50 protein-coding genes and 4 pseudogenes (1 of these 54 running past the window's edge) are annotated in these 57,671 nt (G+C 44.7%); 23 read left to right on the top strand and 31 right to left on the bottom strand.

All coding sequences use genetic code 11. The annotated features are described in order from the left end of the window. Together ABH897_RS07165 and ABH897_RS07160 are read right to left on the bottom strand one after the other, a co-directional pair. Window positions 1-943, bottom strand: partial view of an aldo/keto reductase family protein gene (locus ABH897_RS07165; RefSeq protein WP_404591483.1) — the 5' portion only. The gene continues 32 nt to the left of window position 1, outside the view; only the first 943 of its 975 coding nucleotides appear in the window; it begins with the start codon at window positions 941-943; the stop codon falls past the left edge of the window. Window positions 944-1,181: 238 nt separating this feature from the next. Continuing rightward, window positions 1,182-2,141: a radical SAM protein gene (locus tag ABH897_RS07160; RefSeq protein WP_283653923.1), complete on the bottom strand. Its 960-nt coding sequence runs from the start codon at window positions 2,139-2,141 to the stop codon at window positions 1,182-1,184. 366 nt (window positions 2,142-2,507) lie between these two features. Here ABH897_RS07160 and ABH897_RS07155 point away from each other — a divergent pair, with 366 nt between their 5' ends. Then, window positions 2,508-3,071: an NAD(P)H-dependent oxidoreductase gene (locus tag ABH897_RS07155; protein WP_283653924.1), complete on the top strand. Its 564-nt coding sequence runs from the start codon at window positions 2,508-2,510 to the stop codon at window positions 3,069-3,071. Between the two features lie 82 nt (window positions 3,072-3,153). Here ABH897_RS07155 and ABH897_RS07150 read toward each other — a convergent pair whose 3' ends face one another. Beyond that, window positions 3,154-3,513 (bottom strand): winged helix-turn-helix transcriptional regulator, encoded by a 360-nt coding sequence (locus tag ABH897_RS07150; RefSeq protein WP_283653925.1) that lies wholly within the window; start codon window positions 3,511-3,513, stop codon window positions 3,154-3,156. Window positions 3,514-3,776: 263 nt separating this feature from the next. On the opposite strand from ABH897_RS07150, the gene ABH897_RS07145 reads away from it, so the two are divergent. Then, entirely contained in the window at window positions 3,777-4,253 is a 477-nt protein-coding gene (locus tag ABH897_RS07145; RefSeq protein WP_283653926.1) for a DsrE/DsrF/DrsH-like family protein, read from the top strand. Between the two features lie 135 nt (window positions 4,254-4,388). Continuing rightward, window positions 4,389-5,897, top strand: coding sequence for an aminotransferase class V-fold PLP-dependent enzyme (locus tag ABH897_RS07140; protein ID WP_404591481.1), 1,509 nt, complete (start codon window positions 4,389-4,391; stop codon window positions 5,895-5,897). A 132-nt stretch (window positions 5,898-6,029) separates the two neighbouring features. Here the strand turns inward: ABH897_RS07140 and ABH897_RS07135 are convergent, their stop codons facing one another. Beyond that, the gene (locus ABH897_RS07135; protein ID WP_404591479.1) at window positions 6,030-7,082 is read right to left on the bottom strand and encodes an LLM class flavin-dependent oxidoreductase; all 1,053 of its coding nucleotides are present in this window, start codon (window positions 7,080-7,082) and stop codon (window positions 6,030-6,032) included. Between the two features lie 248 nt (window positions 7,083-7,330). On the opposite strand from ABH897_RS07135, the gene ABH897_RS07130 reads away from it, so the two are divergent. Further along, window positions 7,331-8,086 carry an AIM24 family protein gene (locus ABH897_RS07130; RefSeq protein ID WP_044648815.1) on the top strand — a complete coding sequence of 252 codons (756 nt, stop codon included), beginning with the start codon at window positions 7,331-7,333 and terminating at the stop codon, window positions 8,084-8,086. Between the two features lie 257 nt (window positions 8,087-8,343). Here the strand turns inward: ABH897_RS07130 and ABH897_RS07125 are convergent, their stop codons facing one another. The 3 genes from ABH897_RS07125 to ABH897_RS07115 all read right to left on the bottom strand — a co-directional run bounded on the left by ABH897_RS07125 (window position 8,344) and on the right by ABH897_RS07115 (window position 10,544). After that, complete coding sequence (locus tag ABH897_RS07125; RefSeq protein WP_283656353.1) at window positions 8,344-8,685, bottom strand: zinc ribbon domain-containing protein YjdM; 342 nt, start codon at window positions 8,683-8,685, stop codon at window positions 8,344-8,346. Window positions 8,686-8,943: 258 nt separating this feature from the next. Further along, window positions 8,944-9,810 (bottom strand): SDR family oxidoreductase, encoded by an 867-nt coding sequence (locus ABH897_RS07120; protein WP_404520605.1) that lies wholly within the window; start codon window positions 9,808-9,810, stop codon window positions 8,944-8,946. A gap of 191 nt (window positions 9,811-10,001) precedes the next feature. Beyond that, complete coding sequence (locus ABH897_RS07115) at window positions 10,002-10,544, bottom strand: hypothetical protein (RefSeq protein WP_404591477.1); 543 nt, start codon at window positions 10,542-10,544, stop codon at window positions 10,002-10,004. 97 nt (window positions 10,545-10,641) lie between these two features. Between ABH897_RS07115 and ABH897_RS07110 the strand changes: the two are divergent. Further along, window positions 10,642-11,555: pseudogene (locus ABH897_RS07110) on the top strand (phosphatidate cytidylyltransferase). 106 nt (window positions 11,556-11,661) lie between these two features. Here ABH897_RS07110 and pdxR read toward each other — a convergent pair. Next, a complete protein-coding gene (gene pdxR, locus ABH897_RS07105) occupies window positions 11,662-13,035 on the bottom strand; it encodes a MocR-like pyridoxine biosynthesis transcription factor PdxR (RefSeq protein WP_404591475.1) in 1,374 nt (457 codons plus the stop codon). Window positions 13,036-13,144: 109 nt separating this feature from the next. Between pdxR and ABH897_RS07100 the strand changes: the two genes are divergently transcribed. The 5 genes from ABH897_RS07100 (at window position 13,145) to ABH897_RS07080 (ending at window position 16,608) form a co-directional block, all read left to right on the top strand. Next, window positions 13,145-14,044, top strand: coding sequence for a DMT family transporter (locus ABH897_RS07100; RefSeq protein ID WP_283653933.1), 900 nt, complete (start codon window positions 13,145-13,147; stop codon window positions 14,042-14,044). A 410-nt stretch (window positions 14,045-14,454) separates the two neighbouring features. Beyond that, on the top strand, window positions 14,455-15,135 hold the full coding sequence (locus ABH897_RS07095; RefSeq protein WP_283653934.1) for a GNAT family N-acetyltransferase: 681 nt from the start codon (window positions 14,455-14,457) through the stop codon (window positions 15,133-15,135). A 22-nt stretch (window positions 15,136-15,157) separates the two neighbouring features. Beyond that, the gene (locus tag ABH897_RS07090; RefSeq protein WP_283653935.1) at window positions 15,158-15,478 is read left to right on the top strand and encodes a hypothetical protein; all 321 of its coding nucleotides are present in this window, start codon (window positions 15,158-15,160) and stop codon (window positions 15,476-15,478) included. A 1-nt stretch (window position 15,479) separates the two neighbouring features. Continuing rightward, complete coding sequence (locus ABH897_RS07085; RefSeq protein ID WP_404591768.1) at window positions 15,480-16,412, top strand: IS3 family transposase; 933 nt, start codon at window positions 15,480-15,482, stop codon at window positions 16,410-16,412. Window positions 16,413-16,449: 37 nt separating this feature from the next. After that, window positions 16,450-16,608: a hypothetical protein gene (locus ABH897_RS07080; RefSeq protein ID WP_014279385.1), complete on the top strand. Its 159-nt coding sequence runs from the start codon at window positions 16,450-16,452 to the stop codon at window positions 16,606-16,608. 70 nt (window positions 16,609-16,678) lie between these two features. On the opposite strand, the gene ABH897_RS07075 is transcribed toward ABH897_RS07080, so the two are convergent. After that, window positions 16,679-16,846 carry a hypothetical protein gene (locus ABH897_RS07075; RefSeq protein WP_283652676.1) on the bottom strand — a complete coding sequence of 56 codons (168 nt, stop codon included), beginning with the start codon at window positions 16,844-16,846 and terminating at the stop codon, window positions 16,679-16,681. Between the two features lie 491 nt (window positions 16,847-17,337). Continuing rightward, window positions 17,338-18,237: an SbtR family transcriptional regulator gene (locus ABH897_RS07070; RefSeq protein WP_283652675.1), complete on the bottom strand. Its 900-nt coding sequence runs from the start codon at window positions 18,235-18,237 to the stop codon at window positions 17,338-17,340. A gap of 265 nt (window positions 18,238-18,502) precedes the next feature. Here ABH897_RS07070 and ABH897_RS07065 point away from each other — a divergent pair, with 265 nt between their 5' ends. The 3 genes from ABH897_RS07065 to ABH897_RS07055 all read left to right on the top strand — a co-directional run bounded on the left by ABH897_RS07065 (window position 18,503) and on the right by ABH897_RS07055 (window position 20,618). After that, on the top strand, window positions 18,503-19,237 hold the full coding sequence (locus ABH897_RS07065; protein ID WP_209942310.1) for an SDR family NAD(P)-dependent oxidoreductase: 735 nt from the start codon (window positions 18,503-18,505) through the stop codon (window positions 19,235-19,237). 221 nt (window positions 19,238-19,458) lie between these two features. After that, the gene (locus ABH897_RS07060) at window positions 19,459-20,055 is read left to right on the top strand and encodes an NADPH-dependent F420 reductase (RefSeq protein ID WP_283653936.1); all 597 of its coding nucleotides are present in this window, start codon (window positions 19,459-19,461) and stop codon (window positions 20,053-20,055) included. A 380-nt stretch (window positions 20,056-20,435) separates the two neighbouring features. After that, entirely contained in the window at window positions 20,436-20,618 is a 183-nt protein-coding gene (locus tag ABH897_RS07055) for a hypothetical protein (RefSeq protein ID WP_283652673.1), read from the top strand. Here ABH897_RS07055 and ABH897_RS07050 read toward each other — a convergent pair. Both ABH897_RS07050 and ABH897_RS07045 read right to left on the bottom strand, forming a co-directional pair. Continuing rightward, window positions 20,574-20,795 (bottom strand): annotated as a pseudogene (locus tag ABH897_RS07050) (helix-turn-helix domain-containing protein); the annotation flags it as partial. The gene ABH897_RS07055 and the pseudogene ABH897_RS07050 overlap by 45 nt on opposite strands. A gap of 419 nt (window positions 20,796-21,214) precedes the next feature. Then, window positions 21,215-21,772, bottom strand: coding sequence for a GNAT family N-acetyltransferase (locus tag ABH897_RS07045; protein ID WP_283656354.1), 558 nt, complete (start codon window positions 21,770-21,772; stop codon window positions 21,215-21,217). A 220-nt stretch (window positions 21,773-21,992) separates the two neighbouring features. Here ABH897_RS07045 and ABH897_RS07040 point away from each other — a divergent pair, with 220 nt between their 5' ends. Next, window positions 21,993-23,114 (top strand): RDD family protein, encoded by a 1,122-nt coding sequence (locus ABH897_RS07040; protein WP_404580132.1) that lies wholly within the window; start codon window positions 21,993-21,995, stop codon window positions 23,112-23,114. Window positions 23,115-23,272: 158 nt separating this feature from the next. On the opposite strand, the gene ABH897_RS07035 is transcribed toward ABH897_RS07040, so the two are convergent. Further along, the gene (locus tag ABH897_RS07035) at window positions 23,273-24,358 is read right to left on the bottom strand and encodes a DUF2920 family protein (RefSeq protein ID WP_283653938.1); all 1,086 of its coding nucleotides are present in this window, start codon (window positions 24,356-24,358) and stop codon (window positions 23,273-23,275) included. Window positions 24,359-24,837: 479 nt separating this feature from the next. Between ABH897_RS07035 and ABH897_RS07030 the strand changes: the two genes are divergently transcribed. Further along, entirely contained in the window at window positions 24,838-25,833 is a 996-nt protein-coding gene (locus ABH897_RS07030) for a CdaR family transcriptional regulator (RefSeq protein ID WP_283653939.1), read from the top strand. 171 nt (window positions 25,834-26,004) lie between these two features. On the opposite strand, the gene ABH897_RS07025 is transcribed toward ABH897_RS07030, so the two are convergent. The 5 genes from ABH897_RS07025 to ABH897_RS07005 all read right to left on the bottom strand — a co-directional run bounded on the left by ABH897_RS07025 (window position 26,005) and on the right by ABH897_RS07005 (window position 30,875). Continuing rightward, window positions 26,005-27,150, bottom strand: coding sequence for a glycerate kinase family protein (locus tag ABH897_RS07025; protein ID WP_283653940.1), 1,146 nt, complete (start codon window positions 27,148-27,150; stop codon window positions 26,005-26,007). Window positions 27,151-27,171: 21 nt separating this feature from the next. After that, on the bottom strand, window positions 27,172-28,467 hold the full coding sequence (locus ABH897_RS07020; protein ID WP_404581011.1) for a GntP family permease: 1,296 nt from the start codon (window positions 28,465-28,467) through the stop codon (window positions 27,172-27,174). Window positions 28,468-28,670: 203 nt separating this feature from the next. Beyond that, window positions 28,671-29,042: a DMT family transporter gene (locus tag ABH897_RS07015; RefSeq protein WP_283653942.1), complete on the bottom strand. Its 372-nt coding sequence runs from the start codon at window positions 29,040-29,042 to the stop codon at window positions 28,671-28,673. Between the two features lie 54 nt (window positions 29,043-29,096). After that, window positions 29,097-29,651 carry a TetR/AcrR family transcriptional regulator gene (locus ABH897_RS07010; protein ID WP_283653943.1) on the bottom strand — a complete coding sequence of 185 codons (555 nt, stop codon included), beginning with the start codon at window positions 29,649-29,651 and terminating at the stop codon, window positions 29,097-29,099. A 267-nt stretch (window positions 29,652-29,918) separates the two neighbouring features. Next, on the bottom strand, window positions 29,919-30,875 hold the full coding sequence (locus ABH897_RS07005; protein WP_404591473.1) for an endo-1,4-beta-xylanase: 957 nt from the start codon (window positions 30,873-30,875) through the stop codon (window positions 29,919-29,921). A gap of 353 nt (window positions 30,876-31,228) precedes the next feature. On the opposite strand from ABH897_RS07005, the gene ABH897_RS07000 reads away from it, so the two are divergent. Continuing rightward, window positions 31,229-32,674 carry a DEAD/DEAH box helicase gene (locus ABH897_RS07000; RefSeq protein WP_404580131.1) on the top strand — a complete coding sequence of 482 codons (1,446 nt, stop codon included), beginning with the start codon at window positions 31,229-31,231 and terminating at the stop codon, window positions 32,672-32,674. Between the two features lie 78 nt (window positions 32,675-32,752). On the opposite strand, the gene ABH897_RS06995 is transcribed toward ABH897_RS07000, so the two are convergent. From ABH897_RS06995 to ABH897_RS06985, 3 genes and pseudogenes are all read right to left on the bottom strand, one after another. After that, window positions 32,753-33,859, bottom strand: coding sequence for a PRK06851 family protein (locus ABH897_RS06995; protein ID WP_404581012.1), 1,107 nt, complete (start codon window positions 33,857-33,859; stop codon window positions 32,753-32,755). Between the two features lie 186 nt (window positions 33,860-34,045). Next, window positions 34,046-34,982: pseudogene (locus ABH897_RS06990) on the bottom strand (alpha/beta hydrolase). A gap of 22 nt (window positions 34,983-35,004) precedes the next feature. Next, entirely contained in the window at window positions 35,005-36,066 is a 1,062-nt protein-coding gene (locus ABH897_RS06985; RefSeq protein ID WP_283653946.1) for an LLM class flavin-dependent oxidoreductase, read from the bottom strand. A gap of 373 nt (window positions 36,067-36,439) precedes the next feature. Here ABH897_RS06985 and ABH897_RS06980 point away from each other — a divergent pair, with 373 nt between their 5' ends. Continuing rightward, window positions 36,440-37,021, top strand: coding sequence for a TetR/AcrR family transcriptional regulator (locus ABH897_RS06980; RefSeq protein WP_283653947.1), 582 nt, complete (start codon window positions 36,440-36,442; stop codon window positions 37,019-37,021). Window positions 37,022-37,307: 286 nt separating this feature from the next. Beyond that, window positions 37,308-37,754, top strand: a complete 447-nt coding sequence (locus ABH897_RS06975; RefSeq protein ID WP_283653948.1) for a GNAT family N-acetyltransferase — start codon at window positions 37,308-37,310, stop codon at window positions 37,752-37,754. Window positions 37,755-38,011: 257 nt separating this feature from the next. Here the strand turns inward: ABH897_RS06975 and ABH897_RS06970 are convergent, their stop codons facing one another. The 4 genes and pseudogenes from ABH897_RS06970 to ABH897_RS06955 form a co-directional block, all read right to left on the bottom strand. After that, the gene (locus tag ABH897_RS06970) at window positions 38,012-38,905 is read right to left on the bottom strand and encodes an SMI1/KNR4 family protein (RefSeq protein WP_404520624.1); all 894 of its coding nucleotides are present in this window, start codon (window positions 38,903-38,905) and stop codon (window positions 38,012-38,014) included. Window positions 38,906-39,148: 243 nt separating this feature from the next. Continuing rightward, window positions 39,149-40,891 (bottom strand): hypothetical protein, encoded by a 1,743-nt coding sequence (locus tag ABH897_RS06965; protein ID WP_404520626.1) that lies wholly within the window; start codon window positions 40,889-40,891, stop codon window positions 39,149-39,151. 238 nt (window positions 40,892-41,129) lie between these two features. Continuing rightward, entirely contained in the window at window positions 41,130-41,540 is a 411-nt protein-coding gene (locus tag ABH897_RS06960; RefSeq protein ID WP_283653951.1) for a VOC family protein, read from the bottom strand. A gap of 72 nt (window positions 41,541-41,612) precedes the next feature. Continuing rightward, window positions 41,613-42,113, bottom strand: a pseudogene (locus ABH897_RS06955) (amidohydrolase family protein); the annotation flags it as partial. 165 nt (window positions 42,114-42,278) lie between these two features. Between ABH897_RS06955 and ABH897_RS06950 the strand changes: the two are divergent. After that, the gene (locus ABH897_RS06950; protein ID WP_283653953.1) at window positions 42,279-43,544 is read left to right on the top strand and encodes a peptidase M56; all 1,266 of its coding nucleotides are present in this window, start codon (window positions 42,279-42,281) and stop codon (window positions 43,542-43,544) included. A 224-nt stretch (window positions 43,545-43,768) separates the two neighbouring features. On the opposite strand, the gene ABH897_RS06945 is transcribed toward ABH897_RS06950, so the two are convergent. Then, window positions 43,769-47,620 (bottom strand): glycosyl hydrolase 53 family protein, encoded by a 3,852-nt coding sequence (locus ABH897_RS06945; protein ID WP_404520628.1) that lies wholly within the window; start codon window positions 47,618-47,620, stop codon window positions 43,769-43,771. A 290-nt stretch (window positions 47,621-47,910) separates the two neighbouring features. After that, entirely contained in the window at window positions 47,911-49,410 is a 1,500-nt protein-coding gene (locus tag ABH897_RS06940; RefSeq protein ID WP_404591471.1) for a malate:quinone oxidoreductase, read from the bottom strand. 461 nt (window positions 49,411-49,871) lie between these two features. On the opposite strand from ABH897_RS06940, the gene ABH897_RS06935 reads away from it, so the two are divergent. The 4 genes from ABH897_RS06935 (at window position 49,872) to ABH897_RS06920 (ending at window position 53,683) form a co-directional block, all read left to right on the top strand. Beyond that, window positions 49,872-50,414, top strand: a complete 543-nt coding sequence (locus tag ABH897_RS06935) for a PadR family transcriptional regulator (protein WP_283653956.1) — start codon at window positions 49,872-49,874, stop codon at window positions 50,412-50,414. Window positions 50,415-50,496: 82 nt separating this feature from the next. Beyond that, window positions 50,497-51,315, top strand: a complete 819-nt coding sequence (locus ABH897_RS06930; protein WP_283653957.1) for an SDR family oxidoreductase — start codon at window positions 50,497-50,499, stop codon at window positions 51,313-51,315. 447 nt (window positions 51,316-51,762) lie between these two features. Further along, on the top strand, window positions 51,763-52,650 hold the full coding sequence (locus ABH897_RS06925; protein ID WP_283653958.1) for a LysR family transcriptional regulator: 888 nt from the start codon (window positions 51,763-51,765) through the stop codon (window positions 52,648-52,650). 91 nt (window positions 52,651-52,741) lie between these two features. Continuing rightward, window positions 52,742-53,683: an NAD(P)H-binding protein gene (locus ABH897_RS06920; protein WP_404591469.1), complete on the top strand. Its 942-nt coding sequence runs from the start codon at window positions 52,742-52,744 to the stop codon at window positions 53,681-53,683. Between the two features lie 445 nt (window positions 53,684-54,128). On the opposite strand, the gene ABH897_RS06915 is transcribed toward ABH897_RS06920, so the two are convergent. The 4 genes from ABH897_RS06915 to ABH897_RS06900 all read right to left on the bottom strand — a co-directional run bounded on the left by ABH897_RS06915 (window position 54,129) and on the right by ABH897_RS06900 (window position 57,409). Continuing rightward, window positions 54,129-54,890 (bottom strand): AAC(3) family N-acetyltransferase, encoded by a 762-nt coding sequence (locus ABH897_RS06915; protein WP_404591467.1) that lies wholly within the window; start codon window positions 54,888-54,890, stop codon window positions 54,129-54,131. Between the two features lie 237 nt (window positions 54,891-55,127). Beyond that, entirely contained in the window at window positions 55,128-55,646 is a 519-nt protein-coding gene (locus ABH897_RS06910) for a hypothetical protein (RefSeq protein ID WP_404591465.1), read from the bottom strand. 606 nt (window positions 55,647-56,252) lie between these two features. Beyond that, the gene (locus tag ABH897_RS06905; RefSeq protein WP_283653963.1) at window positions 56,253-56,714 is read right to left on the bottom strand and encodes a phage tail protein; all 462 of its coding nucleotides are present in this window, start codon (window positions 56,712-56,714) and stop codon (window positions 56,253-56,255) included. Between the two features lie 92 nt (window positions 56,715-56,806). Further along, window positions 56,807-57,409: a class I SAM-dependent methyltransferase gene (locus ABH897_RS06900; protein WP_283653964.1), complete on the bottom strand. Its 603-nt coding sequence runs from the start codon at window positions 57,407-57,409 to the stop codon at window positions 56,807-56,809. Window positions 57,410-57,671: the final 262 nt, after the last annotated feature.

Raw genomic sequence — 57,671 nt, 5'->3', positions numbered from 1 at the left:
TCAGAATCCGCTCAATTTCCGCGCATGCCTCTGGTTGAAGCGTCACCTCGACTGCTTTCACATTTTCTTCGATTTGTGTCGGTTTAGTGGCCCCAATGAGTGCAGCGCTGATACCCGGTTCTCTCAGAATCCACGCAAGCGCGAGCTTTGACAGGGTGACACCCAAATCCTTCGCCAGCTTATCCAGCTCCTGGACACAGTTTAGAACGGTATCGTTCATGTAACTGCTGATGACATTATTGACGGAGGCATCAGCCCCGCGGCTGCCCGTCGGTAAAGGTTGTCCCGGTTTGTATTTACCCGTGAGGATACCTTGGGCCAGAGGCGAAAATACAATTTGGCCGATACCTACCTGCCCGGATACAGGGAGTACCTCATGTTCGATATAACGTTCGAACATATTATAGATCGGCTGGTTGGCAATCAGCGGACGCAGATTCAGCCTTTTTCCAATGCCATAAGCATCCGTGAGCTGGGCAGCACTCCATTCGCTTACTGCAGCATACAGGATCTTGCCTTGAGCCTGAAGGTCATCCAGAGCCCGCAGCGTCTCTTCCAAAGGGGTGTCCTGATCGTAACGGTGGCAGAAGTAAATATCGATATAATCCGTGCCAAGACGTTGAAGACTAGCCTCGCATTGCTCCATAATGTGCTTGCGGGACAGTCCCCTGTCATTAGGACCGGAATCCATTGGAAAGTAAACCTTCGTAGATAACACGTAGCTTTCTCTTCGATAAGGCTTCAAAGCCGCTCCCATAGCCTTTTCGCCCTCACCCCGATTATACGCATTGGCGGTATCAAAGAAATTGATCCCGAGTTCAAAGGCTTTGGCAATACAGGTATGAGCTGCTTCCTGCTCGGCGGCTGTCCCGTACGTCAACCAACTGCCCAAACCGATTTCACTGATTTTAAGACCACTGTTGCCTACATTTCTGTACTTCATATCTGTTCCTTCTTTCGTAAGAGGATAGCCTTCTTATATTCTAGCATGTAAACCCTTTCACGAAAACGAATTCCATAGAAATCAGGTAGTTGCCTCATTTCACTTTTACGCATTGTAAATCCTGATGGAATTGTGATCAAATATATAATAAAAAATAGCAAGGATGCTGTAACATCCCTGCTATTTAGCAATAGCCGCTTTTAAGGGCAATCACTCCGTTATTTACATCTTTCCTCTCTTATATCCCATTCGGAAAAAGTGCATCGTATGCAGGACAAGGCAGTTTGTCGAGAAAATCCTGAAGCGGCTTGGGTTTATGGGTGTAAATATCTTTTAAGGAAGTTCCGTTGTAAATGTTGCCTATGACCACAGGATGGCACAGCTCGCAGATCAGAATATCGCCATTCCCGTGAAGATGAAGCTGCTTCTTACCATCCACGCAGTTGGAAAAATAAACACCTGGCTGCTCCTTGAAGCCCAGTGCTTCTGCAAAACGATCCATACAGGTGAAATACAGCACGGTATCGTCCTTTTTATGTGCGATCAAGTCATGAACGGAACGAACAAGTGCTTCCTTGGTAGAGATAGCGTTCCAGTTGGTATGATCCATCACGATGCTATTTTGGATTTCATGAATTCGTACACCGAGTTCATATACTTTCTCGCTGATCGCTGGCATGTTGTTCTGCGTCTCGGCAAATAGCAAGGTCTCCAGCACCGTTTCCAGCTTGGCTTCGGTACATAACCGAATATTCTGGGCGATTGTCTCATACATGCGCGGATGAACATGATAATATGCCGCATATTTTTCGGGGTCCGTGAAGTTGAAGGAGATATGGATGTTGGAAAGCCCCGCATCACGCAGCCTCTCAATTCGTTCAGGACTGAGCAAGCTGGCATTAGTGTTGAGCTGGGTAGCGATTCCCTTGCTCGAACAGTGAGCCACAATGTCCAGACAATCCTGATACTTCAAGGTCACCTCTCCCCCGGACAGCCGCACGCGCTTTAAGGTGGGGATTTCATCAATGATGCGTATCACTTCTTTACTGCTGATGCATTGTCCATCATTACGCTGGTATGCGCAGCAATAATCGCATTTAAAATTACAATTGGAGGTGACTCCAACCTCCAGCCCCTCCAATTCGTAGATACCTGGCTTTTCCAGTTCAAGCGCTTTATATTTGTTCTCTATACTCACTTTCTCATGATCCTCCCGATCTCAGGCTTGTGTCTTGAATTCCCTTGAGATTATACAGAATGAGGATGGCTTGGAGATATGACATTGGTAACGGTCACTCTAAATGAATGGTATGGAATACACGCATATAACCGAGAAGACATGGCTTTATCCGGTCATGTATTTTACTCGCATTATGCCTATAACACCCCATACCAACCGCCCAGCAAAAATAATAGTATTCTATAAATCTGTAGGCTAAAAAATATACAAAACTGAATTTACACTAACCTTTATGTAAGTACCTGTACTAAAAGTGCATACTTACTTATTTGCAGTGCGTACTCTATACTCTAGAAGTAAACCATATTCAAGGAGGGCAAATCTTTGAAAACTCTCATTATCGTATCGCACCCAAACATAGAAAAATCCGTGATTAACAAGCGATGGGTAGAAGAACTCAAAAAATATCCTGAAAAGTATACTGTACACGAATTGTATAACATTTACCCTGACGGAAACATTGATGTGGAAAAAGAACAGCAATTAATTGAATCACATCGTAATCTTGTTTTACAGTTCCCGGTCTATTGGTTTAATTGTCCGCCACTTCTTAAAAAGTGGCTTGACGATGTTTTTGCTTATGGTTGGGCATATGGTTCAAATGGAGGGGATAAATTAAAGAATCGTAAAGTCGGCTTAGCTGTATCTGCCGGAATCAAAAAAGAAGATTACAGCGAAGAGGGAAGATACCGCTATACGCTTGAACATTTATTATCTCCTTTTGAAACTACATTGCTATACTGCAATGCGGATTATCGTTCGTTTTTTGCGTTTTATGGTATAGAAAGCGAACCTGGTGAAAATGAGCCTGGCAAAGAAAATGAACCGGTTACACGCCATTTGGAAAATAGCACAAAAGATTATTTGAATTTTGTGGACAACCTGTAATAGGTAGCTTTATTAAAGCTAAAAAAGAAGTATTTCCTTGTTTAGGAGATACTTCTTTTTGAATTAGACTAAATAGCTATGCCTACCGCTGTATAGCCTCCAGAGCTGGCGAACTGTTATTCTCTCCCCACTCGCACATCATATTTAACAATGGAATGAGAGAAAGACCGCGTTCAGATAATGAATATTCAACTTTTGGAGGGACTTGGGGAAATTCCTTGCGTATAATCAGGCCATCTGCCTCCAGTTCTTTCAACATAATGCTTAGCGTTTTAAAAGAAATGGTACCGATCCTTCGCTTCAGCTCATTATGCCGCATAACCTTATTTTCAGATAGACAATACAAAATGATCATTTTATATTTACCGCCTATTAAGGACAACGTATATCCGAACCCAGTATCTTTTAGCATCACACCAGTAGGAACACAGCTTTCACTCATAAGTTACACTCTCCTTTGGGTGGGTATAAGACATAAATATGCATACTGTGTATTTTATAGTGTTACTGAAAGGAGGTAAAGTAAGATCGGCTCTTCGCTATACTGCTTGGTTAAAGATACTTTTAATAAGTTGGCAAAACGATTTGATATTCATTCCTTCTTACGATAGTTGCCCTCCAATTGTGAGCGATATGTGAACTGGGCATACTTCTCATTTCCAAATCCATACTGAATATATCTGTTGGTAATGGAGGCGGAAGGTAGTGGACAAAAAGATGAACCTGCTCATGTTCAGCGGGGATTACGATAAGGCGATGGCTGGACTGATTTTGGCGAATACGGCTCGGGAATTGGACGTGGACGTGACGATGTTTTTTGCGTTCTGGGGACTATTTCTGGTTCGTGATCCTGATAAAATGACGCTTGAGGACAAGACGATTTATGAAAAAATTATGGGCTGGATGACTCCAAAAGGACCTGAGCAGCTGCCGTTGTCCAAAATGAATTTTAGCGGTCTCGGCAAGCTGATGCTGACAGAAATGATCGAAGATAACGAAGCCCCGAAGCTGATTCATTTCTTGAAGGGGGCACGGAAAAAGAACGTCAAATTTTATGCCTGCAAGCTATCGGTGGACATTATGGGTTTTAAACCCGAAGAATTCATACCTGAACTAGAAATTATCGAGGCCAAAACGTATCTCAAAGATGCGCTCGTATCCGATATGCAGCTGTTCATATAAGATGTACGCACGCCTTGTCCGGCTTTCGGATGAGGCTTTTATTTTGACAAAATGATGACATTCGCCTATTTTTCTTAACCCATTCGGGTCTTCCTACGTACCCTAGAACGACAGAACCACATGGGAGGCGCCCGTATGCTCAAGGCTCGAATCGGAAGCAACAATAGTGCGTACCAGCCTTCTGGCGAGGCTTATTTCGCACGGTATCGGAAAGGTACGATTGGATATCGTCAAACCTTTGAATCTCCATACGGGCCAAAAAAGCTGGTGTATGCGGATTGGGCTGCCAGCGGTCGTCTGTATGGACCTATTGAGTCCAAAATAGCTAACCATTTCGGCCCTTTTGTGGCGAATACCCATACGGAGTCTAATTTGACAGGTACCCTGATGACCCAAGCCTACGAAGAGGCAAAGCGAATCATTAAGAACCACGTTCATGCCAACGAACAAGACATCATTCTGTTTGCCGGGTCCGGTATGACAGGGGCAATAAATAAGCTTCAACGCATGCTGGGATTGAAAATACATGAAAAATTAAAGCATCACTACCCTATCGCTGAAAAAGAACGTCCCGTTATTTTTGTCACCCATATGGAGCATCACTCGAATCATATCTCCTGGGCTGAAACGATTGGAGACGTCGTGTGCATTCCTCCCGGTCCCGGTGGTACCGTTGATCCGGCAAATCTGGAACGTTTGCTGCTTCAATTCCGTCGTCGCCCTATCAAGATCGGCGCTTTTACAGCCTGTTCCAATGTTACGGGGTTTGAACCGCCGATTTCTCAACTGTCCCGCAAAATGCATGAGCATGGCGGGGTGTGTTTCATTGATTTTTCCGCAAACGCCCCTTATGCCGAGATCAACATGCACCCCACAGAGCCGCTTGAAAGATTGGATGCTATTGTATTTTCTCCCCACAAATTTCTCGGCGGCCCCGGAACAAGCGGTGTTCTCATTATGGATTCGAAACTAAGCCTCAACCATGCCCCGGATCAGCCAGGAGGCGGTACGGTAAGCTGGACCAATCCTTGGGGTGGGTACGAATATAAAGACAATATCGAAGCACGCGAGGATGGGGGGACTCCTGCTTTTCTACAGGCCATACGAACGGCGCTCTGCATTCAACTGAAAGAACAGATGGGCCAAAACCGCATTTTGGAGCGCGAAAAGGAGTTAACGTCATCACTCTTAAAAGGGTTGAAAGGAATACCACACTTGCACGTTTTAGGTGGAAGAAGCCAAGAACGACTCGGAATCGTTTCTTTCGTTGTCGACCATATCCACTACAATCTGATCGTAAAATTACTGAATGATCGGTTCGGAATTCAGGTCCGCGGCGGTTGCTCCTGTGCAGGAACGTATGGACACTATTTGCTGGGCATCGACCAACAAACCTCTAATGAGATGTCAGACCTCATCCATGCGGGAGACTTATCGAGAAAACCCGGCTGGGTGCGCCTGTCCCTCCATCCCATGATGACGAATCAGGAAGTCTCCTATCTTACCTCTTCCATACGAGCGGTTGTAGGAAATATCATAGCGTGGCAAAAGGATTATACGTATCAGCCCGAATCCAACGAGTGGCGATATAGGTATGAACATAAAAAAATAGATGTCAGCAAATGGTTCAATTTTAGCGATTAAGAAACCTTTGTCCAATCCCTTCTCTTAAGTGCCCTTTGTTGAATACTCGATAACTCTCAAAAAAGAAAGGAGCCACCTTGTACCAAAGGCCTGCTCCTTTCTTATTTATCCATCCACTTAGAAGAAAAACGTTTATTTACTCTCAGCTTCCCACTTGGATATCTCTTCGCGCACCCGTGGCGCTACCTCTGTTCCCAATAACTCAATGGCTCTCATGACATCCTCATGCGGCATCGTGCCTACAGGTACGTGCAACAGAAAGCGTGTAATGCCTACCTGCTTGCGCAGGTGAATGATTTTCTGAGCAACCGTATCGGGATCGCCTACATACAATGCACCTTCAAAGCTGCGTGCGGCATCGAAGCTGGAACGGGTGTAAGGACCCCATCCACGCTCACGCCCAAGGACGTTCATGCTTTGCTGGGTGGAAGGGAAAAACTTTTCCGCTGCAAGCTCGGTACTTTCCGCAATAAAACCATGCGAGTGGGATGCAACCGGAAGTAATGATGCATCATGACCTGCGTGCGTAGCAGCTTTTTTATACAGCTCCACAAGCGACGCAAACTGCACAGGACTACCGCCAATAATCGCCAGAACCAATGGTAACCCGAGCAAGCCCGCGCGAACCACAGATTCCTGATTGCCTCCGCTACCAATCCATACGGGCAACGGGTCCTGAACCGGACGTGGATACACGCCCAGATTATTGATCGCAGGCCGATGTCCGCCCTTCCAGGTGACTTTTTCCGAATCCCGTATTTTCAATAACAGTTCGAGTTTTTCATCAAACAGTTCGTCATAGTTATCCAAATCATAGCCAAACAACGGGAACGATTCGATAAAAGAACCCCGGCCTGCCATAATCTCAGCTCGTCCATTCGAGATGCCGTCCAATGTGGCAAAATCCTGAAATACACGTACCGGATCATCCGAGGAAAGCACCGTAACCGCGCTGGTCAGCCGAATCCGCTGGGTCTGCGAAGCAGCAGCAGCTAGTATTACCGCAGGAGCAGATGCCGCATAGTCTTTACGATGATGCTCTCCCACGCCATATACATCCAGTCCTACCCGATCTGCAAGCACAATCTCCTCGACAACTTCACGTATTCGTTGTGCATGACTGATGACCTCACCCGTCTGTGTATCCGGCGTTGTTTCTACAAATGTGCTGATACCTATCTCCACTTGCCCTACCCCCTGCTTCAATGTCTCGTTCTCATCGGCTGCTTTGTGAGCAAACCATTTTAAAAACCGATATCTTTATTTTGAACCTTTTCCGCGTTTTTTTCAAGCTCTGCTTTCTAAATATGGAATCGGCTTAAGAGAACCTGAGGATTTTCCGCAGGAAACGAAATCTTTCTGTCGAATATTTTATGGAATAAAAGAGATTTCAATCCTCACAGCGTGAATACAACAAGGGGGCTCATACATCCATGGCTTTTGTCATCAATAACCTAAAGGATAACAGCAATGTTGCCATCGCAGACCAATTAGGTGGATTTACCGTATTGGAATACATATCGGATTTAAGCTGCACCTCGGTTGCGGCTGCGGAAGCCAATTACTATATGAGCAAAAGTAACATGCGCCGCAAGCAGCTCATGATCGAAATCAACAATAGTGAAATTATGATGAAGGCGGGCGCCATGCAATATACGGTGGGCAGTATGGAGATGACTACCGGCGTAAAAGGCGTCGGGGGCTTAATGCGAAATTTGGTGTCCGGTGCTGTAACGGGAACAAGTGCCATCAAACCTCTCTATAAAGGCACGGGTACGATTATGCTGGAACCTACTTATAGTTACATTTGGCTCATTGATGTCGATAATGATCACATTGCTATCGAAGACGGCTTATTTTTAGCTTGTGAAACTACGCTGGACATATCCGTTGTTGCCCGTAGCAACCTTTCCTCGGCCGCTCTGGGTGGAGAAGGATTATTTAATTTAAGCGCTCGGGGAAAAGGAGTTCTTGCCCTGCAAGCGCCTATCCCTTCCGAGGAAGCGGTCGTTATAGAATTGCAAAACGATGTGCTGAAGGTGGATGGTAACTTTGCCCTCATGTGGTCCAATACCTTACAGTTCACCGTCGAGAAATCCGGGAAAACCAAAATGGGCTCGGCTGCTTCCGGCGAAGGGCTGGTCAATGTGTACAGGGGAACCGGAACCGTTTGGCTGGCACCGCTGTAAACGATGTATAATCCAAGGAGAAGCGCCTAGCTTCTCCTTTTCTAAATCCTCATTGAACTGAAAAGTGTCTCTGAAATACGTTGAGATAAACAGCATATTTCTTTTTCCAATTCAAGTTTCAGGGCTGTTGCTGTTGGTCCATCTATGACTATGATTCTACCTCCTGAAGCTGTCCGAATATAAAGAAAAACCCCTCTTATATCAAAGGGTTTTTCCAGTACAAACTCCAAACTCGTTGGGTTGCGTTAACATAGCTTTTAGTTCTTTTTCACAAACTCCGATTTTAATTTCATCGCTCCGAAGCCATCAATTTTGCAATCAATATCATGATCGCCTTCCACCAGACGGATATTCTTTACTTTTGTGCCGATTTTCAGGACGGATGAGCTTCCTTTGACTTTAAGGTCTTTAATGACGGTTACAGAATCACCGTCCTGCAGAACGTTACCATTGGCATCTTTGATGACTTTTACATCTTCATTGTTTGCTGCTTCTGATTCGGAAGACCACTCATGAGCGCATTCCGGGCAAATGAAAAGACTCCGATCCTCGTACGTGTATTCTGAATTACATTCCGGGCAATTTGGCAAATTAGACATATTTGTATGTACTCCATTCATTATCAATTCTACACCTGTGATCGTCCTATGAAACAAACCTTGCTCCAAGCCCTCCTTGGAGTTCCTTACAAGTATATTGGATAATCAGCAACGATTCCACTAATAGAGGAAATTAGTTTAGGATTTCCCTTTCCTTTTGAAATGATTATGATGATTAAAAAAGGATGCCCGCCTTGTTAGGGTAGCATCCTTCATCATGAGCAGAATCATATTTTGAAAATGTGCTCTACGGCGATTTTATGCCTTTGTTTGCTCAACCAGCTCACGAATTCCTTGGCTAAGCGGCGTAAGCGGGCGTTTCAGAAGCTTCTCGAAATCGTTGCTTACAACATCCAAAGCTCCTTCACGAATCGCTTGTTGAATACCGACCACAATAGGGATTGCGGCTTCCGGTACGCCCGCACCAAGCATAATGTCGGCATACGCAGTATCGTCTACCTGCTGTACAGGCACATCCTTACCCAGCACCTCAGCAAGAATCGCCGCAAACTCTTCTTGGGTAATCGGCTTGCCTGAAAGCTCGTATATCGTATTCTCATGCCCTTCGCTGGACAAAACGACTGCCGCCGCTTGCGCATAATCTGCACGGGCAGCCCAACCTACTTTACCGGAACCTGCTGAGGTCAGCCAAGGAGCCCCGGCCAGCACGGATTGAATCGTGCCTGCTTCATTCTCAAGATACCAGTTATTACGCAGGAAGGAGTAAGGAATGCCCGATTCGCGAATGAACTCCTCCGTTATACGATGTACAGGTGCAAGGAACAGAGTGCTGTCAGCCGCATTGGCAGCGCTGGTATAAGCGATGAAGCCTACTCCCGCACGTACAGCAGCATCCACAGCAGCCTTATGCTGGCGGATTCTCGTATCATTATCGCCGTCTGCGGATATAATCAGCAATCGGTCTACACCAGTAAACGCTTGGTCCAGCGTCTCCGGTTTATCAAAATCGCCAAGACGAACGTCAACGCCACGGGCACGCAAGTTTTCTGCTTTTTCCGGATTTCTCACGCTAACAATAAGGTCTTCTGCCGATACGGATGCAAGCAACGCCTCTACCACGATGGAACCCAGTTGCCCGGTTGCTCCTGTTAATGCGATTTTCATATGAAATCCTCCATTCAGATTTTATTTACCTTTCTATAGTAGCTATAAATATGATGCTTGTCTAATTTGGAGTTGATGAAAACACAGCTGTTGTCAGCGAATTAAATGTTAGGCAGATTGATGCATTAAAGCGAATTGTTAAAGAGGTACGCGGGGCGTTTGAATAAAAGGGGCGCTCGCGGCTCTCCAGCTTAGGATTGAGGCTCGTAGTCACTCAATTTTCCTTCATAAATCAAATGCAGTCGGTCGCTTTGCCGAAAATCGTCCGGCGTAATAAGAGCGGGCAACTTGTTCCATATTTTTATGCCGGATCGCTGTAAAATTTCTGCAACGAATTGCGAACAAAAATAGGAATTACTGAACTCGACGGGTTCTTTGAGTGCAATACCAATCAAACCCAGTAAGTTATACATATATTTTTGACGACTTCTGATAAAGACGTGTAGGACCCGTTTCATTTTCTCGACTTCACGCTCGGTTACTTGAAGCTCGTAGATGACACATGTTGTATTCGGAAATCTGCTGTATGTACCTGTCTTAATATCCTCTTTCACGAAACCACCATCCAGAGGGTTATTAGGGGTCTTTCTCCCGAAGCTGTATAACTCCGAAAGTTCCCGGTTGAAGGAAATGGAGGCGTTATTGTATGGTGCCCTCGTATAGCTCTTAATGACTCTCGTAAGAAACGTTCCCGTATTCGTAAGTAAGATAAAGACGGATTGATCAGCTACCATTTACAAAATTTCTCCTTATCAAGTTTGGGTTATTCCTTCATAATAACATAGGAATCCTATAATGGACTCCTACCTCGCGATAAGTTGGTGATTGGCAATGGACAGCTCGCTATTAACGTTAATCCTTATTTTCACAGCCTTATTGGCTATCCAATTGATTTATGTTGTGATCGTCAAAACACAGCCCAACAAAGACTATGCAGCCATCGGACTTCGCATCAAAACCTGGTGGGGCATGTTCTTTATCTTTTGCTTGGCAACTCTTTTTAATCCGATTGTTTCACTGCTTTCCCTGATAGCACTCACTTTCTTTGCGCTGAAAGAATATTTCTCCATGATCAAATCCAGAAAAGCCGATCGCAGACTTTTTTTGTGGGCGTACTTGGCGATTCCTGTGCAGTTTTATTGGATTTATATCGGGTGGTACGGGATGTTTATTGTCTTTATCCCTATTTATGTATTCTTGCTCCTGCCGCTCCCGCGATTGATTAACAAAGGAACGGTCGGTTTTCTGCGCAGTGTCAGCTCAACCCAGTGGGGGCTTATGCTGATGGTTTTCGGGCTTAGTCACTTGCCTACTTTCAATTCGCTACACCGCAATACGGGGCGAAACTCGTACTTTTTCTAGTGGTATTGACACAACTCAATGATGTTGCACACTATCTGGCATCTCTCTATTTCGGTAAGCGGAAAGTCGTCCCAACCTCCAACCCGAATTTAACTTGGGAAGGCTTTGCATTCGCGTTTATCGTGACGATAGGAGCTTCGTATCTGATCTATCCCTACCTGACGCCATTTGACCTGAAATTTGGAATTATTTTCGGCATGCTGATCAGCTTGAGCGGTTTCTTCGGCAGCTTAACGGTTTCCGTGCTGAAGCGGGATTTATTAATCGGCGATGATGACAAGTTCGATGCTTTGAAAAAAAGCTACTTAAGCCGGGTCGATAGTTTGACCTACACCTCGCCCGTCTTTTTTCATGTAATCCGTTATTTTTTTGACTTTATGTAGCAATTACATTGCTCAAACCTCGTATGAATAGTGATCATGGAACACGATATCTTGCTATGAAAAGGGCATCCTATCCTCACTTAAGGATAGGCTGCTTTTGCGTGTACTACCGTTGCAGGGCATTCCTAATCCTGCTAACCCCTTCACGAATTTCGTTTTCCTTTAGATGCCCGTAGCCCATTAGCAGCCGGTTCCCTTCTAGCTGTGCCGCAAATACATTTTCACTACGGAGACATTTCAGCAAATTCTCTCGGAGTGGGAACTGAAACTCTGCTACCAAATGTAAACCAGCCGATCGGCCACATACCCGGTATTGCCCTGTAAAATGCTGCTCCAGGCTATCAAGCAGGACCTGACGACGCTTGGCGTACACTTTTTTCATCTTATGTACATGCTTATGCAGGAGTCGCTTCCTGATATATCGACTCAACACAATTTGCTCCAGGCTCGCCGTCTGGTAATCCGCCAGTTGCTTTAAACGGATAAAATCAGCGACTCGTGATGGGGGAAGAACAATATAGCCGATCCGCAGTGCGGGGAACAAAATTTTGCTAAACGTCCCGACATATAGCACCCGGTCTGGGTCCAGACTCTGCAAGGAGTGGACAGGCGCCCCATCATACCGGAACTCACTGTCATAATCATCTTCGAGCAGAAGGCATCCTGTCCGGGCTGCATACTGGATAAGCTCGATCCGCCTTTGGATCGGCAAGATACCTCCCAGCGGGAACTGGTGCGAGGGTGTAAGATATGCCAGCTTGGGGTGTTTCTTTTGCGGCAGATCGGCTGTTATAACTCCCGAATCATCAACAGGCATGCTCCGCAGTGTGGCCCCTGTAGCCGACAGAATGCTTTTTAAATCTTCATTTGTCGGTTCCTCTACCAGAGCTTCGTCCCCAACTGACAGCAACAGACGGGTGACAAGCTGAATCGCTTGTACTGCTCCGCTAGTGATTACAATATGTTCCGGTCTGGCTTTCACTCCCCTGGTGTGAACCAAATAGTCGGCCAGCTCCCTTCGTAACTCAGGCTCTCCAGCAGGGTCGCCATAACCCAGTGCCAGATCAGGAGCCTCTTTGCATACGCTCTGAAGCAAGTCGGCCCATGATTTGCGCGGAAATAATTCCAATGCGGGGAGGCCTGTCCGGAAGGAAATTACCGACACCTCATTTGAATATGGAGTATCCATTGCAGACACAGACGCCTCGATAGGCGGTGCGGATACATAACCTGGAAGAACGGCCCCCTCGGCTACATAGGTACCTGAACCCGGGCGCGCAATGGCTAAGCCTTCGGCTAGCAGCATTTCATAAGCTTCGAGAATAACATTCCGGGAAACGTTCAACTGTAAGGCCAGCACCCGGGTCGAAGGAAGTTTATATCCTGCTTGCAGTTCTCCGGCTAAAATACGGTCCCGTATCGCTTGATACACCTGACGCAGCATCGGAACTGTCACATTCTTATCGATAGATACCCACATAGGCTGCCCCCTCAAGCGGTACTGTCAAAAACCTCTTCAACTGGATCTACAAGTGCCCAGTTTCTATTGGTACAGTATATATCAATATCTGTACAAGAGGTGAGATGAAATGAACAAACCAACCTTTTCGACTTACATGGAATTAGTGATCGCAACCTCCATTGTTGGCAGTTCTGTGGTAGTCGGTAAACTGGTCGTGATGCGGCTGCCTGTTTTTTTATCGCAATCTGCCAGTCTGGCCGTTGCCCTTCTGTTCTTGATACCCATTGTATTCATCAAGAAATATTCACTAAGGATCAGCAAACGGGATGCATTAATCCTGTTCATTCAGGCTCTGATCGGCATGTTTCTCTTCCGCGTCCTAATGCTGTACGGGCTGGCCTACGCCTCTGCTTCCGAAAGTGGAATTTTAACAAGCTTGACCCCAGCTATCGTTGCACTTCTTTCGTATGTACTGCTGAGAGAAAAGATTACGCTACGCCCCGGTCTCGGGATCGCCTGTTCACTGCTCGGTGTTTTGGCACTGCAAGTACCTCACATATCGGCGCTCTGGTTCAATGCTCCCAACGCAACCTCGTTCATTGGCCTGCTGCTTGTTCTGTCTGCTGTGTTTGGAGAAGCGGCACTGACAGTGTTACGCAAGATGCTATCCAGCCATGTCTCTTCCCTGCTTGGAACCATGTATATAACACTCTTTTCATTCTTCATGTTTCTGGCTTGTTCCTTTGGGGAGGCCCAACAGTTCAACTTTAACCACGTTGGTGCAGGGGAGATTGGGCTAGTCTTATATTATGGTATCTTTGTCACAGCATTAGCCTACGTATTATGGTTTCGGGGCGTGTCAAGAGTACCGGCTAGTACAGCAGCTGTATACACGGGTTGTATTCCCGTCAGCACACTGCTGCTGTCCTATATCATCCTCCGTGAATCCTTCTCATTTGCTCATCTAGCTGGTGCAGGCTTTGTATTTCTGGGCATCATGCTCATGTCACGCGGTGAACGCCGCTGACTCACGCAATGACCTTCTCAAAAAAGAGGCTCCCGACTGAAACTTCGGGAGTCTCTCTTCTTTGATTCAAGTTCTTAGCGCATTGAATTAATGCACCTGATCCAGCAATTGATATACTTCTTCCTTCGTTGTAGCTGCCAGAAGCGACTCCTTACTTGAAAAACATAATCAGAAGATTCAACAAGAAATTTCCAGACTTATGGAAACCCAAAAAATTATTGAATATAAGCTCAACCATTATCGTGACATCTCTGCAAATCCCGATCTTGGCGACACGAATTGCACCCCTACAACACCCAGCACCAATCCCCTTTTTTAAGGGGTTATTTTCATTTTCAGTGGGAGATTGATGGAGCCCCCTTAATTCCCTATAATCCAAATATAGCATGAATTTCTAGGGGGGAATAACGGTGATCACCTATATGAGATGCAATGACGTCAGCATGGAACACATTTTTCAAGCATTTTCGCTTGGGTTCTCGGATTATTCCATTCGCCTGACCACGGATCAGGACGATTTCGCAGCACGTTTTTTTGGTCCAGAGGGTAATAAACGGAATCACTCTTTCCTTGCCATGGATGAGGATCAACCGATCGGCTTAATTCTCGGCGGTGTCCGGCAGTTCGACGGGTACAAGACCATGCGTTGCGGCACGCTATGCATCGCTCCGGCTTATCGTGGTCAGGGGATTAGCAACAAGTTGCTGGAATTACATAAACAAACAGGCATCTCCGCGGACTGCCAGCAGCTATGGCTCGAAGTCATCAAGGATAATCATCGGGCAGTCAAATTATATGAAAAGCAAGGCTACCAGGCACGCTATACGCTGAAATACTACAACGGCACTCTGCCCTCCACCCCAGCCGCTGCCCCCTCATCTTCGTATATTCTTAAGGAAGTTACATTTGATGACGTCGCAGCTTTTCGTAAGACCCTCACCGACTGTCACATCCATTGGCAAAGTGACACACCTTATTACGCCACCAGTACACAGGAAGCTTTTCTTGGCATCTACGAAGTGAATCAAACGTGCCTCCTATTTAGCCCCTATTTGAACTTGGACAGTACACCCCTTACTCCGATACAATAATATTGAGGCGGAGGGGAACGAAATGAAGAAGAAACAGTATGATCTAAATTTCAAGAAGATGGTGGTTGCCAAGGGGAAGGAAATCGGCAACATGACCGCTATATCAAGACAACATGAGCTTGATCCAAAGATGGTATTGCGATGGGCCAGAGAATTAAATCGTAAGGATCTAGATACACTGGATGGTTCTAGTATTAAGCAAGCGAAATTTGTACCGACTTCAGAAGATTATGCAGAGCTTGTGAAAGAGAATGAGAAACTTAAGAAGCTCTTTGCAGAGCAAGCCTTAGAGAGGGATATTCTCAAAGACCTACTAAAAAAACGAACCCGTACTTGCGGATAAAATAGAAATCGCCCAGAAGTATATTACACGAGGGCATAGCATCAGCTTTGTACTGCGTGTGCTAGAGGTAGAACGCTCAACGTATTATGCATACGTGAATAGGCCAGAGCAAGCCCAAGAAACAATCCACAGGGCCGGTCGCCCTGCACCTGGTTTATCTTATACACAAGATGGTGAGCCAATCAGTGATGAGCAGATTTGTGAATGGATCATGGAGTTCTTAGCAGGCGAAGGCGCGAACTACGGCTATCGTAAACTGACCGTGCTTTTAAGCCGCCGCCATCAACTGAAAATTAACAAGAAGAAAGTTTACCGTCTATGCAAGCGGATGGATGTGCTTCGTCCACAGCGGAAACTCAAGATTAAGCATCCCAAGCGACTTGCCAACAATCGCGCCATAACGGCCTCTAATCAACTGTGGGAGACTGACATTAAGTATGGATGGGTCCAAGGCGAGCAACGGTTCTTCTTCCTTATGAGCATCTTAGATGTGTTTGATCGCGCCGTAGTTACTTATCACATTGGATTGACGTGCGAAGCGAAGCATCTCGTTCAGATCATGCAGGAAGCACTGATGAAACGTCAGCTCTTTGACAAGGCAGAAAAGCCTGTCATTCGTTCGGACAACGGTCCGCAATTTATTAGCAACCTGTTTGAGGAAGCTTGTAACGAGTTTGTCATGATTCACGAGCGCATCCCGCCAAAAACGCCGAATAAAAACGCGCATATCGAATCGTATCATTCGATCATAGAGGCGGAGTGCTATCAGCGGCATGAGTTTGAAACATATCCACAGGCCTATGAAGTCGTAAGTCAGTTTATACAAGATTATAATCGTATCCGCATCCACGGCAGCATTTACGATTTGTCCCCGTATGAATATATGGAAGCGGTGAAACAAGGCACTGTGAAGCCAAAGCAGATTAAGGTTTAATCTTAAGCCGCTATAAGTAAAGAAAGGAGCAACACGCATGAACGAGTACAGCCAACAACTACAAGACGGAATCGACGAGATGGAAGCAACCATCGAACGTCTGCGTGAAGAGATTCAACACCTTAAAGAGCAACGCGATGCCCTAGAGAAGGGCAATTTAGAACTTTATCGAAATCTAACCGAGCCTGACTTTTGATTGCGGGTCTCCCCCGAAGTGTGGAGAAGAACGTCAATTCGGGCGAAAAACAAAGCAAATTAACGAAATTCTACATCTGATATCGAATAAGAGGTGTATTGTCCTGTCCAGCCTGTCCATAGCGATGGCGAAACCAGGAGGGGCCACAATTGTCGCGAAGTCCGATTTCTGAGTTTCTCTGCCGCGCGGTGATTCGGCTGTGACCGTCTTCCGTCTTTCCCCATCTCTCCTTAGGCATGTCCGAGTCATCCTGAGCGAGAGCCTTTATAAACGGCCAGCTCGCTGAGATGATAGCGATTCCCATCACCAGGCCACGCATCATTTTCTCCTGAAGTCGGCAGGGCACAAATGCTGGCGCGAGCTATCTATGCAGAATCGGAGCGCTCTCGCTTGCTGTACGTTAGGTGAGGCTCCGTCACAACGCAATCCCGCGCCTTGTGTCGCGCGCGCCAATGTCCCGTCCGGGTCCGACAGCGGCTATGGGCGGGCTTCGCAAGTTTCCGACAGAAATGTAATCCAGTGTAACTGTTACGCAACAGTTTAGCCTAGGCGACATGCTGAGCCGACTTTCGCCCCCGATGTGAAGGCGAGCTTCCGGTGTCGGCCAGGAGCGGCCAATCGATCGAGTGCGGTAATGACCTTCGAGTGTCGGCTCCAGTCAGCTTTCCGCCGTCTGGTTCGAATCCCCGGGGCTTCCCTGGTAGGAAAGTATGCGTCGGCAAATCTGATTCAACACGTTGCCTTCTTGACACCGTTGCTAGGCCGATTTATCAGGATGGCGCTCGTAATAACGTGAAAGAGATGATCCCCCCGTGGCGCGAATCCGGGCTGGCCGACGAGCCAGCCGAGCGCCGACATCAGGGCGAACAGGTCGACCCCATCCATATCGGCGCGCGCAGTTCCCTCGGCCTGAGCGCGGAGCAGTAGTCGCGCGCCCGCTGACCGCACCGCTGAGCTTGAAGCGTGAAGCGCGGAGTCCGGGTCCGCGTGGGCGCTCGCCAACAAGGCGCAAACGCCGCTATAGCTATGAACGAATGCCACCCCTTCGCGAAACCAGGACACCAGCGCTTCGTCAGGTGGATTCGACGTTTCGAGTTCGGCTGCCTGCTGCATCAGTGCGTCCACATTCATACGCAGCAACGCTTCGAACAAGGCTTCTCGCGTCGGGAAATGGCGAAGCAGTGTGGCCAACCCGACGTCGGCCCGGCGGGCGATATCTCGCATGGACGCGTCGGCACCATGCTCGGTGACGACGTCACGCGCGACTGCAAGTAGATGGCTGTAATTTTTTCTGGCGTCGGCTCGCATAAATCGCCTTGACAATGGCTGCTCGGTAATCTCGCCCAGTGGGCCGGCTTCGCCCGTGACAGCGCTCGCTCGGAAATATTTTCTAGAATCTGAGTACTGGCCGCTGTATTCTTCGTTAATGCGACCTAATAAAAAGTCTATAGAAACCCCAAAAAGAGTGGCAATCTTATCGATCGTTTCCTTCCTTGGTGTTCTGCCTTTTTTGTCAGACTCGTATCCAGCTATGGTAGATCTAGATATTTTCAATCGTTCTGCAGCTTGCTCCTGCGTCCATCCTCGCTCTTCACGAAGCATTTTAAATCTCTCGGCGAATGTAGCCACCTAAATCACCCCTATTAATATATTACATTATAAATGTTCCTTTTGGAAACATTCTATCAAATATTATTGCTAATGTTCCGAAAGGGAACTATAATCAAATTGGATTTAATTTTTTATGGCGTCGTCTCGCATAAATCGCCTTGACAATGGATCACTGATCCATATATGATGAACCTGTATCTGAATCAGTGATCCACAAGATACAGCACATTTGTGCAAATGGGAACCGAGACACTGTCGGACATCACGAAAGGGGAAAGAAGTCATGGGAAAACTTGAAGGTAAGGTTGCAGTCATCACGGGTGGATCGAGCGGCATGGCGCTGGCGAGCGCCATGCGGTTCGTTGAAGAAGGCGCCTATGTTTTCATCACGGGCCGGAGGCAGGAGGCGCTCGACGAGGCCGTCAAGCTGATTGGCCGGAACGTGACCGGCGTGCGCGGCGACTCGGCCAATCTCGACGACCTCGACCGCCTGTTCGATACAGTAAAGCGGGAAAAGGGCAAGATCGATGTCCTATTCGCGAGCGCTGGCACGGGCGAAGCCGGCCCACTGGGCGAGATTAGCGAGCAGCACTTCGATGCGACCTTCGGCCTGAATACGCGCGGAACGCTGTTTGCGGTCCAGAAGGCGTTGCCGCTGTTCAACGATGGCGGATCGATCATCATGACCGGGTCAGTTACTTCGGTGAAAGGTTTTCCTGGTTTCGGCGTGTATGCGGCGAGCAAGGCGGCGTTGCGCTCATTCGCACGCACTTGGCTCAACGAACTGAAGGGCAGGAATATCCGGGTGAACGTGCTGAGCCCGGGGCCGATCGCCACACCGATGCAGGACCAAGCTATCGACGAGGAGACGAAGCGGATGTTCGAATCCCTGATCCCGCGGGGAAAGATGGGCCGTCCTGAGGAAATTGCGACGGCCGCGCTGTTTCTTGCTTCAGACGATTCGAGCTTCGTGAATGGGGTGGATTTGTCTGTCGACGGCGGCTTATCAGCCATCTGAGATCACGCCGAAAAGCGTGTGGGGGGTCTGTCAACTTGACGAAGATGATCCGAGTTGTGTCGATAAGTATGGAATCCTGATTAATAAGCGGGATTTATTTCGGTGATTGTCCAGCGGGTATTGTCTCGCGTGGCGCATCGCGGGCAACGGTCCCTCACGCCCGGTTACCAATTAACATGGGTCCGTGGTTGATCAAAACGTCCCCTGAATGGAGAGTTAACATGAGCTATTCGATTATTGGCTTTGGCGCGGTAGGCCAAGCACTCGCCCGAGCATTTGCAAGAAAGAACATCGATGTGACCGTCGCCAGCCGGCGCCCTCCCGTGACGTTGATACAGCAGGCACGAGCGATCGGCCCCACCGTTGTCCCTAGGACGCTGCAGGATGCAATCGCGTCCGACACGATCTTCCTGGCGATTCCGTTTTGGGAACATCGCGAAGTCGCGAAGCAGATCACAACCTGGCAGGGCAAGACGATCATCGACGCGACAAATACAAATGCTCCCGTTGAAGACCTGGATGGTCAGCCGTCGTCCGCAGTTGTCGCCAAAGCGTTTACCGGCGCCAGGTTCGTAAAGGGCTTTAACCATCTGCCCGCTGCCGTTCTGGCCGCTGATCCGAGCGTGAATGGCGGCAGCCGCGTCGTGTTTTTGTCAAGCGACGACGAAAATGCGGTGGCGCCGGTCGCGGTTCTGGCCGAACAACTCGGTTTCGCGCCGATTGCGCTAGGACCGCTCAAGGATGGCGGCTCGCTCGTCCAGGCCAGGGGCAATACCTGGGCTGAACTGATCTTCCAGGATCTCGTCAAGTTCAAATAGCGGCGCGTAACAACAAAGTCACAGCCGCCACGCGCATAGCCAAACGCGTGCTGGTGATCTGACCGAGATTCAGTTAGTGCTTCTGCGCGGGTGCATCATGGCCGCTAGACTCGCCGGATACCACTCGAAATATGTATCATGTAATAATGCTTAACGATTGTTCGTTCAACATGAAGGACTATTCAATGACAATAGGTGCATAAAAAGGCGTGCCATTAAGCCAATGTCATTAAGTATGGCGCAAGGCTAAAAATCAAGAAAAAGAGCAGGTTATCGAAAAGATAGCCCGCTCTTTTTTTGGTGTCTATTTAGCCCCTATTTGAACTTGGACAGTACACCCCTTACTCCGATACAATAATATTGAGGCGGAGGGGAACGAAATGAAGAAGAAACAGTATGATCTAAATTTCAAGAAGATGATGGTTGCCAAGGGGAAGGAAATCGGCAACATGACCGCTATAGCAAGACAACATGAGCTTGATCCAAAGATGGTATTGCGATGGGCCAGAGAATTTAATCTTGAGTTTCCGCTGTGGACGAAGCACATCCATCCGCTTGCATAGACGGTAAACTTTCTTCTTGTTAATTTTCAGTTGATGGCGGCGGCTTAAAAGCACGGTCAGTTTACGATAGCCGTAGTTCGCGCCTTCGCCTGCTAAGAACTCCATGATCCATTCACAAATCTGCTCATCACTGATTGGCTCACCATCTTGTGTATAAGATAAACCAGGTGCAGGGCGGCGAGAAACAAAGCAAATTAACGAAATTCTACATCTGATATCGAATAAGAGGTGTATTGTCCTGAATTAGGGTGTTTAACCGCCTCGGCATGGTGAGCATGAGTGCTCAGGGTAAAATCAACTTTCTTTGGGTCCGATCCTAAGCATCGCAACCAAGGATTAGGATGCGCCCTCCTTCATAGAGCAGCAGAGATCCAAAAGATTGAGAAGGTGTACATTTGTCTGTCCGACAATGACTCTCTTGAAGGCTTTATCCAAAAAATAGGTCTCTCGAAAGACCCCATTGAGCAATATGAAATGTGTATGCCGCTTCAACGATAATGGTTCACCACATTTAAATCAAAAAGAAGGTCGATCATGTTGTACAATGACCAACCTTCTTCCTATCCATGCTCCCCCGCTTGATCCACCTACATCTATCATTTCTGAGAACGATTGATATACTCTGATTTGACCAATGCGCACATGTAAAGATCATCATATTTCCCGGACGTAAATTCATATTGGGAGAGGAGCCCTTCTTGCCGAAAGCCCGTCTTTTCAAGCAAACGCAAGGATTGTGCATTCTCTGGCTCTACTAGCGCCTGAATGCGGTTCAATGAGAGGGTATTAAACCCATAGTCGATTACAGCTGCAAGTACCTCCGACATTAACCCTTGGCCCCAATAGGCTCTGGACAATTCATAGCCCATTTCTGCCCGGTGATGACGTTGATCCCAGTTATGAAATCCGCAAGAACCGATGATTTTACCTTCATTTGTTTGAATAGCCCAGCGGATTCCCTGATCTGTCTCAAAAATCCGATCATACCAACTGATCTCATCCAGTGCATCCTGTTCAGACTCAAACGGGCTCAGTCCATAAAACTTCATAACCTGCTCATCTGAAAAGTATTCCAACATGTCCTTGCTGTCCGTCACTACCATTTTTCGTAATAAGAGACGTTCGGTCGTTATAACCGGAAACTCACCTTTCACATTCTCACCTCTTGCCGCCTTGTTCACTTTTGCCAGTTTTTCTTGCATACCTATGCTTCCTGAGTCTATCGTTACTTTCTTCTTCCAATTATAGAGTAAATGAGAGGAAGGGATATTTATAGTGATTTCTTTGTTTATAGAATGTTTTCCTAAACATGGATTGTAAAATGACCGTTAATATAAGGAGTATGTTTTTAATTATTAAGAAGAGGTGTATTTTTTGGACGAACAGCACGTATCACACAATCCGCAGGAAACTGCAAGACAGATGTACATTCGGCATGGTCAAAATTATGGGGCAGACACCAACAGGATGGCCGAAATATCAAAAACGTACGGGAATTCTACTCTGTATAGACGGTGGGGAGCAACGGTTTTTGATTTCATATTTTTTTTATTCGGGTATATTTGTTTTTTTATTTCTGTCATTCAAATAACGGATAGATGGTTTTTGCCTTTAGCGATTGCATCCCGTTGTATTCTCCTTATTGCTTTCTTCAGCTATTATTTGCTTTTGGAAGGTTACACAGGCTATACGCTTGGTAAGTTCGTTTTTCGTATTAAGGTGGTTAACGGGGAAGGAAAGCCTCCTGGTTTTCTTAAATCACTCATTCGTACGCTGCTCAGGCTAATAGACACCAATCCGTTGCTAATGGGTGGGATACCTGCTGGTATCAGCGTGTTAGTGACTGCATCAAGACAACGAATTGGTGATTTAGCTGCAGGTACATATGTTGTAAAGGTACGGGATTTAGAGTCGATTAGCAAAAAGACAATGAAACGTTCGCTATTTATATTTTTTACCGCAATGGTGATCTTGGGAGCCTCGTTTGTAAATGCTATTTTTATACTGGCAAATAGCTATGTGCCTCCTGAAGCCCTGGTGAGCAAGAAAGAGCAAAGCTATGTAAGTAAAGATGGACGGTTTCAAATCACGGCCCCACTGGACTGGTCAACAGACCCGGACCGTGAAGGAAAAGCAGGGATTGCGATATTCAATCCGTACATTCAAAAGTCCGTTGTGGTACTATCCCACTCAAAAAAGCAATTGGGCAATATAACTCTTCAACAGTATGGTAAGAAAGCTGAAAATAACTTAACCAAAGAGTGGAACCTGTCCAGTGTAGGACCTGTCTCTAACACAACCATTCATGGATATCCTGCCCTTGAGTTCACGATTAAAGGCAAGAAAGATGTGGACAAATATGTCACCCATGTAGCGATTATTAAGACCGAAAAGAATTACTACCAGGTGCTTGGATATGCACCAGCGTCTAAAGACGGCCGTTTAAAGAAAGAACTGCACGACATTACCTATAGCTTCCGCGAGGTTCATCATTAGACTGCGTGGCTGGCAATAAAAAGGGTAAGACAGAAAAAGCAGGTTACTCCTTAAGAGCAGCCTGCTTTTTGGTGCTTGTTACCTGATATATAAACTAAACTTTAAAAATCACATGGGAAACTGAGCAGGTGCGATAAGTACTGAATGAGGTTGACGTTTCACTTAAAATTAAAATTAAATATTGGTAATCCGTGCGCATAATCAACTTCTATAAATACACTTTCAAAATCGACTATATATTTCAAATCTTTTTTTAAGGTTTCTTTTGTTGGGCGTTCTAATTCTAATGCATAGGAGAAAAGCTCTAAAAAATCTGCATCTAAACCATGACCATTCGATTTATATTTTATATGATCTACATCTTCCTTTTTAACAAGTATAAAATCTGAATTATTGATAGTCTCTACAATACGTTTTTTTTCTACATGGTTAACTAAATTATCCTCATCTCCTTGAAAAGATAAAACCTGCGTATTTCCATTAAAATCTTTATAAAGCGTCTCTAAGTTTAAGTCTTGCTTATTTCGCACTATTTTCTTCGCAAAATAGTCAAATTCATAAACAAACGTTGAATTTCCCATAGTCTTATATAAAACTCTAATATCGGATAAATATGCCGGCTCTATCCAAGCCGAGTTGTCTATCAAATATGAAAACAAAGTAGGTGCTAACCTATTGCTTAAGTGTAATAGGTATGCCCCATGAGAGTGTCCGTATCCAATAATTCTATTGGACTTAAATGTTAAACCATTTCCATTTAGTATGATTTTAACCGACTCTACAGCGCTGATAATATCTACTGCCTGCATATAACTCATATCATTAAATTCCTCTATGCTTTCATCTATATCAGCAATCACAGAAACTAGAATATTTTTTTCAGACAATATATTTAGTAAAATAGAAGAGTCTTTATTTATTCTCTCCATTTCATCTATCGTAAGTACACTTCGTAAAATCTGAGGATTTTTAAACTTGTAGTTTACTGATGATTGCATATATGAACTACCAAAATAATTACACTGAATCGTTACCATATTGTATTTGTCAGCAAATAGTTCCCTCATTTTCATGTAAACTTTAGAATCAATATTACCGCCGAACCCAGGGACGAAAATAATCAATCCCGTGTTTTCATTAACTCCATTTTGTGGGATAGAAAAGTCAATTCGTAGTTCTCGATTAGACTTACCTGTGTATATATTATGATGTGCTGGAATATTAATACTATGTTGTTCTGACATACTTATTTATTCCCCCATTTAAATATTAAAGGCTCATTTCATCAAATAATTTCGACCAATAGGTACATCAGCATATCAAGACAAAGATTTTCTGATTAAATCCCCATATCGTATTCTTCTAATATTCTGATTAAAACACAAAAGGCCCACAAGCGGGTCATCTTTTTTTCAAAATGTCCTTTTTGTGGGCACGGTTATACTTTTGCCTACAACTATACTCTCCTCCGTAGATTACAACTCAATACTAAAATATATAACATCGTCTAATGGATTATCATAATACGCTGCAATTTCACATCTATGATAAAATTGACTGACATGTTCAGCGACCTGCCTTATCATATTGTTCAGATGCACAATAAATTGGAAACCCTTTCATAAAGGTAGTGTATTAAAATATACTATATCACTATAGATAAAGGAGGAATCGCAGACTGTTCCAGCTCTCCGAAAAACAAGCCCAAGACATCGTAGACAAAATGATGAAGGATATTCCATACAATATCAATATTATGAATGAACGAGGCATCATCATTGGCAGCGGCGAAAGCGAACGGGTTGGAACTGTTCACCAAGGAGCTGTTCATGCGCTCGAAACCGGGAAAATGATTGAAGTATGGCAGGACGGCCACTATGAGAAAAAGGGGACCAATGAGCCCATCGTCATTCATCATGAACGAGTCGGTGTTATTGGCATTACGGGCAATCCCGATGAAGTGCGGCCTTTTTGCAATATCGTCAAAACCACGGTATCGCTCCTGATCGAGCAGCGAATCTCTCTGGAGCATCTGGCCCACGAAGCTAACCGTAAAAAATCCGTGCTGGAAATGCTGTTGAATCATCAGGGAGCCTATACCCTAAAAATAAAAAAAGAAGCGACTCAATATCACATTGATTTGCTTCTAAAAACTTCGGCGGTATATGTAAAGTATCTTCCTGACGACCCGGCTAATTTAGCCGAACTGTCCAATATATTCATGCAGCATCCGTCCTTTCGTATGGAGGAGAACAGCTATCTCATCCTGATGCAAAATCAGGAGGTGACAGACAAGCTGCTGGAGCCGCTTGTGCGTAGCCACCCCCATGTGCTGATTGCCGTCAGCAGACAAGAGCATAACATTGCGGATTGTTATTTGCAGGCCAAGTCAGCCATGAATGTTTTACTGGCTCTGCGCCCGCCCGTGCAGATAATCTCTTTTGCAGAAGTCGAATTTTGGGTCAAACTGAGCCAATCTAACCTGACGAACACGATCCATCTGGTCACTAAACTGGAAGACACCGTGGATTTGCTGGATACGCTGCGAAGCTTTATTAACCATAACGGCAGTGTGTCCCTCACCGCAGACGAATTAAATATTCACCGGAACACGCTGCAATACCGCCTGAAGCGCATCCATACCTTAACGGGTAAAGATCCCCGAAATCTCCTTCAACTTTTTGAGCTTACGCACGGCTTATTGGCACTGTATCAATGAACTGCTGTATTATGCCAGATCATTTTTCGGTAAAAATAACATATTTCCGCTCGCCGTCACTCCCGAATTTCTCAGCCAATCTCCTTTGGCTAAGATCGGGATTGCAGGCGAGCACTCGTATTATATCGTATTTGTATTATGCCGTTTTATGTTACCTCGCTTATCGATTGTTCATTTCTCGCCGAATTGAAGCACCCTTGCGATATTCTCACACGTACGCTCTACGTTTTGCGGCCCTTCTACCAACAGCTTATCCAGCTCCGAGGCTCCCGGCACGATGCCGAACACCGCATCTATTCCTTCCTTGTACAACGTATCGATCCCTTCCCCGATATAGCCAGCGACTGCAATGACCTTTTTGCCGGATTGTTTGGCAGCCTGAGCTACCCCATATGGAGTTTTCCCGAATTTGGTCTGAAAATCAATGCCGCCTTCCCCCGTAAAAACGATATCCGCCTTCGCCAGCTTTTGCTTTAACCCGGTGTATTCGATCACAATTTCAATGCCTTTTTGCAGCGCTGCCTGAGTAAAAATCAACAGTCCCGCACCCAATCCACCTGCTGCTCCCGCGCCAGGAAGATCGCGCACATCCTTGCCCAGCTGTCGCTTCACCACCTCCGCGTAATGAGCAAGATTGGCATCCAATTGCTGCGCCATCTCCGGTGTTGCCCCTTTTTGCGGACCGAATACATGAGATGCTCCATGCGCTCCGCACAACGGATTCGTCACATCGCAGGCTACAATCAATTGTACCTGCTGCAAGCGGTCATCCAGAGATGAAATATTAATACTGGCCAGTTCTCCCAGACTGCCCCCGCCGCGTGGAAGAGTGTTCCCTTTTGCATCAAGAAATCTGGCACCCAGCGCTTCCGCCATTCCTGTACCGCCGTCATTCGTCGCGCTTCCACCAATACCAATAATAATCTTTCGAATCCCCTGATTCAGACACTCACGGATTAGCTCACCCGTACCGTAAGTTGTTGTCTTTAGCGGATTTTTGTTATCCTTATTGACCAGATGAATTCCGCTGGCGGATGCCATCTCAATTGCTGCAGTGGTGCCGTCTCCCAGCAAGCCGTATGCAGCAGTTACAGGTTCTCCAAGCGGTCCGGTCACCTCGATATAACGAATCTGCCCGCCTGTCGCATCCACCAATGACTGTACCGTTCCTTCACCGCCGTCCGCCATAGGGACGTGGACATAATTTGCGGCCGGATAGACCTTGCGCAGTCCTTTTTCCATCGCGATACACACTTCTTTGGCTGTCATACTTTCTTTAAAGGAATCCGGTGCCAGCACAAATGTCTTCTCTCTCATCTTCTCACCTCATCATCAATGTTAAAGTAAAAATCCATATATCAATGTCGCCACAATCGTCATCGTTCCACCCACAATAGCTTCATAAGGGATGAGTCCCATCCGTTGTTTAATACTCATTTTCATGCTGTCTGCCGTGACGTGAAAATAGTTGCCTTGTGGCAAGGAGTCGATGACCGTAGCCCCTGTATGCACCATCACAGCTGCGGCCAACGGGGCCGTCCCCATGTTCAGAATAGCTTCCCCAAACGAGCCTGTCGCCAAAATAACTCCCGTTGAGGTCGACGCTGTGGCAGCCGCCATCAGAATACCTGCAAGCGGTGCCAAAAATGTGCCAGAAACTCCCGAGGCTTCAATCAAGCCAACCACCTGAGTAGACAAGTTGGAAGCAGAGATCAGACCCGCAATCCCGCCTGCACCGATCAAAATCAGCACGGTCGCCGTCATTTTATTCAAACCGGAGGCCGAATATTTTAAAATATTGCGTCCTTGCCCCATTGCCAGCATACCCACAATCCCGGCAATCGGCAAAATGTACATCGCGTCCACCTTGAAACTCGACAGCGCTTCAATACCGGAAATGGAACCAATCGGATTAATCATCAGCAAAATAACAGCTACCAACGGAGCTACAATTGCCCGTCCCAGCGCCGGGTACTTCGAAGTATCGACATCACTGTCCATCGTATCCTGGTCGGATACCTTCACACCTTTGGTTTTCAACATAGACGCAACCAGAACGGTCACGATTAAACCACATATCGCAGGAACCACACCTGCCAGCATAACATGGCTTAAATCCAGATTGAATCCACGTGCCGCCGCAATCGTATTGGGATTCGGTGAGATGATGTTACCCGCCTTTCCGCCTCCCGATAAGGCCAGCAGGAGCGCCAGCTTGGAAATCCCCATTTTGTTCCCGACCGACAACGCAATAGGTGCCACGATCAGCACTGCGACCGGAATAAATACGCCTACCGCCGTAATAATCATCGTTGCCAAGGCTAGTGCAAGAATTGCTTTGCTACCGCCGAACTTTTTTACAATAGCCTGCGCAATCGTCTCCGCCGCCCCGGACTCCATCATCACACCTGCCAATACCCCTGCGGCGAGCACACGAATGACCGTCCCCATCACACTTTGCGTACCGCTAATCAACACACTAATGGTCTGCTCTAAATTGGCTCCGCCCAATAAAGCGCCTACAATGGCTCCCAAAAACAAAGCGTAAACCGGATTCAGCTTTCTTAATATCAGAATAATCGCAATAGCCAGCCCTGCCAGAGCTCCTATCCAACTAATCGTCAACCCTTCCATCTGCCTAACCCCCCGGGCAATTTTTGATTACGCTTTCATTATATCGATTACGGAGGGTGAAAAATATTGAAGAACGGACGAAATTGATTGTGCATTTGCACATACAAAAAGCCCATATCCCCTTTCAGGAATCTGGACTTTGAATACCCTTCAAAAAAAGACTGGTTTGCATATGTTCTACTTGGACCACTATATATTTTATCTCACTTTTGAACGATTGAGCTAACTGTTTCTGTTGTACCTTTTGCCTCACCATGTCCTGCACCAAACAGGTTCAGCACCACCACGCCAATAACAATTAAAGAAATGCCTACGATACTTCCTGTATTGATTTTTTCTTTCCAAATCAATACTGAAATAAGCGTTGTAGCAACAGCTCCTACACCTGACCAGATTGCATAAGTCATATTTAAAGGGAGCGTTTTGAGAACCAAAGAGAGAAAAAAGAAGGAAATAAAAAACGCGACAAATGTAAATAAAGTCGGGTACAGTCTGGTAAAGCCTTCTGAAGCTTTAAGCATTGAAGTTCCAATAAGCTCACCAATAATAGAGATTACCAAGAAAAGATAGGCCATTATTCATTCTCCTTTCAGCATTTTGCATCATTCGATTCCCAACGCTTATGGGATTTATGCAAAATGCTCCTTTATATATGTCTTTAATTCCTCCGTAATTTTCTTCCGTAGTTCTTCATTCGGAGGAGCTAACCCGAACATTTCCGCAAACCACAAACCGTCTATAACTAATCGGACCATTGTAGAACGAATCGGATCCAATTCATCGTTTTCGATTTTATTTTGGATATTAGCATACTCGTCCTGAAGTAGTTTTAGCATTTGAGGGTTAGTAAAATGAGCGGCAGAGAGAGCTGTATACAGGTCACTTACGTCCCGATCTCCAGAAAATGATGAATTCATATAAGCGCGAGTCCATCTTCCTTTAGAATGCATATCACTTTCTGCTCTCTCATTAAATTCGGTTACAAAGCTGCTCGACAGTTGCTCGACCATGCCCAGAATCAATTCATCTTTATTCGGAAAATGATAAAGTAATCCTCCCTTACTTATTCCCGCCTTCTTGGCAACCGCTTCTAAAGTTAATTTTTCTACTCCTTCTTCGTGTACAATTATGGAAGCCGCTTTAAGAATTAATTCTTTTTTTAATGCTGTTTTAGTTGTATTCATTTTTATCACCACCCATTTTATCATACCGTCCAGACGGTTTTATTTCAAGTAGATTAAAATTTTGCATTTAGTAATAGCCAAGTTTGCTCTATGTATTCGTACATATAGGTTAAAAAGAAAAAAGCCTTGGGAGCACATCATTTCACCCAAGGCTTAAGCTTTAAAGTCGCTCAAAGCATTCTACAAAAGACTTAGTCAAGTAAACGTCTCCCCCATCCCAGATGCTCAGCAAAAGTCCCACATCTGTTTTTTTGCATCGCCATTGGACTAGCTGCCCAGATATTGTCTCAGCCATTGGAGCGCGGGACGTTCCGAACCGTTCGAGTTCAGCAGATGTGTATTCGATATCCAGGTTTGCCCCTGGATGTATCCCCAGAGCGTAACTCCCTTCACCGCGGAATGCTGCCATAATACCGGGAATTTCTCCTTGTATCTGGCAAGCTGGGTGTTGTCGTCGCCAGTCATATCCAGCTCCGACACATAGATTGGCAATCCTGTTGCCGATAGCTTGTTCAGTACAGTGTTCATCGTGTTAACTGAGACGGTGTCCATACTGAACTGGTGGCATTGAATTCCAATTCCGTCAATTAAGCCTCTACTCTTGAGCTGATTAATAATATTGACGTATTGGTCGGTTAATGAAGGATCGTTGATAATTCCATATTCATTTATAAGTAGCTTGGCATTCGGAAAAGCTTGTCTGGCCTGTTGGAACGACCATATTACCCAATCCCATCCGGTCGACCCGTCACCACCAATGGCATTGCGGAAGGACGACTTCTGATGCAGTGGCTCATTCACCACATCTACAAACGCCGCATTCGGATAGCGCTGACCGGCAGCTTGAATCCACTGCGTCACTTCCACCTTCTGATCAGCAGCCGACAATCCGCCAATCCATCCTGGCTCCTGGGCGCCCCATACCAGGGTGTGAAACTTGAATGGGAAGCCATTATTACGGGCATAATTGTAGGCGGTATCCGCCTGCGACCAGTTCATATTGTTACGGCTGCCTTCAACCGAGCCCCACTTGGTTGAATTCTCCGGCGTCACCTGATTCCAGTACGTTCCGTAACTAGGAGGGACACTGCCGGCAATGACATTCCCGAGGAATTTGCTTCCCTTCGCCAGACCAGCATCAGCCTGATTCACCAGAACAGACGATAACAACACACCTGCCAACGCCAAACTGCTCACCAACTTGCCTGCTTTAAGCCTCAACATCAAATCTCCTCCTTACACGTATTAGGTTTAATATCTTCAAAGAAATAAAACGCTTACATTCCCAATTATAATAATGAGTGGTTATTTTCTGCTACGTGTGAAAATAAAGACTTAACCCAAAAAACTTTACATCATTGCGGGACAGCCAAACATCTGCAATCCTTTGCTATACATCGTTTCAATTAAATCTAAGCGAAAAATTGCTTTTGCAGTCTGTAACGACAAGATTGGGGAATATTCGATATGTATTAGAGTGAATCTGGATATAGAGTATACTATATAAGTATAAGTTAGATGCACGATGACATTCTATACGTATAGGTATTCCAAATACAGCGCAGAAGAGGTTGAAAATGAGTCAGAAGCATTTTTCAGATTATCCATTAAGTGAAGAAATCGTGAGAGCGCTGGATAGTCTAGGCTATGAGACGCCAACAGAAGTTCAGACGAAAGTCATTCCAGTTGCGCTTGAGAAGAAGGATCTTGTTGCCAAATCACAAACAGGTAGCGGCAAAACAGCATCATATGGTATTCCACTCTGTGAGCTAGTAGATTGGAATGAAAATAAGCCCCAAGCTTTAATCCTGACGCCAACCCGTGAACTCGCGCTACAGGTCACCGAAGACATCACGAATATTGGACGCTTTAAGCGGATAAAAGCAACGCCCCTTTATGGGAAACATCCTTTTCATATTCAAAAGGCCGAGTTAAAACAAAGAACACATATGGCTGTAGGTACGCCAGGACGTGTACTGGACCATATTGAACGAGGCACGCTATCGTTAGATCGGATGGCCTATCTCGTTATTGATGAGGCTGATGAAATGCTGAATATGGGCTTTATCGAGCAAGTTCAGTCGATCATTCAGGCCCTGCCTAGTGACCGGGTTACGATGTTATTCTCCGCTACTTTTCCTGAGGATGTAGCCAGACTGTCACACAAGTATATGAACGATCCTGTTGAAATTGAAATAAAAGCAGCCGGTATAACTACAGCTACAATTGATCACTCTTTGATTCAGGTGGCGGAGGCGGACAAGTTGGTATTACTTCAAAATCTGCTCATTGTTGAGAATCCTGAGAGCTGCATTATTTTCTGCCGTACGCAGGAAAATGTAGATAAACTATTCAGAGCCTTGGCTGATCTGGAGTATCCGTGTGATCGTATTCATGGGGGGATGGAGCAGGAGGAGCGTTTCGAGGTGATGAATGCGTTCAGAAGGGGACAATTTCGTTACTTGATTGCGACTGATGTAGCTGCTAGAGGTATTGATATCACGAATATCACCCATGTCATTAACTATGATATTCCCCTTGAGAAGGAAAGCTATGTTCATCGTACAGGACGTACGGGACGTGCAGGCAAGACGGGGAAAGCCATTACCTTAGTTACGCCTAAGGATGACAGACGATTAGCCGATATTGAAGCATACATTGGATTCGCGATTCCGAAAGTAAAGGCTCCCTCAGAAGAGGCTGTTGATCGCCGTAGAGAAGATTTTGAACAGAAGCTACATGTCAGAACTGTACTTAAAAAAGACAAGCGCGAGCAATTAAACCAACAGATTATGAAGTTGAATTTTAATGGTGGCAAAAAAAAGAAACTTAGAGCCGTAGACTTTGTTGGAACCATTGCTAAGCTTGACGGGGTAACCGCAGACGATATCGGGATCATTACGATTCTTGATCATGTAACCGATGTTGAGATTTTGAATGGTAAGGGTCCACTTGTAATGGAGATTATGAAGAATACGACCGTAAAAGGTAAACTGTTAAAGGTACGCAAGGGAAATAAGTAGAGACTACACGGTATAAAAGAGGGCTAGGAGAAAGGCGCTATAGACGCACCTTTCCTCTAGCCATTTTAATTAACGAGGTCAGTTGTTCCTGCTCACAGATACCAAATATTCCCTAATTTCCTGTTCTATCCGGGATCTTATCTGATCTACAAGGTGGACATCCATCGTCGCCGCATAGATTTCCTTTAACTCATCCCGTAAGGACTTAGCTTGTGTCAGATGCTGTATGGATTGCTTCATGGCTTTAGAGTATCGCTCTTTAATGTCGGCAATAGCATCCGAATGCGCTTCATCTGTGCCGGTCTGTATACATCGCGAATACATATCAACGATTTCATCGGTGGCGTGGACGGGCTCGTACTCATGCGGTGCCGTGCTGTCGAAAATAGCAAACCCAAGCTCTCGCACGATAATCATATCGAGACTGTTCGGATCGAAGCCACAATGGTAGATTTCGATATCAAAGCCACGTTGTATTCCTTCAGCCGCTAATTTCTTTAACAGAGTAGATTTACCGGATCCGGCGCGGCCTTTAACCAGATACCTCTTTAAGCCCGCGGTCAAATTAGGGACGTAATCAACAGCCCCCTTCGGCGTAGTCGCACCTAGAAAACGACGGTCTACCCGACTTACTCTCTCCAGTTTCCGATCACCATAGAGGAGTTCAATATACTCCTGGGTCAGTTCATCAGCTAATTGGAAATTCATGCTGGCTATATATATGGTTTCCCATTCGTCGTGAATACGAAGTGCTTCGGCAAAGCCGGAATAGGCTTGGTTATGTGCTTGCGTGATCTGTTCGGTCAAGCTGTCGATTTCTTGCTTCTGCAGATTCAACTGAAGCCTATCGGCTGCCTGCTCTACATCCACGTGTACGATGACTGTCTCAGGCAGTTCGGGCTCAATGACATGTGGTGCCGTTCCATCCACGATTCCTGCTTTTAACTTGGGTATAATTACTCCGTCCAACGAATCGTTATCCGCTGCGCAATGGAGAATCCATATCTCATAGCCTTGCTGTGCCATATGCTCTCCAATTTCTCGAATAAGCCTTGATTTCCCCGTTCCAGGGCCTCCTTTTAAGACAAACAAACGTGTTAATCCTTGAAGTGACGAATTATACAGGTTAGCAAATCCTTCAGCCGTATTGCCGCTGGCATAGAAATTAAGGATCGTTCCGTCCATAATCACTCACCTTTCTGGGCTAATGTCATGCTTCATGCTCCATTGTATTAATTTTCTACGGAAAAGGTGCCTTTCATTCCCTACCATCTTTGATAACTGAGGAATTTGCAAAAATCCTGAACTGTGTATTACAAAGGAGCTATCTCCCAAGTCGTTTCAGACCTTTGGAGACAGCCCCTGGATTATTTAAGGATTAAGCGCTCTTGCAATGGCGTCCACATAACTTTGGCTGGCGCGCTGGCTTACTTCCGCTTGCGGAACCATCCCTTCAAAGCTGTGGAATGTGCCGGGATACAGATGAAATTCGACGTCTACACCCGCTTGAGCAAGACGTGCCACATATTCGATCGTCTCATCTCGGAACAGATCGAGCTGGCCTACGCACGTATAGGTCGGCGGTAGCCCCGCCAAGCTTTCCGCTCTCGACGGGACCGCATGTGGGGACACCTCGTTATCTTCGGTACGATCGCCCAAGTACATGTTCCAGGCCGCCAAATTGTTCGTCCGGTTCCATGTTGCATTATCGGCCGTAATTTCATGGCTTGACGCCGTAATATTGCGGTCGTCGATCATCGGATACAGCGGCATTTGGAAGACGAGGGCTGGCCCGCCTTTGTCGCGAACCATTAAAGCAAGCGCTGCGGTCAAACCGCCGCCCCCGCTTGCACCGGCAATCGCGATCCGATCCAAGTCGATGCCCAGCAGCTCAGCTTCGCCCGTCATCCACGTCAAGCCGGCATAACAGTCATCGATGGCAGCTGGGTAGGGGTGCTCGGGAGCAAGTCGATAATCGACCGATACGACGACGCATTTAGCCGCCTGCACGAAGCGTTCGCACAAAGCCGTCCATATCAGGATGCCCCATCACATAGCCTCCCCCGTGAACCCACAGCATGGCCGGAAGCTTAGCGTTAGTGCGCTGGGCAGGTTCGTAGATTTTGACCAATATTTCGCCTGCTACGCTTGGAATCATCCGGCTTGTCGTATGTACGTGCTCCGACTTCTCAATGGGAGGACTCGACAAATAGCTTCTGCTCAGTTCTAAATTTTCCTCCAGTTGAAAACCAGGAAATTGTGCTAATATCGGCCTTAATTCTGGCAATACCCGACTTTCAAAATTCATTTGAATCACTCCTATAATTGAATTATGATCTTTTTTCTGTCTCGGCTTCCCACTTGGCTATTTCTTCCCGAACTCGGGGTGCTACCTCTGTTCCTAGCTGCTCAATGGCTCTCATCACCTCGGCATGCGGCATCGTGCTTAACGGAACATACAGCATAAAGCGTGTAACGCCTACATTTTTGCGAAGATGAATGATCTTCTGGGCAACAGTCTCGGGATCGCCAACATACAGTGCACCTTCAAAACTGCGCGCGGCATCGTAGCTAGAACGATCATAATGTGCCCAGCCCCGCTCCTTACCCAATCTATTCATACCTGCCATGGTAGAAGGAAAAAATGTATCGGCAGCTCGTTCAGTATTCTCTCCAACAAATCCTATCGAGTGCGATCCAACCTTAAGCCGCGATTCATCATGACCAGCGTGCGCTGCTGCTTTCTTATAAAGCTGCACAAGCGGTGCAAAATCCGTCGGTTTTCCACCAATGATCGCCAGCATCAGTGGCAGTCCTAACAGACCTGCACGGATAGCAGAATTCTGTCTGCCCCCGCTGCCAACCCATATCGGTAACGGATTCTGAACGGGCCGTGGATACACGCCCAAATTGTTAATCGCTGGCCGATGCCCACCCTTCCAGGTTACTTTTTCGGACTCACGTATTTTAAGGAGCAATGCCAAATGTTCTTCAAACAGCTCATCGTAGTCGTCCAAGTCATAGCCAAACAGTGGAAAAGATTCTATAAAGGAGCCCCGGCCAGCCATAATCTCCGCACGTCCATTCGAAATACCATCCAGCGTAGCAAAATCCTGAAAAACGCGCACCGGATCAGCTGAAGAAAGCACCGTCACTGCACTGGTCAGCCGAATCCGTTTCGTCTGCGATGCAGCCGCAGACAGCACAACTGCTGGTGAAGATGCCGAATAATCCTTCCGATGATGCTCACCTACGCCAAACACATCAAGTCCTACTTGATCAGCAAGGACAATTTCTTCGACAACTTCACGCAATCGCTGTGCGTGACTCATCACTTCACCTGTCTGAACGTCCGGTTTCGTTTCTACAAACGAAGTAATACCTATTTCCATGATCAATCTCTCCTATACTAATAGCTTTCTCTGTCAGCAGCTTCAAACTATTATTCCGGTTCTTTTCAAGCAGGTTGATGTGTAGCTCAGATTGATGCTGCCCCCCCTATCTCCATTGATTTTAAATACGGCAAAAAATATCATACTGATCGGTACGATAATTTTCCCAGTAAATATAACTCATAGAAACGAATAATGTCAATAAATCAACTTCCCTTGTTAGGATAAACTAACCTTCATTTGACAATATAAACGGCTAATTATAAGATAATAACATACTATTTGGTACGCAAAAAAAGACTGCTGACAATTACACATGATCAGAGTCATTGAGCAATTAAAATAAAATCAAGAGTAACGAGAGGTATTGATTATGGGACGAACCCGCGAATTTGACGAAGAACAAGTATTAGATGCAGCTATGCAACTATTTTGGGAGAAGGGATATGAGGCTACCTCATTAAGTGATTTAACTTCCAGAATGGCAATTCAACGCCCCAGTATATACTCAGCTTTTGGGGGCAAAAAAGAATTGTTCGAAGTCGCGCTACGCAAATACATGATGTCCCGTGCTTCTCTGGTCCGAACCAGACTTCAAAGCAACCCATCTGTAAAAGAAGCATTTCGCACTTTTTTTGAAGGTGTGGTCGATGAGGAATATACAGGAGATCCTAGAAAAGGATGCTTTTGCATCAATACAATGGTCGAACTTGCACCTCATGATGAGAAATTTGAAATTCTTACAAGGGAACATCAAATGTACCTATCGGTCATATTTCAAGAAACCATTGAACGAGGTATACAATCAGGTGAGCTTGAGATTGGGCTAGATGCGAAGGCTGTATCACAGGCGCTAATCGTATCGTTAATTGGACTAACCGTAATGATGAAGTCTCGTCCAGAGCGATCATTTATTGATAATACGATAGAGGTGACACTTACATTGCTTAAGTAATTCGGAATAAGTTCAATTTTAACGAATGGAAATCACGATTGGGTCATTCATTTATGATACGGTTCAGCTTAACTGGTTTATCGGCTAAAAACGACCTATAATTGATAGGGATTAAGCCATCTAGGCCTGTATAAACCTATTGGAGTAAAAACAACCATCAACGACATGGAACGTCGGCAATGGTTGTTAGGATGCGCTGTCCACATTCTCACAGTACACGCCCATTTGAATATTTATACTTAATATAGTATAATAATTCAAAATTAATGAAAAAGGAGTATATCTAATGTCATTTGTAGTAAGAAACGCTGCGCCTGATGATTTAAACAGTTTGACCGAGTTAATGTATGAGTACATCGTTGGTTTTTATCAAAACCCTAGGCCACCTGTCGAAAAAATTCATAATTTGATTCAAACCCTTTTTGATCAGCAAAACGGTATACAATTTGTGGCAGAACAAGATGGAAAGCTAGTCGGCTTTGCTACATTATTCTTTACATTTAGCACGATGAAAGCAGACAAAATCACAGTTATGAACGACCTCTTTGTAATGGAACCATTTAGAGATACGGAAGTGGAATCACAGCTTTTTTTAGAATGTCAAAAATATTCACAAAATCATGGATATGCTAGTATGACCTGGATAACTTCTACTGAGAATAAACGGGCTCAAATTTTCTTTAAAAAGATGGGAGCTGCCCAAGGGAAAGATTGGGTTCACTTTTCATCATAACAAAGCCAGGCTTTGACGTACTTGTCTCTCGAGACTGGCTCGAATCGAGCGCATGATCATTCCCGATCTTCTCGAAGACAAGACGTCTCCTTTGACTGCCGGATCGTCCCATCGATATGATATTCAGCACACACAAATACGTTTTCTGCCAAATCTCTGATTGAAAGTTATTATAGAGTTGTAAATTTTTCGAGAATGCGGTTCAGCGGAACGATAGCAAGGCAAAAAAAAGAGCCTGAACGAATCAGACTCCTCATTTATTCTTTTTCCAGCCCGCGAATAAAGGCCTCGAAATTGGGCGCAAGCTGCGTAATCTTGTAGTTATTCTCTTTATCCACATAGACAACCTCCGGTTCGCCGTCATTGCCGGATTCACGGTAATCCAGCATGACCACCTCAGACTCGGCAGGGCAATCACAAATGACCACGCCAATTTCAGGATATCCCCCATTCTCAATTCTGAAACGGCTGCCTGATTCACCGCACAGCGAATGTCTCTTTTCCCGTCCAATTCCCAGAATGCCTAAAATTCTGATATACTCTTGCGACCCGGAGACCGATCCACCTATAGAGAAGCATCTGTTCTGAGGAACTCCCCCGTTATGCAGCTTCATCATATGAATATAGAAGGCCGGCAACCTGAATACCAATTCCTCTTCTAAGGAGGCGATTAGCTCATCAGTGGGCGGATCATCCATAACATATTGTTCTAACGCATGTTCACTGTCATCCCAAAAGTCCGTGAAATCGAAATCCACAACGGTATCAACCTCGGCATTGGACACCTCCACTACCTTCTGAAGGACTTTGCTCCGAGCCAAATCCAGGAACTCCAAGGTATCCTCATCCCCAGGGTCTAACTGATCTGCGGTTTCAAATGCGCGCAAGGCCTCCTCATATTGATCCAGGTAGTAATAGGCAAAACCTATGCGGTAATGCCACAGCGGATCGCCTTTCCCCTCCTCTTCAATGGATAGGAACTGTTCAACCGCCTCTTCGTAACGCTCGAGATTGTTCAGCGCTCTGCCCAAATGACTGACCAACACATAATCCCTGTCCTCCACAGGAAACTCCATAATGGCATTTACGATTTCTTCGAATTCATCTTCCTCGTGCCACGCTTCCAGTTGTGGCAACAGATTGTCCCGCATCAGCTCTGCCTCCTACTTTTCGCCCTTTTTTTAATTCTAACATTCCCAGCACCGCTCTCTCCAGCTTGCCAGACACGTACAATGGGTTACTATTATCCATCATACAATAAAATACACATGGCTATATGAATATGATATGGAGACTCAGATGTTTACACCGCCAGGAACCAATCCATTGAAGATTACTTGTGATACAGTTAACTGTAATGTGTGCAAATGAGGTTATTAATACTTATTTGATTATTAAATGATTTTATTTTTGCAAAATTCCAAAAAATCTTTAAACGAGCATATATTAACTTCGTATTCATTATCATAAGTTCCCTCTAAAAAATGTGGAAATTTATGAGCCAAAAATAAATGAATTTCATTAAATTCTCCCCCAAGAACTTCTTCCATTAATTTTTTATTTTGATAGATTATATTTCTAAGTTTTTTTAATCTAATTAAATATTTTTTTGTATTTTTAATACTTTTACTTATTTCATGTAAATTTTTCTGAAGGTCTTTATTTTTTAATTCCATAATGTATAACTTTTTATCTTTTATAAAATAGCAGTCTATTTCTTGAGGAACTTCTTTTTTGTTCTCAAATAAATGCTTACATTTCAATTGCTGATTTAATTGATAATTAATTTCAAAATGAATGCTTCCCTTTTCAAAATTATCTCTTAGTTTTTCTATATCTATTTCATCAAAATTTTCCTTCACCAAATTCTTTGTCTTTCTGTCTAATTTGTTATCTAATTCATTTTTAAGTATTCTATACCTAAAATAAGTTGCAGATTCTATAAGAATAAAGAATGAAATAAAAAAATAATTAGAGATTTTTATTAATGGTGTACGGAAAAGTCTATTATCATTGCTAAAAGTTATAGTATAAATATCGTTCTCATCAATAGGTTTTAAAGATAAATCTTTCAACATATTATTTATTGCCAGTTTAGATTGCTTAGTCTTTGAACATATATCTTCAATTAGAGCCTCTTCTTCAATTAGTGTTGCTAAAGTTCTTGTTTCTAAAAACTTTTCATCAAAGTTATACAAATACTCTTCTAATAAAAATGGAGAATACTCTCTTTTTTTCTCAAATTCATTGTAAATCTCTCTTACTTTCTCACTTTGCATGTTGATTATATTTTCATTATTCATATTAAAATAACTATAAATCTTATCATTTAATGATCCTTCAACTAATATTTGATTATTCTCTATTTTTACCGTCCCGCCTATTCCGTATATATACGAGAGGTTTTTTCGTAATTGTTCTGTACTAATAAATAATCTAGTAACTTTTAATATTTCTTTTATTTCTCTTGTTTCATTATTTCTTTTTGAAAAATTCATTTGACTATTTAAGAGAAAATGAATTAAATACTCAAAAGATTTTTTTTCACTACCAAAAAAATTATTAACCATATTTTTGTTTTTTTCATGTATAGTGGAAAATGTTTCTGAAATCAAGTTGATATAACTGATATTCGTCCTTGTTTCTATATTAATATTTGGTTTCCAATAATAAGCTTGGGCAGAGATATAACTCACAATACTAGCATTCATATAAAAGCTTTTTAACAGATCTTCTCTAGAATGAGATGAAAGTAAGTTTACTAATTCTGTTTTATATTTATTGCAGAGACTATTTAAAATAGCATACAAATTTTCTTTCATAGAACAATTTATATGTTCAGGAATAGATAAAGATTTAATCATTTTGGATTCTATCGAATTAATTTCACCTTGAAGATCAATCATTTCTAATGTATGACTACAAGTACTATATTTTTCAGCAATAAAACATATCTGAAACAAAAGCTCATTAGTTTCTCCAGAAAAATAGAGTGCATTTGAATATAAATAATCAAAGTATTTATCTACATTGATTTTCATCGTTGAATTATATTGGTCATAATGATTTTTATTGTTAGACCATTTAATAACTCCATCTTGAAGTTTATCAATCGATATTATAGAAGAAAAATCCATTTTAATTCATCCTTTTGGCTAAATGCTTATAACGAAAATATTATTATAATTAAGAACCAAATGTTTATATAAAAGAACTTTATAGATAATTACTAATAATCTTACCAAATAAACCTCACTTACTTATGATACAGTTCGCTGCGCTATCTTTAACGGCAAGTTTTAACCAAAAAGCCATCCCGCAAAGGACGGCTCTTTCTTAGAGAAGAATTTGGCTCAATCGCGGATGAAATCTTCGCTATTCACCACAAATCATCAACTTGTTTCCGTCTGGATCTTTCACAACGAACCAATGATCATGTTCAATTTCTGTTACGAGTTCCACACCGATCTTTTTCATATAGTCAAGCGCACTTCTTAGATCTTCTGTCATTAGCATAAAGGCCGGAGTTTTGATAGAAGGGGCACCTCCCGGTTGGTCGCCGCCCCACTTAGGCATCGTATCAAGAATAATTCCGGTTCCCTCCATTGGCAGATGGCATAAGTGACCATTCATGATATTGCAGTCATCTTCATTCAGCCCTAAAACCTGACAATACCAACTGCGTGACTTCTCAATATCCTTCACGGGGACAAAAATGCTTCCGACTTTGTTCTTGATCGGACTGGCCTGAGTATTGCTTTCTTTGGCATGCTGTCGTTCGTTCATCAATCTACCTCCATTACTTCAATAGTCTTTATTTCAAATACCATCTAATCGCATTCTTATATAAAACTTTTTCATTAAAGCATCTGGGTTTACCGAAATAATGGAACGGAGAGCTTGTTCTACATCAAGTTCAACCCTACCAAAGCCCGTTGCTTTGACTCTAACCCCTTTATTGACTAAAGATAGAAGAGTATTAAATCCTTCTTTTGATATACCCAAATGGTCTATCGAAACAGCAGGAAGTGTCGCCACTGTTGATGCAATTTCAGTTAAAGAAGTAGAATCAATATATAATTCTGAGTGCCAGCCTACTAACTCATAGACTCTTCTTGCGAAGTAATCTAAACTAGATATATCTTCTGAACCGCCTCGCTTGACGTTAAAACGTATAGCTCTCACACCACAGCCATGAAGTCGTATCATTTCTTCATCTGGTGTATCATGCGGTAATTGATCATGCACATGATTTAGATAGTCTTGGCAGGTAAAAGCATTAGTCAAAAATCCTTGGTTTTCAACTAAGGGAAAGCGAGGGTCAATGATATGCAAATGAGCATCAAATACTGTACGCATAAACTCACCTTTCTGCTATCCATAAGCTGTAGTAGCGAACACATTTCTTTCTATTCCATTAGGTGAAGCTTAGTTTCTCGTTATATATACATATTATAAACCTACCTGCCATCATTACAAAGATTGAGATCTTCTACATCAACGAAAAGGAAGTGGAGAATCACAATGATCGTAAAGTTCAGAAAAGGTTCGTATAAACTATCTGCCGCCGCAATAATTCTGGTTCTTGTCTTAAGTGGCGTAATCCTCACTATTACATTAAAGATCAGTAAGAACACCGAATCAGCTGTAGATCCAAACATAGGTTCCATGAAGGAAACTTTTTCTTCATGGAAGGTAGAACGTCTTAATGATTGGGCAAAATGGTTTCCTAATCTGGCAAGGGCAAACGACTTTTCCGGTTTTGGGTTCAAAGTACCCGATTATCTACCTCCTGGTTATCAACTTCAAAATGTCGAAGTGCTTGAGAAATATGTCAATCGTATCGATAATCAAGTTACCATTACTTTTGTATCAAACTTTGGAAAACCGGATGAAAAAAAATTCGAGCTGCTCGCCTCCAAGGGAAATTTACTCCAAACATACAGTCGATCGGGGGCGGGGGATGTCAGGAGTATTGCTCCGGCAGCTTGGGGGAATGCACAAGTCCGTTCCTACAAACAAGATGAGGTTACATATGCTGGCATCAAAGGCACATTAGTAACCCAAATTCAAAATTATGAACATCATCAACCGGAAAGGGAAAAAAGCTTCGTTTGGCAGGATGAGGGAGTCTGGTATGCAATGAATTACTATAGCGAAAATCATTCCAGAGAAGGACACCCTGAGCTTTGGGCGAATATCTCGCAAGACGAGCTGGAGAAATTCTTGCTATCCTTTACATTCCCCCAACAAATCCAAAATGTCAGCTACGATGGAAAAGGAAATTCGTTTCCTCTATATGATGAAAAGGATTTGCTGGAAGCAAAAAAAATTCTGGGTTTTAAGGTGAAGTTCCCAATTGACCTGTCGAATAACCAACTTAAGCTTATTGACTCGATACTGCTCCAGGCAGGAGATCAAAACACGGGTTACGATTTTAGACCAGACGTGGATTCAATTAAAAATATATACCATGCAGAATACAATTCTAAAATATATGAAATAAATGATGAACTCGCCCTCTATCAGAGCAAAGTTCCCATTGTTAATGCTGCAAAACTATCCGTAATTCGCACATTAGACATGAACGGCATCGACATTTCCGTTGGTGAGGACAACAATAACGTCTACAATGAATATGGACGCGGCACAACAAACAAGAAGGACACCAGAAGTCAAACCTATTACTTATGGAAGCAGAACGATATTTACTATACCGCCATCTTTTTGGGTTTGGACAAAAACCAGGAAGAAATGGTTAAGACATTGGTACTTGCACCCCTCCAATAAATTAGGATTATCCAAGAAGATCGGCATTACTATTTTCAGGAAATTCAAAAAATGGACCATTCTTCCTATTCCAAATTATCAAGAACCTCCTCAATAAATTTTCGAGGAGGTTCTTTAACGGATTCTCTTGTTGCGACAGGCCAGGCCTTTTGGGGAATCACCGACCGAATGTGATCCAGACATGCAGGCAGGAAATGCAGATAAGTTTGGCTTACCAGTATATCCTAGCGAATCCGGGTTGTTGCTGCGGCAATGTCCCCGAAAGCCCAATGTCCGACCGGGACATCTGACCACCTGGACGAGTTAGTGAAGGATACTGGCTCTCTCTTCCATACCCGATTGAACAAAGTGACCGCCTCTGCCCGGCTCAGAGTCTGGTCCGGCTGGAAGCTGCCGTCCGGCATGCCATGCATATAGTCGGCTTGCTGTACCCGTGCAATATCATCTTTCGCCCAGTGTCCGGTCGTATCCGGGAAGGTTGCCGAAGCTGCTCCGCTCAGATTCTTCCAGCGTGCCAGCACTGTCGCCATCTCTGCTCTAGTGATCGGACGCTCCGGTGCGAAAGTGCTGCTGCTGTATCCCTTCATCCATCCGGCCGTTGTCACGGTATCAATCGCTTCGGCAGCCCAGTTCTGCCCAGCAACATCCGTATAGTTAGGGCGATTCTGCGATGCTGACGATTCCACCAACGGCTGCTCCGATCGGTCAACAGCCAGACGAAACAGAATCTCTGCCAGCTCCGCCCGTGTCATCCTACGCGCCGGCTGGAATGTCCCATTCGGATAGCCTTGCATATACGGTTGCGAACGCTCACTCTCCTGCTCTCCGCCTATGCTCGCGATCTGCTTGTTCAGATGCAGTACCGTAAAGGTGCTGAACTTGTTTACACTAAAACTGAGTCCTGCCGGGTGGTTACCGTCCCACAGCAGGGTCGGCTGCACCAGCTCTCTGGTGCCGTCGCCATGCTCCACATACACAGCCAGATTGCTCAGGAAAGCCTGGCGTTCTTCGGCAGAGTTCGGCAGCGATTGCTGCGGCAGTGGCAGCACCATTTCTACCGACTGCCCCTGCAGATTCGTCTCGATCATCACCGGTCGGCCAATAACGCGAACTTCACCCTGTCCGGCGGCTTCTTGCACGAGGCTATTCTGTTTTGCCCGTTCCGCTACCGCCTGGATTGCCGCTTCACTCTTTACCGGACTGAGCGTAAACTGACGGTTCCCGTCCATCGAAGCGAGCGTTGATGGGGACAGGATCAGACGGGCATGGTTAGTGTATACTTCCAGACCGACCCCCGCATCCGCCAGCGTCTTCGCCGTATCCTTTGGCAGAGCGAATTCAAGCTCGGAGACTTCATCCTTTGAATCAGGCATCACCAGCCGGACGCTGGAACGTCCTTCGGCCTTCACGCTGCTCAATGCCTCCCGTGCCTGAGCAGTTCCATAGCTGACCCGGTCTTTTTTCGACCCGTCGGACAGCGTTGTCCGCTGAATGACGACATTGGAGAGCATAGTACTGCTGTTCTTGCCGCCGTCCACACTGACTGTCACATTCTCGCTCTGTACGGCAGATATACTGCCGCCACCAGTAGATGAATTTTTGGAGGAATCTTTGCCCGGTGCTGCCTCTACATCCCGGACGAACGTCAGATAGAAATCATCCAGCGATCCCCACGCCCCGCCGTCTGCCTGAATGGAAGCACCCACCGTCAGCTTGCCGTCGGTTACCCGTATATCGCGAATGACCGGCTGATTCCACTGTACCCAGCCATTTACATCGGTATCTACCTTATCTTCCTTGCCGCCAGTCGCGGCAAACAATTTCATTTGCGCGTTCTTCGCATCGCCACCCTGAATCGACATCGAGAGGTCGTAGTAGCCGGACTTCAAACCGTAGACCGCCTGTTCCACCCGGAAATTGACCGCAGCCGCCGAATAGAAATGCAGCGAATACTGGCCCGACTTCGCATCGGAGGCTTTGTTCTGATAGTCGGTGTGGGGCGCGCTTCCGTCACCGTAAGTAATCTCCCACATGCTCCGGTCGCTCTGTTCAAAGCTGCCGTTCACCAGCAGATTCGGCCTGCGAATCTCCAGCGCCGCCTGCGCCGGATAACCGCCTTTGGCTGTCCCTTTAATCACGTAACTGCCCGCTCCCTGGCTCACCGCTTGCGCTAAGGCCGCTTGGTCCCACTCCACAGCAAGTGTTCCGGTGCTGCCGTCGTTATACATCACGGTGACCGAATCCGGCAGCGAAATGTTATCGCCCGCATTGGCCGTTAACGTGACCGCTTGGACTGCATCCACTTTGATCGCAGCAACTGCTCCAGTGTTGACGTAGTTAAACACATTCAGCGAAGGAAGTGGATGACCCGTAAAATCAAACAACGCCTGGTTGTCTACCGCGCTGCCGCCATACCATTTGCCCGCATCGTCAGGGTCATATTCCGCAGCATAGCTCGCCGCCCAGCCGGAACCATATTGTTCCCACAGCTGCTTGTTCTGCTCGACATCGGCTCTTGGTCCTACCGGCAGCCAGGCTGGCTCCCAATAAAATACACCAATGCCTGCATCGCCTACATTGGACACCGCTTCAATGACATTACGGACCGACGTGGCCTGCCCCTGAGCACTGATCGGATAGTCCAGCGTCTGTCCCGAGCTTCTCGGGGCGGTATTCTCATGCCCATCGCCATCTTCAGATGTATACGCATAGGACGTTTCCGCCACCATCACTTTTTTACCATACGTATCTGCTACCTGCTTCAGTACTGCTGTGAGATTGCTCAGTGAACCGTGCCAGAACGGATAATACGAGCTGGCAAAGACATCATAGTCCACGCGGTTGTCTGACAGCGCCTTCGCATAGGAAGCATAGCGGCCCGGCGTCTCCGGATTGGTAAAATGCAGTGCCACGAGAATATTCGGATCCACGGCACGCACCGCCTGGCTTCCCTTATTAAATAAAGCACTAATCTTCGTCCAATCTTTCTCCCCGATAAACGACTGGTTCGTCTCATTGCCGACCTGCACCATCCCCACATCTATACCCTGATCGAGCAGCTGCTGCAGGCTGTCCCGGGTATAGTCGTACACCGCCTGTTCCTTGTCAGCAAAGCTCAGATTCTGCCAGGCCTTCGGCACATGCTGCTTGCCCGGATCGGCCCAGAAATCGGAATAGTGGAAATCCACCAGCAGCTTCAGCCCGTTGTTGGTCACCCGCTTGCCGATTTCGATCGCTTTGGCCAGATCGTTGTTCCCGCCGCCATAGCCGTTACCTTTCACATCATACGGGTTATTCCACACACGCACCCGGACATAGTTTACGCCGGATTCCTTCAGCGTCAGGAATATATCCTGCTCTGTGCCTTGCTCGTTATAGAAGCGTACTCCACTCTGCTCCAGAGAAAGAATGCTGGATATATCGACACCTTTGATAAAATCAGACTTCAATCCTTCGACCTTCTTCACGAAAATATCCGCTGCCACCGGGTGGGTCGTATCCGTGCTGGCCTGCTTTAAGGTAAAGCGGTCCAGATAGCCCCACGCAGCCGCAGCGCCGCTGATCCTCGCCCCAATGACCAGATCGGAAGTCTGCTCGGTCAGCACGAATTTCAAGGTCACGCTTCCCCATTGGTTATAGCCTGACGTTGCCACCTCACCGCTCTGATCGGTACCTGCGAATACCTGTACATGTCCCGCTTCGGCATCGGCGCCGCCCATCGATTGCACCGACAGCTCATAACTGCCTGGCTGCAGCGTCGAAAGCTTCTGGCTGACCGTGACCTGCTGGTCCGTCGGCGCCGCGTCGTTGATCCAATACTTGAGTGCATACGTATCTTCAGACGGCGTAATAAAAGGATCACTGGCATAGGCATAATGCTGAATATCCATCTGATTCCAATCCGATGCTTCCACCTGCCACGATTGATCACTCCAGAAGTCCGTCTCGAATCCCCCGTTTACGACTGCCGAAACACCAGCCGATGCGGCCGCCGCCGCTGGTGTCAGCCGCATCGGCCACGAACTGAACATAATCGCCACCACCAGCAACAACCATGCCTGTCTCTTTCTTCTCATCTCTCTGTCCCCTTTCTTCAACCCCGAATACCCATAAACGATTCCGTTTTATGTGAAGCGCTTACATAATTACTGTGATCACTATATCAGACACCTATGATCGGAAACATGGGAGGATTGCAACATTTTGTATTCTTATGCAAGCATTTTAGCGGTGGGGAATATTCCCCACCGCTTGACGTTGTTGTTTATGCGATTTTAATACATATCGTAAGATTAATGTGCATTTTATCAAAAAAGGTAATTCTCTCAAGTGAGTTGAGCCTGGGGCTAGGTTCTACATCCAAAAATTAACCATGGATCGGTTCCTTTTCGCCCAGACCAAGCGTCTGCGTTGTAGAATCATGAATTTCTTGGAAAAGCTCCGGGTTTTCTGCTAGTGACACACCATAAGAAGGAATCATTTCTTTTATCTTCGGTTCCCACTCTTTCATATGTTGTGGGAAACATCTTTCTAATACTTCCAGCATAACGTTAACAGCAGTAGAAGCACCCGGAGAAGCACCGAGCAATGCAGCTACCGAGCCATCAGCGGCACTAACCACTTCCGTACCAAATTGAAGGGTTCCTTTACCAGCCTCTGTATCTTTGATCACCTGCACACGTTGGCCCGCTATCACGATCTCCCAGTCCTCGACTTTGGCGTTCGGAATAAACTCGCGTAATTCTTCCAGACGCTTTTCATTCGATAACATCACTTGCTGGATCAGGTATTTGGTCAATGCCATCTCTTTTGCACCTGCCGCCAACATCGTGAAGAGGTTATTGGGTTTGACAGAACAGATCAAATCCAAATTTGAACCCGTTTTCAAAAACTTTGGTGAGAAGCCGGCAAACGGTCCAAACAACAGTGCTTTTTTGTTGCCAATGTATCTTGTATCCAGATGCGGAACAGACATGGGAGGAGCACCAAGCTTAGCTTTACCGTATACTTTTGCATGATGCTGCTCGACAACTTTAGGATTGTTACATACCATAAACAGTCCACTTACCGGAAATCCTCCGATATGTTTGGACTCAGGAATACCGGTTCTTTGTAGTAAAGGCAGACTTCCGCCACCACCACCGATAAAGATAAATTTGGCAGTATGGTATTCGATTTTACCTCTTTCAAGATTATGCACTTTGACTTCCCACGAGCCGTCGCTCGTACGTTTAATATTCTTAATACTATGCTTGTATTTGATCTCGACGTTTTTACTTTGTAAATGGTCAAACAACATGCGTGTTAAAGCACCAAAGTTGACATCTGTTCCGGAGTCGATTTTGGTTGCCGCGATCGGTTCATTCGATGTACGACCTTCCATGATCAGCGGAATCCATTCCTTCAGCTTTTCAGGGTCATCAGAAAATTCCATTCCTTGGAACAGAGGGACGTTTGATAGCGCTTTAAATCGCTTATTCAAAAAAGATACGTCTTGTTCCCCTATTACCAAACTCATATGAGGTATTGGCTTGATAAAGTCCTGCGGATTACGAATCAAATTGCTGTCTACAAGAAAAGACCAAAACTGTCTTGAGAGCTGAAACTGCTCATTAATGTTTACAGCTTTACTAATATCTATAGATCCGTCAGCTTTTTCGGATGTATAGTTCAGCTCACACAGTGCAGCATGACCCGTACCCGCATTATTCCATTCGTTAGAGCTTTCTTCTCCTGCGTTTGCGAGTTTCTCAAACACTTTAATTTCCCATTCCGGTGCTAACTCTTTCAGCAATGATCCCAGAGTCGCACTCATGACTCCGGCACCAATTAAGATAACGTCTGTTTTTTTCTGTATGCTACTCATAAAAACCTTCCTTATCTCTTATTTTGCAAAAAAGAGCAGGCCCTCCTGCTTAGGTGATACAAGAAGCAAGGCTCCACTCAGGAACATACCTTTTCTATCTCTATTATAACTAAAATATAGTCTATTAAAAATTATATCGACTATTATCTGATAATTATAAACCATTTGAATATGGAAAAAAAAGTGATAAGTTGTCCACAGGGCTCCAAGAATATAAAATCTAGGCCTTAACTCAGCTTTTTGCAAGGGTTATGGCTTGGATTGGCCGTTACTTGTGGTATCGTTCTCCACTTCACTTTCTCGAAATTATTGAACAAATAAGCATAAAATAGACTAAAGATGCGGCTTCTTCTTGTTATCTACATGCAATAATAAATTTTATATATTGACGCAGCATATATCTAACTGATATATTGTAATCGTGATATACAAATATTCCTAAATTGCAAGGAGGTCCTATTTTGAACAGTCAGGATGTTATTTTAGGCATGCTTATGAAAGAATCGTTGACTGGATACGAAATAAAACAGTTATTGGAGGATGTATTCTCTAATTTCTATAGTTCAAGTTATGGAACGATTTATCCCACACTTACTCGAATGGAGAAGGAGGAATTGATAACTAAGGAATTTGTGCTCCAGGAAGGTAAGCCTAACAAGAATGTTTTAAATATAACGGCTAAAGGACGAGATTGTTTTAACGCCTATTTACAAGCGCCACTAGAGGGAGACAGTATTAAGAAATCTGATTTTATGATGAGGCTTTATTTCGGTGAATTTGTTGGGTATGACAAGGTGATTATTTGGTTGAAGCAAGTACAAGAGGAATCACAAAAAAAGTTAGATCAATTATTTGAGCAATATTCGCTTTATAAAGATGAAATGCATCCAGCACAGATCATCTGCATCCAAATTGGGATAGAAGAATATAAAGCTAAACTCACAACCATTGCCCAGGGATTGTTAAGCATGGAGCAGTTAGTGCAAGAGAAGAGCAGAATTTAGTGAATTCAAATGCTTACGAAGTAAGTTTTGTACAAACATGTTGAAGATGTAACGCTCACAAAACTTTTAGGAGGAATTGTTAATGAAAACAATTTTTATTACGGGTGCTTCATCGGGCATTGGGAGAGCTACGGTAAAACATTTTGCTGAAAGAGGATGGAACGTAGTAGCCACGATGCGTTCACCTGAACAAGAAACTGAATTCATTACACTAGATAATGTGTTGGTGCTAAGGCTTGATGTTGAGAAAGAAGATACTATTCAATCTGCGTTAGCGGAAGCGATTCAACGGTTTGATAAAATTGACGTTCTTCTCAATAATGCTGGATATGGAACAATGGGTCTTATAGAAGTAGCTACGGATGAGCAGATTAGAAGACAGTTTGAAGTGAACGTTTTTGGTCTTATCCGTATGACTAAAGCTATGTTGCCACATTTTAGATCTAATCAAGAAGGTTTGCTGATCAATATCTCTTCTATGGGAGGGAAAGTGACCTTTCCTACGATGTCTCTGTATCATTCATCTAAATTCGCGGTAGAAGGTTTTTCTGAATCCGTATCTTATGAATTAGCATCACAAAACATCAAAGTAAAGTTGATTGAACCAGGTGCTATTAATACGGACTTTGGTGGAAGATCGATGGAGTTCTTTTTTAATGATGCATTAACGGACTATAAGCCGTTTACTACTGCATTTCTGGGTAAATTGGGTGAAATGGAAAAACACCCAGCATACGCTTCGCCTCCAGATATTGTTGCCGAAACAATATATCAAGCGGCCACAGACGGTACAAATCAATTCCGATATGTAGTTGGAGAAGATGCAAAGATGCTCATTCATATGAAAGAAAATACGGATGAAGAAGAGTATCTAGCAAATATAGCTCAGCATTTTTCTTGAAAAGAGAAAATTTGAAATCATCGTTCATATAGTATAAAAAAAATAGAACCAGATCAGCGTGGCACCCTGTGCTTTTTTTCTCATCGCTCCGCATTATTTTTCGGATGCTCCGGTACATTAACAACTGGCCAGCAGATACGCGAGTTCACATTTTACATGTCTGCATGGTGTGTCTAAGAACCTGTAAGCGTGATATACTAATGATGAATTATCCATTCTTGCCCAACGGCCAATACTACAAAAAATAGAATCCAAAGAAAGCATAAGGACCCTAGAATCTGTAGCGGAAATCCTTATGCTTATTCTTTACTTAGCAATGTGCGGCAATAAGCTGACATTACCTCCAAATTATGAACCGCCGGTTTGCCTATTAACCTTAGGGCACGCTGGCTTGAATTTATGGCGGGAACGTAAGTTATAATAAATTTCATACAATTGGAGGTAAACATGAATCTAAAAAGGATGAAATATTTTATAGATCTCGTTGAATGTAGAAATTTTACAGAAACAGCAAAGAAAAATTTTGTATCGCAGACTACGATTAGCCAACAAATTGCCGCAATTGAAAATGAGTTCAACATTCAGTTGATTGACAGAAAACAAATTCCGATTGAGCCTACAAAAGCGGGGTGGCTGTTTTATGCAGACGCCGTCGTGCTCTGGAAGCAATATAATCATATGCAAACAAGCATGGAAAATTTTCAGAAAAACAATACTCAATTATTGAGTATCGAATATGCTGCGTTCACAGATATCCAAAGCTTGTTGAAATTCATTCCTTCATTTAAAGAAAATCATCCAAAAATTAAACTTGAATTAAATAAAGTATTGCTAAAGGATATCGCTGAGTATCTGCAAAAAGGAATATATGACGTGGCCGTTGCCTTTGACTCAGAGTTTAAAGGGAAAGAGGAAATCCTAACCCATACATTATATAGCGGACGATACTACGCGGCTGTAAGTAAACAACATCCCCTCTTCTGTTGTGAATCCATCTCAAAGGATGAATTATATAAGTATCCGCTTGTCATGCTGAATCCAATGGTTATTGGAGACTCCTATTATTTAATGATTCAACATGCCATGGAAGATGGTTACCAGCCCAACATCCTTCGAACCGCAGATGATGTCGAAACCAAGCTGTTTTATATCATTACAGAGAATTTAATTGGCTTTTTTCCAGATAACTATGATCTTGCTGACCTGAAGGAAGAGGTCCGATTCATTCCCATACATGATTCACACCATACTTTTAAAATCGAAATAGGCTACTTAAAAAATAATTCAAATCCGGCATTGTACTCATTCCTGCATCAAATACAAAATTCGATTTAGCAATAGTCCATAAGTTTTTTGTGTTATACATTGTTCTTTTTTTCACATAATATATAAGTGTAGATCATTTCAGCAAGGAGTGACGACAAGCATGGGTAAATTATTATTAACAGGTGTAGATGGCAATCTGGGCAGACAAGCGGCTGAATATTTATTGAAATTAGTGGAAAAAGACCAAATTATTTTTTGTGCATATGATCCGGCATCTTTACAAGAATATGCAGAACAAGGTATTGAAACGCATGTGACCAATTTCAATAAAATAGACGGTCTTGCAAAAGCTTTTGCTAATGCAGATCAGCTTGCTTTAATCTCCATGCCTTTTGTAGGGATAAAACGCCAAAATGCACACAAAAACGTGGTCGATGCGGCGAAAGAAGCTGGAGTAAAACAAATCATCTATACTTCATTGGTTAACGCGGCTGATGAATCCAATCCAAGTGTTGAAAAACTGGACCATGTGTATACGGAGGATTATATCAAAAGTGTCGGGTTAGATTATATTTTCCTGCGTAATTCGCAATATGCGGAAGCTATGGTTACCAATTACTTCACCTATGTGAAGTCTGACGGCGTGTTGAAAAATAACCAGGGTGACGGCAAGATGGCCTATATCTCACGGAAGGATTGCGCAAAAGCTGTCGCTTATGCATTAGCAGCAAGTGATTATCATGAGGCGATATTAAATATAAATGGTCCTGAATTAATAACAATGTCCGACTTTATCGAGATTGGAAATGAAGTAACGGGTCATCATGTAACCTACAAGCAGATCACGGATGAAGAAAATTACGGCGTATTTGATGCAATGGGAGTTCCCAGAACAACGGATGGCAAATTTGCAGAAGATTCCGAAGCCCCCTTCTCTTCTGAAGGTATGGTTACCTTTGGACAAGCAATTCGCTTAGGGAAAATGGATATATTTACGGACGACTTCAAGAAGCTGACGGGCCAAGATCCCGTAACGGTGAAATATATGTTTGAACATGAGAATGAGTACCAAGTGGGGGAACGACACTCCAAAGATAATTAATCCAAGTCATGACCATGCTTGCGGAGAGATCGGAAGCCGATTTATGACCGAAAAATGGGGCCGCACGGCTCCCTGCATACCATCAACAAAGCGAAGCTCTGGGTACCTGCACCAAGGAACCCAGAGTTTTTTGTAATCTAATTGGTCAAGTCTTTATGCAGTCTTGGATTAATGCCAGGAGCACCTTTAGTTCCCCATAGTCCAGCTATCATACAAACCAACCAATTCTAACTGAAAGAAGCTCTCTATATCTTGTTTTACTCTATAAGGGAAACTATTATCTGCACTGTAGAACTTAGCATCCCACTGAGGAAGTCAGTACTTTAATCAAAAATGCACCTTATATCGCAATATTTCGCTCTACCTGTGGTACGGTTCACTACGTTGTCTGTAACGGCGAGTTTTTAGGGCCATCCGTTACCGGACGGCCCTTTCATAATCCATATTAATGATCCAAGGGAAGATTATCCGAGAACAAATCCGGATTGTCCTTGAGCATTTCCGTGATGACTTCCGCCACCATAGCCGCATCACAAACCCTTACAACCGCATCGCCAAGCTGTCCCTTATACATCGCACCTTTACGTTCAAGGACCTCATCTACTTTCCAAAAATGCTCCGACCACGACAACCCACAATGTCTGCGGGAAGGTACAGGGATTTCCGTTCCATCAGGTAGAACCGTGTAAAGCATCTCATGCTCATCCGTTAACCTGCCCTGGATGTCTACCCATTCTTCAACTCCATGGATAAATGTGTTGCGTTTTAAATCGACCCCAACCAACAAGATGGTCGCCTTTCGATCGAGCAGCTTCCCCCAGGCGGAGCCTCTCGCGCATGGCGTATCGTAACGATGATCGTCGTTGGTGAAAGCTATGGAATCCCGACCTAATGCTGCCACCGAATGGGTGGGGTGTAACGAACGTATCACGCCAGGCCGTTTGCGAAAAAGTTCAGGTAGGATACCGACGCAGCAAGATGACTGATCCACGTAAAATCTGGGATTATCCGCATTGATGTAGGACCACGTATGGGTCGGTAACACCAGCAGCCCATCCTTCATATACTCTGTAAACGCATCCAAGACTGTGTCCGCACCACCCTCGACCGACCCCATACTTTTCATAGAAGAATGGACCAACAATGTCCCTTTGCTGTCAATACTCAATTGCTCTAATTGCTTCATTAAGCTCTCTATCGTGTGCATGTTCTTCTCCCTCCCGGGTTATTATACCAAAGCTTTCTATTATTTATAATACAGTTCACCGTGCTGTCTGAAACAGCAACGAAAAGACTGGTTGTCAAAGACGACCAGTCCTTCGAGGTCACGTTAGCTTCCTTTTTAGAAAAGGATAGGGTATAGGCCGTGCCGCCATTATCCCTTGATCCGCGCAGAATATGCGTCCGCACCTATCGCGAATAGCCCCCTTTGACAGATATACGATTATTCGTTATCCGGCGCGACCGGGGTCATCAAGCCTTGAACTGCGCCGAAGAACGGGCGAATGGACTTGATCATGCCGTAGCCCATCTTCACGACCGGAACAAATTTCTGGATCATGCCGAACAGCCGCAGGCCGCCACCGAGCGCACCGCCGAGCGCTCCTGCGCCCGCAGTGGCGCCGCCCAGGCCACCGAGCAGCGAGCCCATCATCGGCAGGAATGCCGACACCTTGGCGTCCGGCTTGCGGGAGCGCGAACGGACGGACGGTTTGCGCGCGCCGCTTCTCCGATTGCCGAGACGGACGCCCGGGGCATGCGAACTGGCTCTGCGTTTGGGAGATCGGGAGCCTTGCTTCCCGGAAGAAGCGCGTGGGGGGGCTCCAGCGCTGGCAAGTACCAACCCGCCGCAATTAACGTCGGTGATGTAGCCGACGTAAGTCTCTCCGCTATGCAGGGTGACGCAGACCGGACGGCCCTGAAACTTCTTAGCCCGTGCGCGCATCTCTTTCGATTGTGCCATGGAAGTTCACCTCGCTCACTGATTATAATTCAGTTTACGCCAGGGGCGGGCGGGCTGCTTGTGCGAATGGGGCATGCGCACGCCCAAAATCGCTTGATGGGCTCGCCGTCACCGGGGCATTAGTCTGCTCCAAACGTTGGAAGCAAAACTAAAGGAATCATTTTTCCATGAAAAAACAGGTTATAAATGTAGGCTTCAAGCCAGTAAAACTATAACCTACCCTGGATCAGCTCGGTCAACTATCTGAAAAACTCACTTCGCCTCTGTAAAGATGAACTCTCGATTCCAGATTTCTACGCCCCCAGAAAGTGAAAGGAATGCATCGTACATTTACTCACTGTGTTGAAAAAACTTGCAGGAGCCTATTTACGCATCATTCCGATCAGAGTCTGACCCAACCTGCTCCTATGGTCGGCATGATGTAATACAAGCTGCTGCGAGTTTTTCTCCAAAAAGCTTGCCGTTACTTATGGTAAGGCTCACCGCGATGGCTGTAACGGCAAAATTTAGGGCCATCCTTTTGTGGGATAGCCCTTTCTTTGATCTCGCATCTTTTTTACAAATAGAAAAAGTGGATGGATTTCTCCAATTGCGCTTTTGCTTACTTTAATATTCTCCTTTAATTACAAAAAACGAACCCCGAATTGTTCCAGCTAGTTTTGACTTCTGCCTAGCAAACTTAAACTTCCCTTCTAACTCCTTTGGTACCTCCATCCCCTCAGAAAGCTTAAAGCCAACGGCCCGCTTCTTAGTATCATCAACCGTATACATGACGTTGACCTCAAGACCATCCTCATAAAAGACGTAAGCAAATTTAATATTTTCCACTTGAAAACGTGACGTTTCTAAAGGTTTGGCCTCAAACTCAATATCACGCTCTTTCAAAACTCGGTTCACATAATCAAGGGTCTCCTGACTTTCACTAGCTGGCACAACCGTAAATTCATGCTTGTATTTGTTCATAAAGTAACGGGCTTCATTAGCACGCAAACCAGCAAGCGCTTCTACTACAGGTGAAGACTCTAAACCAACCGTAGACACATTATTAAAATCAACGATATAGGGCATTTCCATCTCTCCTTTTAACTCATTATTTCCAAAAAAATTGCCGCTACTCAATAGTCTCAAATCTACTAACGGGATCATTTCTGCCTAAAAGTTTATTTTTTAGAATCAAGAATAAACATAGATGCATCATGTCCCATGAATATTTTATTTCCGTTAAAAAAAGTTTTGGACTGAATATCTCTGTATCCTATTTTAGTCATAATGTCAGTCAGCTCTTCTTGACTAAATCCGTTATGAACTATATCTGAAACTACTTTTTCATTTTTATTAAAATCTACGATTAATAAATGTCCTCCTTCATTTAGAACATCAAATAATCTGGATAAAACGAATTCAACATCATGAATATGGAGCAGAACCTGAGCCATAAAAATATAGTCAGCATGAAGATCCGATAGACCTTCCTTTTCAAAATCAAAGCATATTGTATCTGCATTATGAATATTAAAATCAGTAATTTTTTGCTTTATTTGATTAATCATGTTTTGTGAAGTATCCAGAAAAAGCATAGAATTAAAATCGTTTAACAAGTTCATTCCGACGAGACCCGTTCCACACCCGAAATCAATAGCATTCTTACTATTAGCGTCAACTACATATTCACGAATGGCATCAGATGATGCCTTTGCAATCTGAATTCTTTCAGAAGTGTCATATACATTAGCTATCATTTCAAACTTATCCGTATTTCCCATGATTACCTCTCCAATCTGTATTATAAAATCCTGAATACAACAATATAGAATGATATTCTATCGAAGCATTTGCATTAGTCCACATTCTTATTCGGTTCGTCCTTATGGAAAACAAAACCTCTGTATGAATGGAGGAGACAACCTTGGGGTGATTCAGGTACACCTTTCTCACGATTCGTCTTTGTCGAAATAATCATCTGGCAAATGTAGTTCTCGCAAACAACCCATAAATTTTTCTCTGAATTTCGGATCTCTTTGATAT

This window comes from Paenibacillus sp. RC73 (genome assembly GCF_044908085.1).
Taxonomy (GTDB): Bacteria; Bacillota; Bacilli; order Paenibacillales; family Paenibacillaceae; genus Paenibacillus; species Paenibacillus terrae_A.
Note: the sequence above shows the minus strand (reverse complement) of the source record. Positions and strands in the feature narration are given on the sequence as shown.

Coding starts and splice junctions, on each gene's coding strand:
- ABH897_RS07150 (WP_283653925.1), bottom strand. CDS start 3,513: ATGAGTGAAAGCTGTGTTCCTACTGGTGTGATGCTAAAAGATACTGGG.
- ABH897_RS07140 (WP_404591481.1), top strand. CDS start 4,389: ATGCTCAAGGCTCGAATCGGAAGCAACAATAGTGCGTACCAGCCTTCT.
- ABH897_RS07130 (WP_044648815.1), top strand. CDS start 7,331: ATGGCTTTTGTCATCAATAACCTAAAGGATAACAGCAATGTTGCCATC.
- ABH897_RS07125 (WP_283656353.1), bottom strand. CDS start 8,685: ATGTCTAATTTGCCAAATTGCCCGGAATGTAATTCAGAATACACGTAC.
- ABH897_RS07120 (WP_404520605.1), bottom strand. CDS start 9,810: ATGAAAATCGCATTAACAGGAGCAACCGGGCAACTGGGTTCCATCGTG.
- ABH897_RS07115 (WP_404591477.1), bottom strand. CDS start 10,544: ATGGTAGCTGATCAATCCGTCTTTATCTTACTTACGAATACGGGAACG.
- pdxR (WP_404591475.1), bottom strand. CDS start 13,035: ATGTGGGTATCTATCGATAAGAATGTGACAGTTCCGATGCTGCGTCAG.
- ABH897_RS07100 (WP_283653933.1), top strand. CDS start 13,145: ATGAACAAACCAACCTTTTCGACTTACATGGAATTAGTGATCGCAACC.
- ABH897_RS07090 (WP_283653935.1), top strand. CDS start 15,158: ATGAAGAAGAAACAGTATGATCTAAATTTCAAGAAGATGGTGGTTGCC.
- ABH897_RS07080 (WP_014279385.1), top strand. CDS start 16,450: ATGAACGAGTACAGCCAACAACTACAAGACGGAATCGACGAGATGGAA.
- ABH897_RS07075 (WP_283652676.1), bottom strand. CDS start 16,846: ATGCCTAAGGAGAGATGGGGAAAGACGGAAGACGGTCACAGCCGAATC.
- ABH897_RS07065 (WP_209942310.1), top strand. CDS start 18,503: ATGGGAAAACTTGAAGGTAAGGTTGCAGTCATCACGGGTGGATCGAGC.
- ABH897_RS07060 (WP_283653936.1), top strand. CDS start 19,459: ATGAGCTATTCGATTATTGGCTTTGGCGCGGTAGGCCAAGCACTCGCC.
- ABH897_RS07055 (WP_283652673.1), top strand. CDS start 20,436: ATGAAGAAGAAACAGTATGATCTAAATTTCAAGAAGATGATGGTTGCC.
- ABH897_RS07035 (WP_283653938.1), bottom strand. CDS start 24,358: ATGTCAGAACAACATAGTATTAATATTCCAGCACATCATAATATATAC.
- ABH897_RS07030 (WP_283653939.1), top strand. CDS start 24,838: ATGATGAAGGATATTCCATACAATATCAATATTATGAATGAACGAGGC.
- ABH897_RS07025 (WP_283653940.1), bottom strand. CDS start 27,150: ATGAGAGAGAAGACATTTGTGCTGGCACCGGATTCCTTTAAAGAAAGT.
- ABH897_RS07020 (WP_404581011.1), bottom strand. CDS start 28,467: ATGGAAGGGTTGACGATTAGTTGGATAGGAGCTCTGGCAGGGCTGGCT.
- ABH897_RS07015 (WP_283653942.1), bottom strand. CDS start 29,042: ATGGCCTATCTTTTCTTGGTAATCTCTATTATTGGTGAGCTTATTGGA.
- ABH897_RS07010 (WP_283653943.1), bottom strand. CDS start 29,651: ATGAATACAACTAAAACAGCATTAAAAAAAGAATTAATTCTTAAAGCG.
- ABH897_RS07005 (WP_404591473.1), bottom strand. CDS start 30,875: ATGTTGAGGCTTAAAGCAGGCAAGTTGGTGAGCAGTTTGGCGTTGGCA.
- ABH897_RS07000 (WP_404580131.1), top strand. CDS start 31,229: ATGAGTCAGAAGCATTTTTCAGATTATCCATTAAGTGAAGAAATCGTG.
- ABH897_RS06995 (WP_404581012.1), bottom strand. CDS start 33,859: ATGGACGGAACGATCCTTAATTTCTATGCCAGCGGCAATACGGCTGAA.
- ABH897_RS06985 (WP_283653946.1), bottom strand. CDS start 36,066: ATGGAAATAGGTATTACTTCGTTTGTAGAAACGAAACCGGACGTTCAG.
- ABH897_RS06980 (WP_283653947.1), top strand. CDS start 36,440: ATGGGACGAACCCGCGAATTTGACGAAGAACAAGTATTAGATGCAGCT.
- ABH897_RS06975 (WP_283653948.1), top strand. CDS start 37,308: ATGTCATTTGTAGTAAGAAACGCTGCGCCTGATGATTTAAACAGTTTG.
- ABH897_RS06970 (WP_404520624.1), bottom strand. CDS start 38,905: ATGCGGGACAATCTGTTGCCACAACTGGAAGCGTGGCACGAGGAAGAT.
- ABH897_RS06965 (WP_404520626.1), bottom strand. CDS start 40,891: ATGGATTTTTCTTCTATAATATCGATTGATAAACTTCAAGATGGAGTT.
- ABH897_RS06960 (WP_283653951.1), bottom strand. CDS start 41,540: ATGAACGAACGACAGCATGCCAAAGAAAGCAATACTCAGGCCAGTCCG.
- ABH897_RS06950 (WP_283653953.1), top strand. CDS start 42,279: ATGATCGTAAAGTTCAGAAAAGGTTCGTATAAACTATCTGCCGCCGCA.
- ABH897_RS06945 (WP_404520628.1), bottom strand. CDS start 47,620: ATGAGAAGAAAGAGACAGGCATGGTTGTTGCTGGTGGTGGCGATTATG.
- ABH897_RS06940 (WP_404591471.1), bottom strand. CDS start 49,410: ATGAGTAGCATACAGAAAAAAACAGACGTTATCTTAATTGGTGCCGGA.
- ABH897_RS06930 (WP_283653957.1), top strand. CDS start 50,497: ATGAAAACAATTTTTATTACGGGTGCTTCATCGGGCATTGGGAGAGCT.
- ABH897_RS06925 (WP_283653958.1), top strand. CDS start 51,763: ATGAATCTAAAAAGGATGAAATATTTTATAGATCTCGTTGAATGTAGA.
- ABH897_RS06920 (WP_404591469.1), top strand. CDS start 52,742: ATGGGTAAATTATTATTAACAGGTGTAGATGGCAATCTGGGCAGACAA.
- ABH897_RS06915 (WP_404591467.1), bottom strand. CDS start 54,890: ATGCACACGATAGAGAGCTTAATGAAGCAATTAGAGCAATTGAGTATT.
- ABH897_RS06910 (WP_404591465.1), bottom strand. CDS start 55,646: ATGGCACAATCGAAAGAGATGCGCGCACGGGCTAAGAAGTTTCAGGGC.
- ABH897_RS06905 (WP_283653963.1), bottom strand. CDS start 56,714: ATGCCCTATATCGTTGATTTTAATAATGTGTCTACGGTTGGTTTAGAG.
- ABH897_RS06900 (WP_283653964.1), bottom strand. CDS start 57,409: ATGGGAAATACGGATAAGTTTGAAATGATAGCTAATGTATATGACACT.